The sequence below is a fragment of the Actinomyces sp. ZJ308 genome (assembly GCF_011752065.1).
In the GTDB taxonomy this organism is placed as follows: Bacteria; Actinomycetota; Actinomycetes; order Actinomycetales; family Actinomycetaceae; genus Actinomyces.
The window spans coordinates 1-55,803 of record NZ_JAAIJY010000017.1 but is presented as its reverse complement, the minus strand read 5'-3'; the positions used below and the strand labels follow the sequence as shown (position 1 = coordinate 55,803).

Here is a 55,803-nt window from a genome sequence, read left to right as displayed (position 1 = left end):
TGCGGGCGTAATGAATGGCGTCGCAATGCAGTAACGGACGATTTCAGATCAATTACCGCGCCTGTTTTTCTTCGGTGCGTCGGCTAGTTTATCGGCTGTCCCCAGGTGTATGGACGTAGGCGCATGTCAGCGCGCGATACCAGTGCCGTTCCGTTCTCGCCATCACTGCCGGACTCCTCAGGAGGCGCCGTCGCCGCAACCTCGACTGATCCGCCCGCCGACTCTCGCAAGGAGCGTCGGAGGTGCCGGTGACGCTGTCGGACGAGACGGAACCGTCCACCGGAGAACACACTCCCTATCCGCATTTCTGACACGCGTTCGCATCTCCCCGCGGCGCACAGTGAGAGGAAATCCCGACCCATGAAGCACAACGCCAGCACACTGGGGCGTCGGGCTGCCGCCGCAGCCGGTGTCCTCACCCTGGCCCTCCTCGGCCTGGCCCCCACGGCCCATGCCGAGGACCCGAACTACGGCAACATCAAGGAGGACGCGATTGGCTCCTTGACGATCCACAAGCACCTCAACGGTGATGGTCGACCGATCGGTCGCGCTGACGGTACGAGCAGCGACGAGGCCCCGATCCCTGCGCCGAACCCTCTGACGAGGCCGCAGCGGGCCGAGGGAATCATCGAGTCCGAGCCTTTCCAAGTGACGCCCGTCCTGCAGACAGCCAAGGGCGCCCCCGTCTCCGGCGTGCAGTTCACCGCCTACCCGATCGCCGGGATCAACCTCAAGGAGTCCACCGACTGGGACAAGGTGAGCGCTCTGTCCGCCCCCGATGCCATCCCGGACGCCGCCTGCGCCGATCCTGCCAAGCCCGTGCTGGACGGCTACACCTTCGAGGCGGGAATGACTTCCCCTGACACCAACGGCGATGGCGTGGCCACCATCTCCAACATGCCGGTCAAGGCCTACCTGGTCTGCGAGACCAAGACCCCCGGAGACATCGTTCAGAAGGCCAAGCCCTTCGTTGTGACCATCCCTCACCCCAACGCTCAGGGAGGGAGCTACTGGCTCTACGACGTCCACGTCTACCCCAAGAATGAGAAGATCGAGGTCTCCAAGAGCATCCAGGACCAGAGTGTCAACGGCTACGGCCTTGGCTCCAAGGTCCGCTTCCCGGTCACCTCGACCCTGCCGAAGCTGGATGACACCTCCTACTACAAGTACTTCCAGCTCAAGGACGTCCTGGACACGCGCCTCACCGGCGCAACCGCCACGGACATCACACTTGACGGGGCGACCCTCGACGCCGCTGACTACAAGGTGGCCACCGACGGTCAGACCGTGACGGTGACCTTCACCAAGGAGGGACTGGCCAAGCTCAAGGCGGCCCCGGGCAAGAAGGTCCAGGCTATCTTCGAGGGTACCGTTGCTTCGATCGGTAACGGCGCGATCACCAACACCGCCCAGCTCATCTCCGACACCACCTACGCTGCCACGCCTCCGGAGCCGAGTGACCCCCCGGCCAACCCCAACAACCCGCCGACGACCGACGAGGTGACCTCCAACTGGGGCGACCTCATGGTTCGCAAGGTGGACGGCGACCTCAGTGCGGCCGGTATCGGCCTCAAGGGGGCTGAGTTCCAGATCTTCAAGGCCAAGGACGCCTACGCCGGAACCTGCTCCAAGGAGAAGGAGGGCGACGCGATCGCCGTTGGTGGTAAGACCACCTTCACCACCGACACCGACGGATCCTTCACAATCACAGGCCTCTTCGTCTCCGACTCCGTCGACGGGGCGGAACGCGACAACAAGGTCGGTGCCACGGAGCGCTGCTACGTCCTGGTCGAGACCAAGGCACCGGCTGGCTTCGTCCTGCCTTCGGGTGAGGACGCTATGACCGCCGTCAAGATCCAGGCCGGTTCCGTTCTGTCGGACAACGTCACCATCGACAACTTCAAGCAGAGGGTTCCCGGTCTGCCCCTGACCGGTGCCAACGGCATGCTCATCCTGACCGCCTCCGGTGCGGCCCTGCTGATGATCGCCGTCGGCTCCGTGCTCGTGGCCCGTTACCGCGAGCGCAAGCGGACCGCGGAGCTCGCCGTCTGATGACGACCGCCGTCGGCCGGGGCTCGTGGACCCCGGCCGACGGACACCGCCGAGAAGGCCTGTCCTCACGAACGTCCTCATCAGGCTGTGACCGTGACTGCGACCATGAGGCCATGAGCTGAACGGCAGCGCTGCGGGCGCCCGACCAACCGCGGTTCGTCGGGCGCCCGCGCCATCAGTGCGATCTCGCACCATTTGATCCCGGACAACGACCCTGGAAGCGCACGAGGCCCCATGATCTCCCGCACCGCACGCAAGCCCCGCACCGCCCGGCCCCCGCGCTCGCGCGCCTCGAGCGTCCAGAAGCACCGTCGCCCCCGCGCCTGGCGCCTGTCGGTCTCAGCCCTCATCACCTCGATCATGGCGGTCATCGGCATGGGGCTCCTGACCTACCCGACGGCGGCCTCCTGGATCTCCCAGTACAACCAGTCGAAGGTGACTGCCGACTACGCCGCCCAGGTCGACGACGCCCGACCCGACGCCAGGACCCAGATCGCCCAGGCGCACGCCTACAACGAGGCGCTCTCCGCCGGCGCGGTCCTGGAGGCCAACAACCATGTTCCCACCGGCGCCGGTTCCAGCTCCGACACCTCACTGAGCTACGCCTCCATCCTCAAGGCCAATGATGAGGGGCTCATGGCGCGCCTCAAGATCCCCTCCATCTCCCTGGACCTGCCCGTCTACCACGGCACCGCCGACGACACCCTGCTCAAGGGACTCGGCCACCTGGAGGGCACCTCGCTGCCGGTCGGGGGAGAGGGCACGCGCTCGGTCATCACCGGGCACCGCGGCCTGGCCGAGGCCACCATGTTCACCCACCTGGACAGGGTGAAGAACGGTGACAGCCTCATCATCGAGGTCTTCGGCGAGGTCCTCACCTACCGGGTCACCAGCACCAAGGTCGTCGAGCCCGAGGAGACCGAGGCCCTGCGCGTCGAGGCCGGCAAGGACCTGCTCACCCTGGTGACCTGCACGCCGCTGGGCATCAACACCCACCGCATCCTGCTGACCGGCGAGCGCATCTACCCCACCCCGGCCGCCGACGTCGCCGCAGCCGGCAAACGGCCCGAGGTTCCCACCTTCCCCTGGTGGATCGTCGCGCTGGTGGGCGGCCTCGTCGTCGTCGGCCTCTACCTGTGGCGCTCGGGCTACGCGGCCGCTCGGACCAAGGAGCGCGCCCTGGCCCTCAAGCGCGGTGAGGAGCAGGAGCCGCGGCCCCAGACCTGGGAGGAGCAGATGCGCAACTGGATGGACGACGACGCCGGCGTCGAGCCCCGGCGCTGGTTCACCGACCTGCCGGTCCCACCACAGGTCTCCGAGGCGGAGAATCTGAGGCTTCTGGAGGAGATCGCATCCCTGTCGGAGCCTCCAGGCAGATCAGATGATCAGGAGCTCATCGACACCACCGAGATCCCGGCACTGACCGCGACACGCCCGAGCGCGGGTGCCAGTGGGCGGACTCACAGCCTCTAGGCGCCATCTCGGGTTCCGCTGCCCGTGCGGGCCCTGATAGCGTAATCCGGCCGGCCAAGGCATGCGTTCGCATGCTCCTGGCTGTGCCGCCCCGGGGTCACCCGGGATCCATTCTGACGGACCCGTTCCTCCTGAACGGGTTTCCGTGTGTCCAGACCGGTTCGCCGCCCTCCTCCCGGGGAGCAGCGTGTGTCGCCCAGCGACACGCCCGAGCGCGTGGACCGGCCAGAAGCAAGTACAAGAGAGGTTAGGCGCCATGGCGGGACAGAAGATCCGCATCCGGCTCAAGTCCTACGACCACGAGGTCATCGACTCCTCGGCGCGCAAGATCGTCGACGTCGTGACCCGCGCTGGTGCGACGGTCGTGGGCCCGGTGCCGCTGCCGACCGAGAAGAACGTGTTCTGCGTGATCCGGTCGCCGCACAAGTACAAGGACAGCCGCGAGCACTTCGAGATGCGCACGCACAAGCGGCTGATCGACATCGTCGACCCGACGCCCAAGGCCGTCGACTCGCTCATGCGTCTCGACCTGCCCGCTGACGTCAACATCGAGATCAAGCTCTGAGGACTGCCATGACAACGCTTAACACGCCGGCTGCCGCCGCGCCTGCCAAGGCGCTGCTCGGCACCAAGCTCGGCATGACGCAGATCTGGGACGAGAACGGGGTCCTGCGCCCCGTGACCGTCGTCCGGGTCGACACCAACGTCGTGACCCAGGTCCGCACCATCGAGACCGATGGCTACGAGGCCGTTCAGCTCGCCTTCGGCGACATCGACGCCAAGAAGGTCACCAAGCCGCTCGCCGGTCACTTCGCCAAGGTCGGGGTCGAGCCCCGCCGCCACGTGGCCGAGGTGCGCACCTCCCTGGCATCGGAGTTCACCCCCGGCCAGGAGCTGGCCGCCGACACCTTCGAGGTCGGCCAGCTGGTCGACGTCACCGGGACCTCCAAGGGCAAGGGGTTCGCCGGTGTCATGAAGCGCCACGGCTTCGCCGGTGTGGGCGCCTCCCACGGTGCTCACCGCAACCACCGCAAGCCCGGCTCCATCGGTGCCTGCGCCACCCCCGGCCGCATCTTCAAGGGCCTGCGCATGGCCGGCCGCATGGGCCACGCGCGCCGCACCGTCCAGAACCTCAAGATCCGCGGCGTCGACGTTGACAAGGGCGTTCTGCTCGTCAACGGCGCGATCCCCGGCCCCAAGGGCTCGGTCGTCGTCGTCCGCACCGCCGTGAAGGGAGCCTGAGACCATGACTGAGGCACTCACCGTCGACGTCGTCGACTCCGCGGGCAAGAAGACCGGCAGCGTCGAGCTGCCCGCCGAGGTCTTCGACGCCCCCCTCAACATCCCGCTCATGCACCAGGTGGTCGTCGGCCAGCTGGCCGCGGCCCGTCAGGGTACCCACGCCACCAAGACCCGCGGCGACGTCCGCGGCGGTGGCCGCAAGCCCTACCGCCAGAAGGGCACTGGCCGCGCCCGCCAGGGCTCGACCCGCGCTCCGCAGTTCGTCGGCGGCGGTACCGTCCACGGTCCCCAGCCGCGCGACTACAGCCAGCGGACCCCCAAGAAGATGAAGGCCGCCGCCCTGCGCAGCGCCCTGTCCGACCGCGCCCGCAACGGCCGCGTCCACGTCATCACCGAGTTCGTCACCACCACGGTGCCCTCCACCAAGAACGCCCTGGTCGCGCTGCGCAACCTCACCGACCGCAAGGCCCTGGTGATCGTGGACCGTCAGGACGACCTGTCCAGGCTCAGCCTGCGCAACGCCCCCGAGGCGCACGTCCTGTGGGCCGACCAGCTCAACACCTACGACGTCCTCAAGTCCGACGACGTCGTCTTCACGGCCTCTGGCCTGGATGCGTTCCTGGGCAAGGGTGAGGAGGAGTCCAAGTGAGCCTCGAGAAGTCCAAGAACCCCCGCGACGTCATCATCGCGCCGGTGGTCTCCGAGAAGTCCTACGCCTGCATGGACCGTGGCCAGTACACGTTCATCGTGGCGCCAGGATCCAACAAGACCGAGATCAAGCAGGCCGTCGAGGCCATCTTCAACGTCAGGGTCTCCTCGGTGAACACCATCAACCGCAAGGGCAAGACGCACCGCACCCGCACCGGGATCGGCAAGTCCAAGGACACCCGCCGTGCGATCGTCACCCTGCGCGAGGGGACCATCGACATCTTCGGTGATGTGGCCTAGTGCGCCACGGAAGGTAAAGGACCGATATGGGAATCCGTAAGTACAAGCCCACGACCCCGGGTCGTCGCGGCGCCTCCGTGGCCGACTTCGTGGAGATCACGCGCAGCACGCCCGAGAAGTCGCTGGTGCGCCCGCTGAGCAAGTCCGGTGGACGCAACTCCTCCGGCCGCATCACCACCCGCCACAAGGGCGGTGGCCACAAGCGCGCCTACCGTCTCATCGACTTCCGTCGCCACGACAAGGACGGCGTGCCCGCCAAGGTCGCTCACATCGAGTACGACCCCAACCGCACCGCGCGCATCGCCCTGCTGCACTACGTGGACGGCGAGAAGCGCTACATCATCGCCCCGAACAAGCTCCGTCAGGGCGACGTCGTCGAGGCCGGCCCCAACGCCGACATCAAGCCCGGCAACAACCTCCAGCTGCGTCACATCCCCACCGGTACGGTCGTCCACGCGGTCGAGCTGCGTCCCGGTGGCGGAGCCAAGATCGCCCGCAGCGCCGGCACCTCCGTCCAGCTGGTCGCCAAGGAGGGCAAGTACGCGCAGCTGCGCATGCCCTCCGGGGAGATCCGCAACGTGGAGGCCGCCTGCCGCGCCACCATCGGCGAGGTCGGCAACGCCGAGCAGTCCAACATCAACTGGGGCAAGGCCGGCCGCATGCGCTGGAAGGGCGTGCGCCCGACCGTCCGCGGTGTCGTCATGAACCCGGTGGACCACCCGCACGGTGGTGGTGAGGGCAAGACCTCCGGTGGTCGTCACCCCGTCTCGCCGTGGGGCAAGCCCGAGGGCCGCACCCGTCGTCCCAACAAGTCCAGCGACCGCCTCATCGTGCGTCGTCGTCGGACCGGCAAGAAGCGCTGATAGGAGCCTGAATCATGCCGCGTAGTCTGAAGAAGGGTCCCTTCGTCGACGACCACCTCATCAAGAAGGTGGACGCTCAGAACGAGAAGGGCACCAAGAACGTCATTAAGACCTGGTCCCGCCGTTCGGTCATCACGCCGGACTTCCTGGGGCACACCTTCGCCGTCCACGACGGTCGCAAGCACGTGCCGGTCTTCGTTACCGAGTCCATGGTGGGCCACAAGCTCGGTGAGTTCGCTCCGACCCGCACCTTCCGCGGGCACGTCAAGGACGACCGCAAGTCGCGTCGCTGACGGACGTCGGAAAGTTTGAGAGGCAGAGAACATGGAAGCCAAGGCGCAGGCCAAGTACGTGCGCTGCACGCCGATGAAGGCGCGTCGGGTCGTGGACGTCGTCCGCGGCAAGCGCGCCGTCGAGGCCGTCAACGTGCTCCGATTCGCCCCGCAGGCCGCTGCGGTGCCGGTGCGCAAGGTCCTCGAGTCCGCAATCGCCAACGCCCGGTTCAAGGCTGAGCGTGACGGTGAGCGTTTCGACGAGAACGACCTGTTCATCATCGAGGCGTTCGCCGACGAGGGTCCCACCCTGAAGCGGTTCCGTCCCCGGGCACAGGGCCGGGCCAGCAGGATCCTCAAGCGCACCAGCCACATCACCGTCATCGTCGGGGACAAGTCCGACGCCGCAACGAAGGAAGGAGCCCGGTAATGGGGCAGAAGGTCAACCCGACCGGGTTCCGCCTGGGCATCACCACGGACCACCGCTCGCGCTGGTTCGCCGACTCCACCAAGCCCGGTCAGCGCTACCGCGACTTCGTGGAGGAGGATGTCAAGATCCGCCGCCTCATGGAGGACGGCATGGAGCGGGCCGGTATCTCCAAGGTCGACATCGAGCGCACCCGTGACCGCGTGCGCGTCGACCTGCACACCGCCCGTCCCGGCATCGTCATCGGTCGGCGCGGGGCCGAGGCCGAGCGCCTGCGCGGTCAGCTCGAGAAGCTGACCGGCAAGCAGGTCCAGCTCAACATCCTCGAGGTCAAGAGCCCCGACCTGGACGCCCAGCTGGTCGCCCAGGGCATCGCCGAGCAGCTCGCCTCCCGCGTGTCCTTCCGTCGCGCGATGCGCAAGGGCATGCAGTCCGCGATGCGCGCCGGTGCCAAGGGCATCCGGGTGCAGTGCTCCGGCCGCCTGGGCGGCGCCGAGATGAGCCGCAGCGAGTTCTACCGCGAGGGGCGCGTGCCGCTGCACACCCTGCGCGCGAACATCGACTACGGCTTCTACGAGGCCAAGACCACCTTCGGCCGCCTCGGCGTCAAGGTGTGGATCTACAAGGGCGACATCACCGAGCGTGAGTTCGCCCGCCAGCAGGCCGAGTCCGGCTCCCGTGGCCGGGGCCGGGGCGAGCGCCGCGGCGGCCGTCGTGGCGACCGCGGTGAGCGCGGTTCGCGTCAGAACACCGAGCAGCAGCAGGCCGCCGAGCAGACGCCGGCCGCCGAGACCGCTGCCGCAGACCAGGGAACGGAGGCCTGAGCCGTGCTCATTCCCCGCCGGACCAAGTTCCGCAAGCAGCACCGCCCGCACCGCACGGGCCTTTCCAAGGGCGGCAACCAGATCGCCTTCGGTGAGTACGGCATCCAGGCTCTCGAGCCCGCCTACATCACCAACCGCCAGATCGAGGCGGCCCGTATCGCCATGACCCGCCACATCAAGCGTGGCGGCAAGGTGTGGATCAACATCTTCCCGGACCGCCCCCTGACCAAGAAGCCCGCCGAGACCCGTATGGGTTCCGGTAAGGGTGCACCCGAGTGGTGGATCGCCAACGTCAAGCCCGGACGCATCCTGTTCGAGCTCGGCGGTGTCGACGAGGCCCTCGCCCGCGAGGCCATGCGCCGCGCACAGCACAAGCTTCCGATGAAGACCCGTTTCGTGACTCGTGAGGGTGGTGACGTCTGATGGCAATCGGTTCCAAGGGCCTGACCCCCGCCGACCTCGACGGCATGGACAACGAGCGCCTCGCCGAGGAGCTCTCCAAGGCCAAGGCCGAGCTGTTCAACCTCCGGTTCGCCTCGGCGACCGGCCAGCTCGAGGACCACGGACGTCTCAAGGCTGTGCGTCGCGACATCGCCCGTATCTACACGATCGTGCGCGAGCGTGAGCTCGGTATTCGCACCGCCCCGAGCACGGAGGAGTCCAAGTGAGCGAGCAGACCAGCACTGAGAACGTCGAGCAGGCCACCGAGCGCCCCCAGCGCAAGGTGCGTCGCGGCTACGTCGTCTCCGACAAGATGGACAAGACGGTGGTCGTCCTCGTCGAGGAGCGCTACAAGCACTCCCTGTACGGCAAGGTTCTCCGTCGCTCCAAGAAGGTCAAGGTCCACGACGAGAACAACGAGGCCGGCGTCGGCGATCTCGTCTCCATCATGGAGACCCGCCCGCTGAGCGCCACCAAGCACTTCCGCCTCCTGGAGATCCTCGAGCGCGCCAAGTGACCCTCGGCTGAACGCCGGCTCGACGACGTCGAAACGGCCCCCGACGCCGCAGCATCCCACCCGGGAGGCTGCGGCGTCGTCGTGCTCCCGGGGCTCGATGAATGAGCCGGGAGACCGGGAAAAGCCGGTGAGCAAAGGCACAGGGCGGGGTGGTGGTCTCAGGTACCGCTTGATGCGGCGGCTGGACTAGGCTAATGGAGTTGCGCGCGCCCTCGGTGCGCCCGGCAGAGACCTCGTGCATTCTGCGCCTGTGTCTGCCGGGAGAGCGTACCGCGGACATCCCCCATCCCTGGGTCGGCCTCGTGCGGCCTGCGGCCGGGGGAGACGTGCGCAAGACCAGAAGAACGTTCGGCCAGGCTCGGGAGCTTCCTGAGAACCGGCTCGACGACAGGAGAACACTCAATGATCCAGCAGGAGTCGCGACTGAAGGTCGCCGACAACACCGGTGCCAAGGAGATCCTTTGCATCCGTGTTCTCGGTGGATCGGGTCGGCGCTATGCGGGTATCGGCGACACGATCGTCGCCACCGTCAAGGACGCCATTCCCGGCGGCAACGTGAAGAAGGGCGAGGTCGTCAAGGCCGTCGTCGTGCGTGCCCGCAAGGAGCGTCGTCGTCCCGACGGCTCATACATCCGCTTCGACGAGAACGCCGCCGTCATCCTCAAGAACGACGGAGAGCCGCGCGGTACGCGCATCTTCGGCCCCGTCGGCCGTGAGCTTCGCGAGAAGAAGTTCATGCGCATCGTCTCGCTCGCCCCGGAGGTGATCTGAACATGGCACGCATCAAGAAGGGCGACCAGGTCATCGTCATCGCCGGTAAGGACAAGGGCAAGACCGGCCGCGTCCTGGAGGTCCTCAAGGGCACTGACCGTGTCATCGTCGAGGGCGTCCAGCGCGTTACCAAGCACACCAAGGTGGGGCAGTCCCAGCAGGGCGCCCGCACCGGCGGCATCGAGACCGTTGAGGCGCCCATCCACGCCTCCAACGTCATGCTCGTCGACCCCAAGACCAAGAAGCGCACCCGCGTGGGCTTCCGCGTCGAGGAGGGCGTGCGTCCCAACGGCCGCAAGCGCACCGTCCGCGTGCGCTACGCCAAGAAGAGCGGGGAGGACCTGTGACCATGGCTGACAAGACCACCCCCCGTCTCAAGACGAAGTACACCGAGGAGGTGCGCCCCGCCCTGCTCAAGGAGTTCCACCACGACAACGTGATGGAGGTCGGGCGCGTCGTCAAGGTCGTCGTCAACATGGGTGTGGGCGAGGCCGCCCACGACTCCAAGATGATCGAGGGCGCCGTGCGCGACCTCGCCGCCATCACGGGTCAGAAGCCCCAGGTCACCCGGGCCCGCAAGTCCATCGCGCAGTTCAAGCTGCGTGAGGGCATGCCGATCGGCGCGCACTCCACGCTGCGCGGTGACCGCATGTGGGAGTTCCTGGACCGCCTGGTGTCGATCTCCCTGCCCCGCATCCGCGACTTCCGCGGGCTCAGCCCCAAGCAGTTCGACGGGAACGGCAACTACACCTTCGGTCTGACCGAGCAGGCCGTCTTCCACGAGATCGACCAGGACCAGATCGACCGCGTCCGCGGCATGGACATCACCGTGGTGACCACGGCCAAGACCGACGAGGAGGCCCGCTCGCTGCTCAAGCAGCTCGGCTTCCCCTTCAAGGAGAAGTGACATGGCGAAGACCGCTCTGATTGAGAAGGCGAACCGCAAGCCCAAGTTCGGTGTCCGTGCCTACACGCGCTGCCAGCGCTGCGGCCGCCCGCACTCGGTGTACCGCAAGTTCGGCCTGTGCCGTATCTGCCTGCGTGAGATGGCCCTTCGCGGCGAGCTCCCGGGCGTGAGCAAGTCCAGCTGGTAAGAACTTACGTCGCAGGTCCGGTAAGGAAACCACGACGAGGAAGGGCCAAGGCCCACTCATGACAATGACAGACCCCATCGCAGACATGCTGACCCGTCTGCGCAACGCAAACAGCGCCTACCACGACACCGTGTCGATGCCGTCGAGCAAGCTCAAGGTGAACATCGCTGAGATGCTCAAGTCCGAGGGCTACATCGCCGGCTACGAGGTCACGGACGCGGAGGTCGGCAAGACGCTCACGCTGAGCCTCAAGTACGGAGCCAACCGCCAGCGGGCCATCCAGGGCCTGCGCCGGATCTCCAAGCCCGGCCTGCGCGTCTACGCCAAGTCCACCAACCTGCCCAAGGTCCTCGGCGGCCTGGGAGTGGCGATCCTGTCCACCTCCTCCGGCCTCCTGACCGACAGGCAGGCCGAGTCGCGAGGCGTGGGCGGCGAAGTCCTCGCCTACGTCTGGTAAGAGAAGGAACGGAGGAAAACCATGTCTCGTATCGGACGGCTCCCCGTTCCGGTTCCCGCCGGAGTGGACGTCACCATCGAAGGCCAGGACGTGACGGTCAAGGGCCCCAAGGGCACCCTGTCCCGCACGATCAGCGAGCCCCTGAGCGTCACTCGCCAGGAGGACGGCTCCATCCTGGTCACGAGTCCCGACGACGAGCGCCGCTCGCGCTCGCTGCACGGACTGTCGCGCACCCTTATCAACAACATGGTGGTCGGCGTCACCGAGGGCTACTCCAAGCAGCTCGAGATCGTCGGCACCGGTTACCGCGTTGCGGCCAAGGGCCAGGGCATCGAGCTCTCCCTCGGCTTCTCCCACACCGTGACCGTCGAGCCCCCCGAGGGCATCACCTTCACGGTCGACGGCAACCTGAAGATCACCGTCTCCGGTATCTCCAAGGAGCAGGTCGGCGAGGTCGCGGCGAACATTCGCAAGATCCGCCCGCCGGAGCCCTACAAGGGCAAGGGCGTGCGCTACGCCGGCGAGAACGTGCGCCGCAAGGTCGGAAAGGCTGGTAAGTGACCATGGCTTACTCGATCAAGAGGGGCAAGGGCAACCCCCGCGCCATCGCCCGCAAGATCCGCCACCAGCGCGTGCGCAAGCACATCTCCGGCACCCCCGAGCGTCCCCGCCTGGTGGTCACCCGGTCCAACCGCCACATGGTGGCCCAGGTCGTCGACGACACCATCGGCCACACCCTGTGCGCCGCCTCCACCCTGGAGGAGGCCGCCAAGGGCGTCGAGGGCCACAAGGTGGGCGCCGCCCACAAGGTCGGCGAGCTCATCGCCGAGCGTGCCAAGGCGCTGGGCATTGAGGCAGTCGTGTTCGACCGCGGCGGCAACAAGTACCACGGCCGTGTCGCGGCCGTCGCCGAGGGCGCCCGCGAGGGCGGCCTGAAGCTGTGAGCACTAAGACGACGAGAAAGCAGAGGAACATCTGATGGCTGCACCGCAGCGAGACAGGTCCGCGTCGTCCGACGGCTCGGCCCAGCGCGAGAACGACGAGCGCCGGGGCGAGGGCCGCGGCCGCCGCGACCGCAACAACGACCGCCGCGACCGTGGTCGCGGCAACGACGACAAGTACATCGAGCGCGTCGTCGCCATTAACCGCGTGTCCAAGGTCGTCAAGGGCGGCCGCCGCTTCACCTTCACGGCCCTCGTGGTCGTCGGTGACGGTGAGGGCACCGTCGGCGTGGGCTACGGCAAGGCGAAGGAAGTTCCCGCCGCCATCGCCAAGGCCGTCGAGATCGCGAAGAAGAACTTCTTCCACGTCCCGATGATCCGCCGCACCATCCCGCACCTGGTCCAGGGCGAGGACTCCGCCGGAGTCGTCCTCCTGCGCCCGGCCTCCCCCGGTACCGGTGTTATCGCCGGTGGTCCGGTGCGCGCCGTGCTGGACTGCGCCGGTGTCCACGACATCCTGTCCAAGTCGCTGGGCTCCTCCAACGCGATCAACATCGTGCACGCCACGGTGGACGCCCTCAAGCAGCTTGAGCAGCCCGAGGTCGTCGCGGCCCGCCGAGGCCTGCCCCTGGAGGACGTCGCCCCGCAGTCCATGCTGCGGGCCCGTGCCGAGGGCGAGGCCGACAAGCGCGCCCAGGCCGAGAAGCAGGAGGCCGAGAAGGCCGCTGAAGGAGTGGGTGCGTGATGGCTGAGTCCGCATCGAAGCAGATGACCAAGCAGCTCAAGGTCACTCAGATTCGCTCTGGCATCGGGGGCACCCACCGCCAGCGCGAGTCCCTCAAGACCCTGGGCCTGCGCAAGATCCGCCAGTCCGTCGTGCGCGAGGACACCCCCAGCGTGCGCGGCCTGATTGCCACGGTGCACCACCTGGTCACCGTTGAGGAGGTCTGAGATGGCTGACACCGAGAACACGCAGGAGGAGAAGGTGCGCGTCGTCAAGCTGCACCACCTGCGTCCCGCCCCCGGCGCCAAGAAGGCCAAGACCCGCGTGGGTCGTGGTGAGGCGTCCAAGGGCAAGACCGCCGGTCGCGGTACCAAGGGCACCAAGGCGCGTTACCAGGTCCGTCCTGGTTTCGAGGGTGGCCAGATGCCGCTGCACATGCGGCTCCCCAAGCTGCGCGGCTTCCGCAACCCCAACCGTGTCGAGTACCAGCCCGTGAACGTCGGCCGCATCGCCGAGCTGTTCCCCGAGGGCGGCACGGTGACCGTGGAGGACCTCGTCGCCAAGGGCGCGGTTCGCAAGAACCAGCTCGTCAAGGTTCTCGGCGGCGGCGACGTCACCGTGGCCCTGACGCTCACGGCCGACGCCTGGTCCGGCTCCGCCAAGGAGAAGATCGAGGCCGCCGGCGGCACCATCGCCGCACGCTGAACGCCCGGTCTCTCGGCGGGGGAGTGAGCTCCGCAAAGAAACCGCGCTGATGAGCAGCCACGGACCCCGGCTGTCCAGGGAGACCTGGGCCGCCGGGGTCCGTCGTGCTCCGACGTCGAGCATCCCGGCCCGCCGACCGGTGGACAGTGACCGGTGGCACCGGCTGACGGCGAGGTGCGCTGGATCACCCGACGACGCATAGCCGGGACGAGACGTGACAAAACCCGCACCTCATCGGCGTTGCAAGGCCGTCTCAGCGCCCAGGTCGAGACCTCGGCGGGGTAGTCTGGACCGGGCGCAGCTCCCCTGCGCTCCGCCTTGCTGCGTGCAAGACCGAACCCAACCCCGAGTCCACAGGAGATCGAGTGCTCAGCGCGTTCACCCAGGCGTTCAGAACGCCAGACCTCAGGGCGAAGCTGCTCTTTACCCTCGGCATCATGGCCCTGTTCCGGCTCGGGTCGATCCTGCCGGCCCCAGGCGTCAATCTGGCCAACGTCAAGACCTGTATCGGTCAGACCCAGGACCAGGGCCTGCTCAGCCTCGTCAACGTCTTCTCCGGTGGTGCGCTGCTGCAGCTGAGCGTCTTCGCTCTGGGCATCATGCCCTACATCACCGCCTCCATCATCATCCAGCTCCTGCGGGTGGTCATCCCCCGTTTCGAGGAGCTCCACAAGGAGGGGCAGGCGGGTACCGCCAAGCTCACCGAGTACACCCGATACCTCACCATCGGACTGGGGCTGCTCCAGTCCAGCACCATCGTGGCCACCGCCAACAGCGGGCGTCTCTTCCCCGGCTGCACCGCCGAGATCATCCCCGGTGGCTCGGTCATCACCATGCTGCTCATGATCATCACCATGACCGCCGGCACCGGCCTCATCATGTGGCTGGGCGAGCTCATCACCGAGCGCGGCATCGGCAACGGCATGTCGCTGCTGATCTTCACCTCCATCGTGGCCCAGTTCCCCTCCAACATGTTCTCCATCGCCGGCGGCAACAACGGTGCGGCCAAGTTCCTCATCGTCGTGGGCGTCGTCCTGGTGGCCACCCTCGCCGTCGTCTACATCGAGCAGGCCCAGCGGCGCATCCCCGTGCAGTACGCCAAGCGGATGATCGGGCGCCGTCAGTACGGCGGCTCGACCACCTACATCCCGGTCAAGATCAACACCGCCGGCGTCATCCCCGTCATCTTCGCCTCCTCGATCCTGGCCATGCCCCAGCTCATCGCCGGCTTCGGCACCCCCACGAGCAAGTGGGTGCAGTGGATCATGACCCACCTGCAGCAGACCCACCCGATCTACCTGACCGCCTACGGCATCCTCATCCTGTTCTTCGCCTTCTTCTACACGGCCATCACCTTCGACGCCGAGGAGATCGCGGACAACATGAAGCGCTACGGCGGATTCATACCGGGCATCCGCGCCGGTGAGCCCACCGTGCGCTACCTGTCCTACGTCATCAACCGCATCACGGCGGCGGGCTCCATCTACCTGGTGGTCCTCGCCCTCATCCCGACGCTTGCCGTGATCTGGCTGGACCTGTCCCAGCACCTGCCCTTCGGCGGAACCACCATCCTCATCATGGTGGGCGTGGGTCTCCAGACGGTCAAGGAAGTCAACTCCCAGCTGCAGCAGCGCCACTACGAAGGGTTCCTGTCATGAGCGCACGCATGGTTCTTCTCGGTCCCCCCGGAGCGGGCAAGGGCACCCAGGCCGCTCGGATCGCCGAGCGCCTCGGCATCCCGGCCATCTCCACCGGAGACATCTTCCGCGCCAACGTCGCCGGCGCCACCGAGCTCGGCACCCGGGCCAAGGCCTACATGGACAAGGGCGAGTACGTGCCCGACTCCATCACCAACGCCATGGTCGCCGACCGCATCGCCCAGGCCGACTGCAGGGCCGGCTTCCTCCTGGACGGCTACCCGCGCACCACCGCGCAGGTCGGCGAGCTCGACTCCATGCTGAAGGACTCGGACCTGGCCCTTGACGTCGTCGTCGAGATCACCGCCGACGCCGAGGCCGTCATCGCCCGCCTGCTCAAGCGGGCCGGCGAGCAGGGGCGCGCCGACGACACCGAGCCCGTCATCCGCCGTCGCCTCGAGGTCTACGCCGAGTCCACCGCGCCACTGGCCGGCATCTACGCCGAGCGCGGCCTGCTCGTCCAGGTCGACGGCATGGGCGAGATCGACGCCGTCACCGGCCGCATCATGGAGGCCCTCGCCGCCCGCGGCATCACCGGCTCCTGAGACCCGGCCCCACCGGCGGGTCGTCTGCTCACGCGGACGGCCCGCCTCCGTGTGCTCCGGCCCGTCCCGGCGCCCCTCGGAACGCTCCTGACAGACTCCCACCGCCCACGCGACCACAGGAGGCAGCGTGCTCTCACGCGAGCAGATCCAGATCAAGACCCCCCAGCAGGTCCGCCTCATGCGCAGGGCCGGGCTCGTCGTCGCCGACATCCACGCCGCCCTGCGCGAGGCGGTGCGCGCCGGGATCACCACCGCCGAGCTCGACGCCGTCTCGGCCGGCGTCATCGAGGCCACCGGCGCGCACTCGAACTTCCTGGGCTACTACGACTACCCGGCCACCGTGTGCATCTCCGTCAACGACGAGGTGGTCCACGGCATCCCCGGTGAGAGGGTCCTCGCCGACGGCGACCTCGTCACCTTCGACTGCGGCGCCTACATCCTCGACGACGACGGCACCCAGTGGCACGGCGACGCCGCCTTCACCACCGTCGTCGGCGGTACCTACCGCAGCCAGACCGACCGGCTCGTGGACACCACCACCCGCGAGGCCCTGTGGGCGGCCATCGCCGCCGTCGCCCGCGCAGCCGCGGGGGAGGGGAGCGGGCGCGAGCTGCGCCTCAACGCCGTCGGCGACGCCGTCGAGGCCGTGGTGGCAGCGGCCGCCGAGCGCGAGGGCCACGAGCTGGGGATCCTCCAGGAGTACGTCGGCCATGGCATCGGCACGAGCATGCACATGCCCCCCGACGTCCTCAACTACTCGATCAAGCGGCGCGGACCGCGCCTGCGCCCCGGCATGGTGCTGGCCATCGAGCCCATGCTCACCGCCGGCAGCCCGGCCACTCGTGAGCTCGATGACGGCTGGACCGTCGTCACCCAGGACGGCTCCCACGCCGCCCAGTGGGAGCACACCGTGGCCGTCGTCCCCGGTGGCGTGTGGGTCCTCACCGCGCCCGACGGCGGCGCCGAGGGCCTGGCCCCCTACGGCATCGAGCCCAAGCCGCTGAGCTGACCGGCGGCCAAGCGCCGGTGTGTCAGGAAACACCGCGCGATCAGGCCGCCTGGCATGGTGGAGCCCGGGCCGCCTGCCGTAAAGTTATCCGCTGGACGCGCGTCCGTCGATGACGCATGCCCTCATCCCGCAAGCGAGGCCCTGGTCATAGGGGCTCACCTGTGGTAGGGCCTGCAACGGCGACCGCGACTGCCCGGCGACGTCGTCGTCGGGGTGAACTCGAGCGAGAAAGCACCGATGGAGGAACATGGCTAAGAAGGACGGAGTCATCGAGGTCGAGGGATCGGTCGTCGAGGCCCTTCCGAACGCGATGTTCCGGGTGGAGCTGAGCAACGGGCACGTCGTGCTCGCGCACATCTCCGGAAAGATGCGGCAGCACTACATCCGCATCCTCCCCGAGGACCGGGTGGTCGTGGAGCTGAGCCCCTACGACCTGTCCCGCGGCCGAATCGTCTACCGGTACAAGTGACATGTCGGCTCCCGCAGCCGGCGGAGGAACATCATGAAGGTCAAGCCGAGCGTCAAGAAGATCTGTGACAGCTGCAAGGTGATTCGTCGCCACGGCCGCGTCATGGTCATCTGCGAGAACCCGCGGCACAAGCAGCGTCAGGGCTGAGACCCGGGCGCCGGGCCGCCCGCAGATCTGGACGGCCCTTTCCAGCACCCATCCCAGCGCACCCGCACCGCGGGTCCGCAACCCCCGGTTCTCGGAGGCCGGGGCCACCCAGCGAGGTGGAGGAGATGGGTGACGACCTCCGGGAGCACACAGGAGAACCACACCGTGGCACGCATTTCCGGTGTCGACCTGCCTCGCGAGAAGCGAGTCGAGATCGCACTCACCTACATCTTCGGGATCGGACGCACCCGCGCGGACGAGACCCTGAAGGCGACGGGCGTCAACCCCGACACCCGCGTCAAGGACCTCACCGAGGAGGAGCTGGTCAAGCTCCGCACCCACATCGACGGCAGCTACCAGGTTGAGGGTGACCTGCGTCGTGAGGTCCAGGCGGACATCCGCCGCAAGATCGAGATCGGCTGCTACCAGGGCCTGCGCCACCGCCGTCACCTGCCGGTGCACGGTCAGCGCACCAAGACCAACGCGCGCACCCGCAAGGGCCCCAAGCGCACCGTGGCCGGTAAGAAGAAGGCCAAGTAAGCAGCAGCTCGCGCCCCGCCCAGCGGAGAGCGCAGTGACGACCTCATCACGAAGAAGGAAGAATGCCTCCCAAGACCCGCGCCGCCGCGCGCAAGACGCGCCGCAAGGACCGCAAGAACGTTACCCACGGTCACGCCTACATCAAGTCCACCTTCAACAACACCATCGTCTCGCTGACGGACCCGCAGGGCGCCGTCATCGCCTGGTGCTCCTCCGGCCAGGTCGGCTTCAAGGGCTCGCGCAAGTCGACGCCCTACGCCGCCCAGCTCGCCGCCGAGGCCGCCGCCCGGCGCGCCCAGGAGCACGGCATGAAGAAGGTTGACGTCTTCGTCAAGGGTCCCGGCTCCGGCCGCGAGACCGCGATCCGCTCCCTCCAGGCCGCCGGCCTCGAGGTCGGCTCGATCACCGACGTCACCCCCCAGGCCTTCAACGGCTGCCGCCCGCCCAAGCGCCGCCGCGTCTGAGGCTTCACGGGACGACGGCGCAGCCGGTGCTGCGTCGTCGTCTCACCACGTCCCGCCCAACCGGCGGGGCTCGGAGCAGGACCGGCCCGGGCGGGTCGGCGGCTCCACCCATGAGGAACGGCGTCATATAGCGGGCGCCGCGACGAAAGGAAACCACGTGCTCATTGCACAGCGACCCACGCTCACCGAGGAGGTCGTGGTCGAGGACCGCCGCTCGCGCTTCGTGCTCGAGCCCCTCGAGCCCGGCTTCGGCTACACGCTCGGCAACTCCCTGCGCCGCACACTGCTGTCCTCCATCCCGGGGGCGGCCGTGACCAGCGTCCGCATCGACGGGGTGCCCCACGAGTTCCGCACGATCCCCGGGGTCAAGGAGGATGTCGCCCAGATCATCCTCAACATCAAGGAGATCGTCCTGTCCTCGGAGAACGACGAGCCGGTCGTCATGTACCTGCGCAAGTCCGGCCCGAGCGAGGTCACCGCCGGTGACATCACCCCGCCGGCCGGCGTCGAGATCCACAACCCCGAGCTGGTCATCGCCACCCTCAACGAGAAGGGCAAGCTGGAGATCGAGCTGACGGTCGAGCGCGGCCGCGGCTACGTCTCGGCCAACCAGAACAAGGACCCCAACGCGGAGATCTCCCGCATCCCGGTGGACTCGATCTACTCGCCGGTCAAGAAGGTCTCCTACTCCGTCGAGGCCACCCGTGTGGAGCAGCGCACCGACTTCGACCGTCTCATCGTCGACGTCGAGACCAAGGCCTCCATCACCCCGCGCGATGCCCTGGCCTCCGCCGGCAAGACGCTCGTGGAGCTCTTCGGCCTGGCCCGTGAGCTCAACGTCGAGGCCGAGGGCATCGAGGTCGGCCCCTCGCCGATCGACGAGGCCTTCCAGCAGGACCTCGCCCTCATGATCGACGAGCTCGACCTGCAGGCCCGTTCCTCCAACGCCCTCAAGCGCGAGGGCATCCACACCGTCGGTGAGCTCGTCTCGCGCAGCGAGGCCGACCTGCTCGACATCCGTAACTTCGGTGCCAAGTCCATCTCCGAGATCAAGGACAAGCTGGCCGAGCTGGGGCTCTCCCTCAAGGGCTCCCCGGTCGACTACGTCTCGGACGACGACTACGCCAACCCCACCTTCAGCGACGAGACCCAGGCCTGAGCCAGCTCGTTATTCACCTAGGAGACAACCATGCCTCGCCCCACTAAGGGTCCCCGCCTGGGCGGCAGCGCCCAGCACGAGCGCCACCTGCTCGCCAACCTGGCCACGCAGCTCATCGTCCACGAGTCGATCAAGACCACGGAGGCTCGCGCCCGCCGCCTGCGTCCCTACGTCGAGAAGCTCATCACCAAGGGCAAGCGCGGCGACCTGCACGCCCGCCGTACCGTGCTGAAGAAGGTGACGGACAAGTACGCCGTCTACCGCCTCTTCGAGGAGCTCGCCCCCCAGTTCGAGGGCCGCGAGGGCGGTTACACCCGCATCATCAAGACGACCCCCCGCAAGGGCGACAACGCCCCCATGGCCTTCATCTCCCTGGTGCTGGAGCCGGTGGCCCGCAAGGAGATCGTGGACGACGCGATCACCACCGCCAAGAAGGCTGCCGAGAAGGCCGTCGCCGCCGAGGACAAGGCTCCCAAGGCCGACGCCGACAAGGCTGAGGAGCAGGCTGAGAAGGCCGAGTACGCCGGCGCGGTTCGCCTCGAGGAGGGCGCCACGGACGCCCCCGACGACGACCACCTGGTCAAGGGCAACGAGGACTCCATGAAGTACCACGTCCCCGGCTCGCGCTGGTACGACGCCACGGTTGCCGAGGTCTGGTTCGCCAGCGCCGAGGACGCCGAGGCCGCGGGCTTCGCCCCCGCCGGCGGCGCCGCCGCCCAGAAGGTCGAGAAGTGAGCCCAGCCCACGGGCTGACGCGTTGAGCTGAAACGCTCAGCAGACTCCGGGGAGGGCCGGTCACCACGAGGTGGCCGGCCCTCCCCGTGTTTGTGAACAGACAGAGGCCGACGACGATAGAGGGCTAGGTTTCTACAGAATCCTCACCGCTGATACTGCGGAAAGCCTATGGTCCACTACAAGCAGCAGCGTTGCGGGCCACCTGAGCCGGTCGGCCCTGATCGGGGACGTACTTTACCCACGAGAACTGCGTTGTCCCGCAGACGACTGAGGTCTGCCCCCAGTCGTCTGCGGGAGAAGTACGTTCTGGACGGAGAACGCAGTTCCCGATCCGTTGGCTGGCCGCCCCACGCCGGCACGGCGGCACGTCCGGGCTGGCCAGGCCGGTGCGCTCCGGGTTGGCGTTCGCAGATGATGACTGCTGATGGCGTTGTCACCGACCGGGTCTCGTATCAGGGGAGTGTCCGCTAAGGGCCCGCTCCACTACTGCATGAGGTTGGGGTTCTACTGGCCAGGGGTTGTGACTACTGCACGAGCCCCCGCACCTCGTGGAGTACACCCGTTTCCCGGCCAGTGGCACCCGACCCTCGTGCAGTACCAGCGGCTGCCACATCAACGCCGCCGTCCCGCCATTCGTATCCGCATTACCGCCCGACACGACCTCTGAGAGGCCTCAGACGGAGCTCTTCCGTGCCATCTGCTCCGTCATGACCTCGAGCTCCCGGCGGACGCGGGCGGCGTCGGACTCCTGGCCGCTCCACTGGAGGACCGAGGCATAGGTGCCCAGGGTGTCGGCCAGGCCCTGGCTGAAGGTCTGCGGCTGTCTGCGGGTCAGGCTCCGGTAGAGGTCCGCGGCCTCCCGCGCAGTCTCCAGAGCCTCACCCCGGTGGCCGGCCTCGGCCAGGCGCTTGGCGAGCCGGTGCAGGCACGGGGCCAGCGCCGGGGCGTGCGTCGCAGGATCCCGCTCGGCCAGCTCCCGGCGGATCACCGCCGTCTCCCGGATCGCGGCCAGGGCAGCGGATCGGTGCCCGGTGTCGCCCAGGCACGTCGCGACGTTGTGCAGGCAGGCCGCCAGGTCCGGCTTGTAGGCGGCCGGGTCGATCTGCACCAGGCTGCGGTAGATGGTGACCGCCTCCTGGACGGCGGCCAGGGCCTCGTTCATGCGCCCGGCCCGGTTGAGGTTCAAGGTGAGGATGTTGAGAGCCCGGGCGAGGTCAGCGGTGTGGGATGCCGGATTGGCCCGCACCAGGCGTCGATAGATGTCGATGGACTCCCGAGCGGTCGTCAAGGACTCGTGCAGCTGGCTAGCCGTGTACAGGCCGACGGCGAGCGTGTACAGGGACTCGGCAAGCGCTGGGGTGTAGGTGGTGGGACTGCTCCTCACCTGGGTGCGCCGGATACTCACCACCTCGCGGGAGGCGGCCAGCGCACCGTCGAGACGGTCTGCGTCGCGTAGGCAGGCGGCGTGCGCCTTGAGAGCGTCGGCCAGATCGGGCAGGTGGGTGTCGGGGGCGCTGTGGGCCAGGGCCCTGCTGATGCTGACCGCCTCCTGAGTCGCGGCAAGCGCCTCATGATGCCGCCCCACGTCGCTCAGCCGCCGGGCCAGGGTCCCCAGGCAGCGGACGACCTCGGGGGTGTGGAGGGCGGGTGTGCGCCGAGCCAGTCCCCGGTAGAGCGCAGCGGCCTCCTCGGCCGCCTCCAGAGCCTCCTCATGGCATCCGACGGCGGCACCGCAGGCGGCCAGGACCTTCAGGGCCTCGGCGAGCTCACCGGTGCAGGAGCCCGGCTCGTCCTCATCGAGACGGCGGTAGAGGTCGACGGCCTCCCGGGCCTGATCGAGGGCCTCGTCGACGTAACCGACCGTTCGCAGGCGCGGAGCCAGGCTGCTCAGGGCCGCCGCCAGCCCGAGGACCTGACTGTCCGGATCGGTCTGGGCCAGACGTCGTCGGACGCTGACGGCCTGCTGGGCGATGACGAAGGCGTCGCTCGGCCGTCCGGACTCGCTCAGACGGCAGGCGAGCGTGGTCAGAGCCTGAGCCAGACCGGTGTCGTAGGTGGAGGGTGTGCCCCGGCTCAGGCTCCGGAAGAGGTCGACGGACTCCTGCGCGGTGGACAGGGCGTCGCGCAGCTCGCCGGCCGCGCTCAGGTCGACGGCGAGCCGGCGCAGCGACTCGGCCAGGCCGGGAGCGTGCGCGTCGTAGTCCTGCTGGGTCAGGCGCCGTCGGATCCGGGCCGTCTCGCGTGAGACACCCACCCCCTCGCGGATCCGGCGGGCCTGGCTCAGGCGCAGGGCCAGAACCGTCAGGCCCTCGGCGAGGTCGGCCAGGTAGCGCTCCGGGTCGACCCGGGCCAGGCCCCGGAGGATCTGGCCGGCCTCTCGTGCGGCATCCAGGGCCTCTCCCCGACGTCCCGAGCCGGCCAGGCGCTCACTGAGCTCCAGCAGCCGGGCGGCATGAGCGGCACCCTCGGGGCCGACATGGGGGGAGAGGGACACGTCTGAAAGCCTCGGGATCGGGAAAACAGTGGTGACTGCACGGTAGCTGGCGCCGGTCAGCACCGCGATGGGGAGAGGTCACCGCGGACGCGCCCCGGCAGCCGCTCCTTGAGAACTCCTTTAGAATCGGCGAAGGGCCGGTATCGGGACCACGAGGAAGGGAGCCGGTGTGGGCGCGCTGTTCAGCCTGGACCACGTGGGGGCGCAGGTCGTCGCGATGACGGCCACCTTCCTCCTGTGCCTGACACTGGGCGCCGAACGTCACCTGCGCCACAAGGACGCCGGGGTCAAGACGCACGTCCTGGTGGGGCTGGGCTCGTGCCTGTTCACCCTCGTGTCCGCCTACGGCTTCGCCCCGATCACCGGATCCGACGTCTCCGTGGACCCCAGCCGTGTGGCCGCGCAGATCGTCTCCGGTATCGGCTTCCTGGGCGCCGGGGTCATCTTCGTCAACAACGACACCGTCCGCGGCCTGACCACCGCCGCCACCGTCTGGCTCAGTGCCGCTATCGGCATGGCCTGCGGGGCGGGCATGATCCCCCTGGCGGCCACTGCCGTCGCGCTCGACTACGTCGTCGTCCTCCTGCTGGGTCCCCTCACCTCACGGCTGCAGCGGCGCCACGGTGAGGTGACCGTACGGATCGACTACGAGGTCGGCCGCGCCATCATGCCCGAGATCCTCCAGGCCGCCACGGCCTCCGGTTTCACCGCCACCCTGGAGGAGACCGAGATGATTCGTGGCGAGCACGGGCGCACCATGAACGCCGTCATGCGCTTCCACGGGCAACGGCCCGCCGCCCACCTCATCGAGGCCCTCTCCGGGCTCGACGGCGTCGACGGCGTCGAGCGTCTTGAGGGCGGCCGGCTCGACTGAGCCCGACAGCGGGCCCCTCCAACTCCAGTCCTACTCCAGGGCCCGGATGATGGCCTCGACCGTGTCCTTGGCGTCGCCGAAGAGCATCGAGGTGTTCTCCCGGAAGAAGAGCGGGTTGTCCACCCCGGCGTAGCCGGTGGCCATGGACCGCTTGAAGACGATGACCCGCCCGGCCTCCCACACGTGCAGCACCGGCATGCCCGCGATCGGCGAGCCCGGCTCCTGGGCGGCGGGGTTCACGGTGTCGTTGGCCCCGATAATGAGGACGACGTCGACGTCGTCGAAGGAGTCATTGACCTCGTCCATCTCCAGGACGATGTCGTAGGGGACCTTCGCCTCGGCCAGCAGCACGTTCATGTGCCCGGGCAGGCGGCCCGCCACCGGGTGGATGCCGAAGGTGACCTCCACGCCCTCCGAGCGCAGCATCTCGGTGAGGGTGGCCACCGGGTACTGGGCCTGGGCGACGGCCATCCCGTAGCCGGGGGTGATGACCACACGGCGGGAGGACTGCAGCAGGTGGGCCACCTGGGCGGCGTCGGTCTCATCCACTGTTCCCTCGTGCCGGGCCCCGCTCGTGGCCGCGGAGGTCGAGTCGGTGCCGTAGCCGCCCAGCAGCACCGAGAGGAAGGAGCGGTTCATGGCCTGGCACATGAGGTAGGACAGGTACGCCCCCGAGGAGCCCACCAGGGCGCCGGTGATGATGAGCAGGTCGTTGTCCACCATGAAGCCGGTGAAGGCCGAGGCCCACCCCGAGTAGGAGTTCATGATCGAGACGACCACCGGCATGTCCCCGCCGCCGATCGCCAGGACCAGGTGGGCGCCCAGAACCAGGGAGATGACGATCATCGCCGCGAGGAAGGCCAAGCCCGCGACGGAGCCGGCCGGCACGCTCATGAAGCCCACCATGAGGAGCAGAGACACGATGAGCGCCCCCAGGTTCAGCAGGTTGCGGCCCGGCAGCGTCAGCGGACGCCCCGGCACCCGGCCGGAGAGCTTGAGGGCCGCCAGGACCGAGCCGGTGAAGGTCACCCCTCCGACGAATACGCCCAGGAAGACCTCGCCCAGGTGGAAGGCCCCCAGCGAGGCGGACAGCGCGTCGGGGGAGACGTAGGAGTTGTAGCCCACCAGGACGGCCGCCAGCCCCACGAGCCCGTTGAGCACGGCGATGAGCTGGGGCATCCCGGTCATGGCCACGCGCCTGGCCACCACCAGTCCGATGACCGAGCCCAGGGCCAGCCCCATGGCGATGAGCAGCAGGGTCGGCAGCACGCCCCGTGCCGGGCGACTGCTCAGGGCCAGGCCGATCGCGGCGAGCACCGCCACCCCCATGCCGACGGCGCCCGCCACGTTGCCGGCCACCGCCGTCTCATGGCGGGACAGGCCGGCGGCGGCCAGGATGAATAGGATCGCGGCGGCGATATAGGCCAGGACCACCGGTGAGGGCAGCGACGGCACGGCGGCCGTCAGCAGCTCCGACGACGATACCGGGGCCAGGGTCACCATCTGAGTCATCATCTCCTCCTCACCTCAGTCCTTCGTGAACATGGCGAGCATGCGGTGAGTGACCGCGAACCCGCCGACGATGTTGATCGTGGCCAGGACCACCGCGATCAGGCTGATGGCGCTGATGAACGGGTGGGGGTTGCCGACCTGCGAGATCGCCCCGACCAGGATGATCCCCGAGATCGCGTTGGTCACCGACATCAGCGGCGTGTGCAGGGCGGGAGTCACGTTGGAGATCACGTGGAAGCCCAGAATCACCGAGAGCATGAGCACGATGTAGTGGCTCGTGGCCGCCGGCGGCGTCACCAGGACCAGGGCGGCGGCCACCAGGCACGCCGCGGCCAGTCCCAGCCACTGCCGGGAGCGCGAGCGCGCCTGCGCGGCCCGGGCGGCCTCGCGGGCCGCCTCCTGGGAGGCAGCGTCGTCGGCCGCCTCCGTTGGGCGCCCCGGCCCCTGGGCGGCCGAGACCTGGATCGGGGGCGGGGGCCACATCAGCTCGCCGTCGTGGGTCACCGTGATGGCCCGGACCACCTCGTCATCCAGGTCCAGAGCGAGGGCCCCGTCCTTGGCGGGGGTGAGCAGGCCCAGCAGGTTGACGATGTTGCGCCCGTAGAGCTGGGAGGCCTGCGCGGGCAGCATCCCGGCCAGGTCCGTGTGCCCGACGATGGTCACGCCGCCCGCGGTGGTGACCACCTCACCGGGCACCGTCAGCTCGGTGTTGCCGCCGGTGGCCGCCGCCATGTCGATGATGACCGATCCCGGGCGCATGGCCTCGATCGCGGCGCGGTCCAGGAGCACCGGCGCGCGGCGGCCCGGGATCGCGGCGGTCGTGATGACGACGTCGGACTCGGCGGCCTGGCGGGCGTAGAGCGCGTTGGCCGCAGCCGCCTGATCGGCGTCCATCTCCTTGGCGTAGCCGTCGGAGGAGACCTCCTGAGCGCTGGGCAGCGGCACGAACTGCGCCCCCATGGAGCGCACCTGGTCGGCGACCTCGGGGCGCACGTCGGAGCCGCGCACCTGCGCGCCCAGGGAGCAGGCGGTCCCGATCGCCGACAGCCCCGCGACGCCCGCACCGATGACGTAGACGGATGCCGGCGGGAACTTCCCCGCAGCGGTCACCTGCCCGCTGAACAGCCGGCCCAGGTGCGAGGCCGCCTCGATGACGGCCCGGTATCCGGCAAGATTCGCCTGCGAGGAGAGCACGTCCAGGGACTGCGCCCGAGACACCCTCGGGACCACGTCCAGGGCCAGGCAGGTGATGCCCCGCTCCCGCAGCGCCTCAAGGAGCTCGGGCCGGCGCGCCGGGTCCAGGCGGCAGATGAGGACCGCGCCCCGGTTCATGAGGGCCAGGTGCTCCTCGGCCGGGGCCGAGGCACTCACCACGACCTCGCAGCCCCAGACCCGGGCGCCACCGGCGAGCTCGGCCCCGGCGGCGGCGTAGGCGTCGTCGGGGAACTGCGCCCCCTCACCGGCGCCGCGCTCGACCAGGACCTCGTAGCCCAGGCGGATCATCCGCTCCACCGTCTGCGGGGTCGCGGCCGCGCGTGGCTGATCCGCCGGTTCGCGGGGAACTCCGATACGCATAGTGCCTCCTTGCACGATACGGATGCCGTCGTCGGCACCTCACAAGAAACTATCGGCAAGATAGAAGGTCATGCGGGCTCGGGCAAGGGACTGTTGGTGCCTCGTCGGCAGGAGAGCCGGTGCGATGAGCGCCGAAGGACGGTCGAGGGACGGGTGAGGCGCCGCGCTCGACCAGTACCGGAGCAGTGTCGGTTCAGGGCCGGTTCAGGGCCGGCCTCAGGGGCGGGCCATGTCCCAGCAGCGGGCGCCGCCGGTCATACCGGCCTCGTTGGGGACCACGACGACGTCGTCGCCGATCTTGCCCAGCTGGGCCGCCGTGATCCGGCGCGAGTTGCCGCCGCCCAGGTAGAGGCGGTCCCACAGGTACATGGGGCGCAGGGCGTCGACGACGCGGCGCACCCGGCGCGACCAGTGGGCGTCGCCCAGGCGCAGGCGCTCGTGCTCGCCGATGTAGTCGTCATAGGTCAGGCCCCAGCGCACCGGCCCCTGGGAGACCTCCACGTGCGGGGCCAGGACGCCGTTGTCGAAGACGGCGTTGCCCAGGCCCGTCCCCAGGGTCACGATCATCTCCAGGCCGTGGCCCGTGACGACCCCGGCCCCGGCGACCTCGGCGTCGTTGAGGACCAGGGAGGGGATGCCCAGCGCCCGGGAGATCCCGGCGCCCATGTCGAAGCGCGCCCAGGCCTCCACCAGCTCGGGCAGCACCTTGGAGCGCGGACCGTCCTTGGTGATGTAGTGCGGCGTGGCGATAACGACCCCGTGACGGAGCATGCCCGGCATCCCCACCGTCACCCGGTCCGCGCCCGGCAGCTGGGAGGCCAGGGAGGTAATGGTCTCCACCAGCTTCGTCGGCGGCAGGGGGTAGGGGGTCGGGGTGCGCACGGCGCGGGAGATGATGTTGCCCTCGGCGTCAAGCACCGAGGCCTTGATACCGCCGCCGCCGCAGTCCACGGACAGAGTCGTTGTGCTCACGGCTGCGAGCCTAGTGGAAGCACTGGGCTGTTGGGGTGACGAGCTGAGAGCTGGGCGGCATGGATGCTCGAAGGCGTGGCGGGGCTGGCGGGAGCGCCGCGAGGAACGAGCGGCGCGGATGGTAGCCGAGAGCGTCTATGCCGCCCAGGTCGTCACTGCCTGCCACGTCATACGCAACCAGTGCGGTTCAATGGGGCCATGCCACGCATTCGCCTCGACCTGGCCTACGACGGCACCTTCTTCTCCGGGTGGGCCGCCCAGCCCGGGCTGCGCACCGTCGAGGGGGTGCTGACCGACGCCCTGGCCACCGTCCTGCGAGAGCCCGTCCGCCTCACGGTGGCCGGCCGCACCGACGCCGGCGTCCACGCCGCCGCCCAGGTGGTCCACGTCGATGCGAGCCCCGAGGCCTGGGCCGCGCTGCCCGGGCGCTCCGGGCGCAGCCCCGAGGCGTCCCTGCTCACCCGGCTCGCCGGCGTCCTGGCACGTGAGGCCCAGGAGAGCCTCCCGCGCACCCCGCGCGGGGCCGGTGACGTCGTCGTCACCGGAGCACGCATCGTGCCGGAGGCCTTTGACGCCCGCTTCGGTGCGCTCAGCCGCCGCTACGCCTACCGGATCGCCGACGCCGCCTCCCCGCGCGATCCCGCCCGGCGCGCCACCGTCCTGTGGCTGGTGGACCGGCTCGACGTCGAGGCGATGGCCGCCTCGGCCGCGCCCCTGCTGGGCGAGCACGACTTCCTGTCCTACTGCAAGCCGCGCGAGGGCGCCACGACCATCCGCACCCTGCGCGCCCTCGACTGGCGACGAGCCACCACGGGACCGGATGCCGGGCTCGTCGTCCTGTCCGTCGTCGCCGACGCCTTCTGCCACTCCATGGTCCGCTCCCTGGTGGGGGCCGGGCTCGCCGTCGGACAGGGGCGCAAGCCCGTCATCTGGCCCGGCGAGCTCCTGGCGGCCCGTACTCGCGACGGCGCCGCCCCCGTCGCCCCGCCGCACGGTCTGACCCTGGAGGAGGTCACCTATCCCAACGATGACGAGCTCGCCGCCCAGGTCGAGCGCGCCCGCGCCACCCGCCGTCTGACCTGCTGACCGGGCTCCGCCGATGCCCCGCCGAGGCGCGTGGTGCGATTCACGGAACTGCGAAGGCGCACCTTTTGACCCTCCCGCAGGGCGCCCGGTACTGTTGGCAATCGTCGTGCAGCACGCGTGTGCGTGTCCGCGGTGCCGTCCCACTCGCCCCGGATCGCCTGTGCTCCGACCACTCACCTGACCATGGTGGTCTCGCCGAACCGCGAATGCTTCACCGCGCTTCGGCGTGCCCACTCGCCAAGAGAAACGAAGGCAACGCCCGTGCGCACGTATACACCGAAGCCCGGCGACGTCGAGAAGAACTGGTACGTCATTGACGCCACCGACGTCGTCCTGGGTCGACTCGCGGCCCAGGCCGCCACCCTGCTCCGTGGGAAGCACAAGCCCCAGTTCGCGCCCAACGAGGACTGCGGCGACTACGTCGTCATCATCAACGCCGACAAGGTGGCCCTCACCAACGGCAAGGCCGACAGGAAGTTCGCCTACCGCCACTCCGGCCACCCGGGCGGCCTGACCGCCGTCTCCTACCGCGAGCTGCTGGCCACCCGCCCCGAGCGCGCCGTCGAGAAGGCCATCAAGGGCATGGTTCCTCACACCAAGCTCGGTCGCGCTCAGCTCAAGAAGCTCAAGGTCTACGCAGGTGCCGAGCACCCGCACGCCTCCCAGAACCCGAAGCCGTTCGAGATCACCCAGGTCGCCCAGTAAGCGCTCCAGCGCTCGGCACCCCGCGACAAGCAAAGGACACATCGTGGCTGAGACCACTGTCGACATCGACGCGCTGGACGAGGAGAACGCCCCCTCCAGCTACACCACCGAGACCGAGGAGTCCGCTCCGGGTCGCGGCCAGTCCATCACCGCCCCCGGCTCCGGCCTGGGCCGCCGCAAGGAGGCCGTCGCCCGCGTGCGCCTCGTGCCCGGCACCGGCCAGTGGACGCTCAACGGCCGCTCCCTGGAGGACTACTTCCCCAACAAGCTGCACCAGCAGCTCGTGCGCGCCCCCTTCACCGTCCTGGACCTCGAGGGCCGCTTCGACGTCGTCGCCCGTATCAACGGCGGTGGCGTCTCCGGTCAGGCCGGCGCCCTGCGCCTGGGCATCGCCCGCGCCCTCAACGAGATCGACCGCGAGGCCAACCGCGCCACCCTCAAGAAGGCCGGTTTCCTCACCCGCGACTCGCGCATCGTGGAGCGCAAGAAGGCCGGTCTGCACAAGGCCCGCCGTGCCCCCCAGTACTCCAAGCGCTGATCCGGCACGGTACCGGCCCCTCCGGCCGGAACCGCTCGACCGTTCACCTACGACGGCGGCCGTCCCCTCACCGGGGCGGCCGCCGTCGCCATCCGTCAGGGGTGGCCGTGATCGGTTCCGACGTCGCCGTACCGGCCGGTCTCCGCCACCGGTGGTTGAGATTGCAGGAGAGAGCCGTGCCCAAGGGGCTCCGGAGGACATCAGACCTTGCTCGTGCTCCGGCCGTCATGCCCCCACACCGGGCGGCCCGTGGCAGGATGGTGCTGTTTCGTCACCCCTCAGGAGGATTTCCATGGCTCGTCTCTTCGGAACCGACGGCGTACGCGGCCTGGCCAACGACCTGCTCACGCCCACCCTGGCCGTACAGCTCGGTGAGGCCGCGGCCCGTGTCCTGACCAAGGACACCCCCGCCACCCGGCGCTCGCGCAGCGTCCGCCCCCGCGCCATCGTGGGGCGTGACACCCGCGCCTCCGGAGAGTTCCTCGACCACGCCATCAGCGCGGGCCTGGCCTCCTCCGGAGTCGACGTCACCCGCGTGGGCGTCCTGCCCACCCCGGCGATCGCCCACCTGACGGCCACGCAGGACATCGAGCTGGGCGTCATGATCTCCGCCTCCCACAACCCCTTCCCCGACAACGGCATCAAGTTCATCGCCCGCGGCGGCTACAAGCTCGCCGACGCCGTCGAGGACGAGATCGAGGCCCTCCTGGGCAAGGTCAACGGCCGGCCCACCGGCTCCGACGTCGGACGCGTCATCAAGGGCGAGACCGTCGCCGACCAGAACTACATCAACCACCTCGTCGACTCCGCCGCCACCGACCTGTCCGGGCTGCGCATCGTCGTCGACGCCTCCAACGGCGCCGCCTCCGTCGTCGGCCCCGCCGCGCTGCGCGCCTCAGGCGCCGAGGTCATCGTCATCAACGCCTCCCCGGACGGCCTCAACATCAACGACAACTGCGGCTCCACCCACCCCGAGCAGCTGCAGAACTACGTCAAGGCCGTCGGCGCGGACATGGGCGTGGCCTACGACGGCGACGCCGACCGCTGCCTGGCCGTGGACGCCGACGGACAGCTCGTCGACGGCGACCAGATCATGGGGATGCTCGCCATCGGCATGAAGGCCGACGGCACCCTCGGCTCCGACACGCTCGTCGTCACCGTCATGAGCAACCTCGGCCTCATCCTGGCGATGCGCGAGCACGGCATCCGCACCGTCCAGACCGGCGTGGGCGACCGCTACGTGCTCGAGCGCATGCTCCAGGGCGGCTACACCCTGGGCGGCGAGCAGTCCGGCCACGTCATCGACACCCTCCACGCCACCACTGGTGACGGCGTGCTCACCTCGCTGCGCGTGGCCGCGCGCGTCAAGCGCAGCGGCAAGACCCTGGCCGAGCTCGCCAGCGTCGTCACCCGCCTGCCCCAGACGCTCATCAACGTCAAGAACGTCGACAAGGCGGCCGCCAGCACCAACCAGTCCGTGCAGGACGCGGTGGCCTCCGCGGAGAAGGAGCTGGGTGAGACCGGACGCGTCCTACTGCGGCCCTCGGGCACCGAGCCGCTCGTGCGCGTCATGGTCGAGGCCTCCACCCAGGAGGAGGCCGACCGCGTGGCCCGCTCCCTGGCCGACACCGTCAAGAGCAACCTCAGTCTGTGAGCTGAGGACGGACCCCTCTCCGGAGCCGGCTGCGGACACAGCCACCAGCCAGGTGGCGAGTTCTGCAGCCGGCCCTCGATCGTCGAGGCCATCGGCCCGGCCGCGATGGGGGAGGATGGCCCCGTGACGGCCTCCCACCTCTTGTCTCTCCTGACGGATCCGCCGACCTGGCGCGGCAGGGCCCTGAGCGGGCGGACCCTCGACCTGCTCGCCGTCCTTGCTGGCGGCCAGGACTCCCGGATGAGCGACGGCGCCCTCATCGGGGCCCTGTGGCCCGATGACGCCCCCGCCCGGCCCCTGCGGGCCCTGCACGTCGTCGTCTCCCGGGCGCGGACGGCGGTGGGGGAGGGCGTCGTCGAGCGCACCGGCGACGGGTACCGGCTGGCGCTGCCCATGGCGCAGGTCGACGCCCTCGACCTGGCCGATCGGGCGCACCGGGCCCGCACCTGCGCCACCGAGGGCCAGTGGGACCAGGTCCTGGATCTCACCGGCGCCCTGCCCCGGGTGCCCGCTCCCGATGAGGCCGACGTCGCCGGATCAGAAGCATCCCCCGTCACCGTCCTGCGGGCGCGCGCCGTCACCCAGGCCGAAGCGGCCGAACATGACCGGGCCCTGGCCCTGGAGTCCACCGGCGAGCACGAGCGGGCCGCGGACCTGCTACGCGAGGCCGCCCGGCGCGACCCCGGCGACGAGGCCGTCCTGGCCGCCCTCATGCGTGCCGAGTCCTGGGCGCGCTCGCCCGCCGCCGCCCTGGAGATCTACGAGGAGCACCGCCGCCGCCTGCGCGAGCAGGGAGCCGTGCCCGGTCCGGCCATGCGTGCCGCCCACGAGGCCGTCCTGGCCGCAGAGAGCCCCGTGCGCCGCGGCCTGGAGCCCGCGCCCGAGCACTTCCTGGGGCGTGAGGCGGATGTGACCGGCGTCCTCAAGGCCCTGAGCGCCCACCGGCTGGTGACGCTCACCGGGTCGGGAGGAGTCGGCAAGACCACCCTGGCCCAGGTGGTCGCGGCCCGCAGCCGCCGCCCCGCCGTCTACGTCGCCCACCTGGCCGAGGTCGCACCCGGCGCCGATCTGACCAGGGTCCTGCTCGACGCCGTCGGGAACCCTCCGGCGGCCGATGGCGACCCGCGCAGCTCCCTGGCCGCCGCCCTCGCCCTACCCGGAACCGTCCTTGTCCTGGACAACTGCGAGCACCTGGCCGACGAGGTCGCCGACCTCGTCGGACCACTGCTGGCCGCCTGCCCCGACCTGCGGGTCCTGGCCACCTCGCGCCGTCCCCTCGAGCTGGGGGCGGAGCATGTCCACCGCCTCGCACCGCTGGATACGGCCTCGGCGGCCGAGCTCTTCCGCGCCCGCGCCCTGGCGGCCCGTCCCGAGCAGGTCATCGACGACGAGGACCTGGACGACCTTCTCGGCCGGCTCGACGGCATCCCCCTGGCCATCGAGCTGGCCGCCGCGCGCACCCGCAGCCTGTCAGCGCGTCAGATCGCCGAGCGGCTTCCCGACCGGCCCGAGCTGCTCACCGGGGCTCGGGACGCCCCCGCCCGTCAACGCACCCTGAGAGCGGTCATCGAGTGGTCCTGGAACCTTCTCGATAGCGCAGAGCGCCGGGCCATGGCACATCTGGCGCTGCTCGCCGACGGCTTCACCCTTGCCGCCGCGGAGGCGCTCATCGGCGCTGACGGCGCCGATGCTCTTGACGCCCTGGTCGCCCACTCCCTGCTCGCGGTGCGCGACCGCGGTCTGCCCCGCTTCCACATGCTCGTCACCGTCCGAGACTTCGCCCTGGAGCAGCTGTCCGTCTCCGGGGACGAGACGACGGCCAGGAGGGCCTTGCACGAATGGGTGGTCGACCTGTGCTCCCAGATCCGCTTCCCCATCGACGCCGGCGACTTCGGCGCTGCCGACCACCCTCAGGCCCACTGGCACGATCGTGTCTTCCAGCAGGTCACCGACAACGAGGCGGTCATCGTCCAGGAGCTCGACCGGCTCCTGGCGCAGGCCGACGTCAAGGAACCGGACCGTCTGCCCGGCGAGCTGCGCGACGCGATCTGCCTCATCGGCGCCGCACTCATGCGGCTGTGGAGCGTCACCTGGAGCTACGAGCGCATCGCGGACTACGGCTCGCGCCTCATCCGACCCGCCGCCCAGCCGGCCCTGGACCCGCGTGGCAACGAGGCGGGGCTCGCCGTCCTGGCCCTGTGCGTCACCCTGTTCGGGCTCCTGAGCCACATGCCCACACAGGTCCGCTCCCTGCTGTCGGCCTCCTTCGACGGCGAGGGGCCCCTCAGCCGGGTGCGGCGCTTCCTGCGCGCCGGAGACGAGCAGTGGCCAGAGCTGGCCCGCGACGCCGACCCCTGGGTCGCCTGGGCCGCGACCCGCTGCCTGGCGGCCCAGCAGGAGGACGACGGTGACCCCGGCGCCTCCCTGGAGACCATCGAGACCCTTCTGGACCGGCTGCACGGCAACGACCTGGCCGGTATCCACCTGCTCGAGCTGCACCTCCACCGCCTGCAGGTACTCATGTCCCTGGGACGCTACGGCCAGGTCGTCGAGGCGTGCACGTGCGCCCAGGTGCTCCTGGAGAGGATCCTGCCGAGCTGGAGCGGGTTCTTCCGCACCACCCTGCGGCTGGAGGCCGCCTACTGCGCGGTCTGCCTCGATCCCAGGCCGCAGACGGCGGACAGGCTGCTGGAGAGCCTGGATCCCGTCGACCTGCCGGGAACCATGCGCTTCATCGCCCGTTCCGTGCGCGGAGAGCTGGAGCTCACCCGCGGGCGCGTGCGCACCGCCGCCCTCACCCAGCGCATGAGCCTGCGCTACGCCGGGCACTGGCGCTCCATCCTGGGGGCCGGGTCGCAGTGGGAGCTCTACATCCTGAGCATGTGCCTGATCACCGACATCGAGCTCAGCCCCGACGACGCCGTCGAGCTCGACGCCGGGGCCATCCGCGCCCGGGCGGTTCGGCTGCTGCGCGACATCCTGTCCGACCCCGCCCCACGCCAGCGCGACATCCCCACCGTCATGGCCTTCGCCGCGGCCGTCGGCCTGTCAGCCGCAGCCGCCGCGCCGGCGGGCTCCCCGCAGCGGGCCGCAGGAGCCGAGCTGGTCGCCACGGCACTGGCCGTGGGCACCAACCAGACCTGCCGCCTGCTCTCCCACGACTACCTGCGCACCCGCACCGAGCGGCTCGACGCCCGGGCGCTGGCCGAGGCCGAGGACCGGATACGGCCCCTGGACCGCGGTCGGCTGGTCGCGCACGCGGCCGGCCTCGCCCGCCGTATGGCGAGCGAGACCGGCTGGAGCCGCTGACCGTTCGGCCGCCGTGGCGGGCAACCGAACGTCGCACTCAGGCGTTTCGCCGCTGGTAGCGGACAATCGTCAGCGGGGCCATGACCGCCAGCACCAGCAGCGAGCCGAGGATGGCCGTGCGCACGTCCCCGGACGATCCCGCCGTCCCGTCCAGCAGGTAGCGGCAGCCGTCGACGATGTGCGAGACCGGGTTGTGACGCGCGAAGGCCTTGAGCCAGCCCGGCAGCGTCGCGGTGGGCACCATGGCGTTGGACAGGAAGGTCAGCGGGAACAGGACGATGACCGTGAAGGAGGTGACCGCCTGGGCCGAGGAGAAGACCGTCCCCAGGAACAGGAAGGTCCAGGCGATCGCCCAGGCGCAGCCCGCCGCCAGGGCGATGGCGCCGAGTGTCCCTGACCAGCCGTTCTCAGGCCGGTAGCCCAGGACGTAGCCGGTCAGCACCGTCAGCGACGTGCAGATGAGATAACGCAGCACATCGGAGACCATCGGCCCCAGGACCGGTGCGATCCGGGACATCGGCATGGTGCGGAAGCGGTCGAAGACTCCCTTGTCCATGTCCTCGCGCAGGTCCACGCCCACGCTCTGGCTCGTGGTCAGGGCGTTGATGATGATGAGACCCGGAACGATCGTGGGCAGGTAGGCCTTGACGTCCCCGGCGATCGCACCGCCGAAGAGCTCGCCGAACATGACGGTGAACATGACCGGCTGGATGAGGATGTCGTAGAACTCGCCAGGGTTGCGCACCATGGCGATGAGGGAGCGCCAGGCCATGGCGAGCGTGTCCGGGACCAGTCGCGCCTCACTGAATCGAGAGCCCTTGGAGGACAGGGCGGAGGACGGGGCGGATCCGTTCGGCAGGGCGGTTGCGGTTGCTGCGGGGGAGGTCATGACTGCTCCTCGACGTCGTCGGGACGGATGGTTGCGGGGGAGGAGGCCGACGGCTCGGCGGAGGGAATGGGCGGGGCGTCGGTCTCCTGCCTGGGGTGGCCGGTCAGGGCCATGAAGACCGAGTCCATGCTGGGGCGGTCCACCGAGACGGTCCTGGGGGACAGTCCGGCGTCGCGCAGGGCCACGAGCACCTCGGTGGCCACAGACGCCTCGGTCAGCGGCGTCTGCAGACGCGCGCCCTGGATACCCCGGTCGGTCACCGCCGGGGCGTGACCGGTGACCCGCTCGATGACCTCGGCGGTGGCCGCCTGGTCCTCGGGTACGGACGGGGTCAGGATGAGCGAGCTGCTGCCCACCCGGTCCTTGAGCTCATCGGGCGTGCCCTCGGCGATGAGCCGCCCGGCGTCGATGATGCCGACCCGGTGGGCCAGGCGGTCGGCCTCCTCCAGGTACTGGGTGGTCAGCAGGATCGTGGAGCCGCCCTTCACCAGGGAGCGGATGACGTCCCACATCTGCTCACGCGTGCGCGGGTCCAATCCGGTGGTGGGCTCGTCCAGGAAGACGAGCGGGGGCTGGGCGATGAGGGAGACGGCCAGGTCCAGTCGACGCCGCATCCCACCGGAGTAGCTGTTCACCCGCTTACCGCCCGCCTCGGTCAGGCTGAAGGCGGCCAGCAGCTCGTCGGCCCGCTCACGCGCCCGCCGTCGGCCAAGGCCCAGCAGGCGCCCGAAGAGCCGCAGGTTCTCCACCCCGGTGAGCATCTCGTCGACGCTGGCGTACTGGCCCGTCACCCCGATGAGGCTGCGCACGGCGTGGCGCTCGCGGACGACGTCGCGGCCCAGGACCATCGCCCGGCCGCGGGTGGGCGCCAGCAGGGTGGTGATCATGCGCAGCGCCGTGGACTTGCCGGCGCCGTTGGGGCCGAGCAGGCCGTAGACGATGCCGGCGGGAATCTCCAGATTCAGGGAATCGACGGCGGTGAAGGAGCCGAAGTCGCGCGTCAGTCCGTCGGTCCTGATGGCCGGGGGCTCGTTGGGTGAGGGCGATTCGGTCGCTGTTGGTGTGGTCATGCCGCCAAGGCTGGATCTGCACGGTTTCAGCACGGCTTCACCGAGATGGAGCCGAGTTTCACGCCGTCTCGTCCGACGACGGCGTCGAGCCGAACGGCAGAAGCTACGATCCTCATGAATCACTCCAGAGCACCCCCAGGAGTCCCGATGAGATCGTTCTCGTTGCGAGCGTGGTCATGATGGCCGCCCTTCTCCATGACAAGGTTTACGGCTACGGGGCTCGTTCGTGTCGTCTTGGCGGGTATTGGAGAAACGCCGTCGATAACCACTGGCGCCCTTATCTGACCAGGGAGATGAGCGAGCTGCGGGCGTGTGGCATCGGTGAAGACGAGTGGCAGATGCTCCTGGCCGAGGTCCACCAGCTACTCCAGGATGCAGAGGCTGGTCGTCTCAACTTCGACACCACCTACACCAAGGGCGTCGTCTGCAAGGCTCGAAGTGCGCATGACGTGCTCGAGGCCCGCCTGGAGCTGACCGTCGACCTCGACGGAGAGCGACGTTACATGCGCCTGTACTTCAGTGAGCCGGACGACGAGGACCGCCTGCTGCTCTCGCTCAGCTTCCGCCACAAGCGAGGCGGAATGATCGGACTGGAGGAGCAGGACGGGCACATCGCTGAGGCGCAGGAGCGTTTCGAGTCCTGGTCGCGGTCGCGGCGGATGAGGTGATGTGAGATGTGACGAAGCGCCCTTCACATGCCTGAACCAGAGGCTAATATGTCGTCACCGATATATCCCACGAGGTGGTGAGAACACATGGACATCTACGAGCTTCTTGGTGAGGATCCGGATGCCCCTGGTTACAGGCATGCACGCAGCCTGGTCTCTGCCGATCGCGCGTTGATCCGTGACCTCGTTGCCGTGCGCGAGCGCAGCGGTATGACTCAGGCTGACGTTGCTCACGCCATGGGTACCAGCCAGGCCTCCGTCTCCCGGTTCGAGTCGGGTCACGCAGACGCCCACCTGTCCACGGTACGGCGTTACGCCAAGGCCGTGGGAGCAGTCATCCGCCATGAGGTGGTTCCTGTCGACGGACATGAAGTTCGTCTTGCCACCCGCAACGCCGGCATGTCCGACTACAGGTGGAACTCGTCCTCGACGGAGGCGGCACGACGAGTGTCCACGGGCAAGCTGGTGGGAGCATGACGGCCAGGTCGAACCCTGACGAGGTGAAAGATCAGAGTCTCCCACTACGATCGACCACCGTCCTCCAGCTCCAGACCGTCCGTGTCATCTGTCAGCCGCAGGACATGGAGGAGGACTTCGTTCAGTGGCGAATCAGCCCGGTTGAAGTACAGATGGCGCCGGAGGAGACCGCTCCGATCCACGCCCTCGTCGGTGACCTCGCCGTCGGCGCCGGCGAGTGGTTCGTCGGCGCTACCGCCAGCATCGTGTTCGCTGCTTCCGATGACGAAGCGGATGAGACCGCGATGCGAGAAGAGCTCAGTGCTGTCGCGCAGCAATACGGCCCCTGGGCCGCACGCCTCTTGTGGGATCATGTCTCGGCCGCTGCGCGCACAGCAGCGGCACTTTGTCATGGGAGCGTGGGGCGCATCGATATCCCCGGGGACATGCCGGATATCACTTATCCGTCTCCCGCTGGGCAGACCGGTCGTACCACGAACGATGAGTAGTGATGTGATGAGTGGGTGATCGCGCCAGGCGGTCGATCCTATCCGGCGAGGCACCCGTTTCGGGCGACGGTCTTTCAAGGCCTGGCGATGTCGGCAGTGCCGGAGCCACGGCGGGCGGCCTTGCCACGAACCGCCTCGTAGCTCTCGTAAAAGACGGGGGCGGGAATCCCTCCACCCCTGCCCTGCTCGTAGACAGTTCCGCAGACGAACAGCAGGTCGTCGGTGTTGCCGTGCAGCGTCATGATCCTGCGGGTGAGGAGATTCCTGGCGAACATGCGTCTCATGAGGGGTGCGGAAACGGCCGTCGGCAGCCTGTATGCCAGCAGCTCGCCGCGGTAACGGCTCAGATCGACGCCGCGCGACGCCACGATCCTGGACGTCTCTCGAATCGCCCTGACCGCTCGGGCGAGCATCCTGGTTGAACCCATGAGCTGTTCGGCCGAGCGCGTCGTGTCCTCGATATCGCCGTACATTCCCGCCACGGCGCCGACACCGGCATTGATCGCCATGTGCAACCAGATCCACTCGAGCATGTCGTAGGGGCGCTCCAGGCTGATGCCGCAGGAGGCGAACAACGCCTCCACCCGCTCATAACCGGGGAAGCGGGCCCTGTCGCGCCGCTCCAGCATGACGTGGTCGAAGACGCAGCAGTCGAGCCGGTTGCCCGTGATGCTCCCGCCCGCCACCGGGTACCCCCCGCCCGCCACCGGGTACCCCAGGATGACGTCGCGGCCGGCCAGTAGACCGTCGAGCTCCTCACGCTCTCCCCAGAAACCGCAGAACAGCAGAACGGGCCCCTCGATACCGCCCGCATCGAGGTCGGCCATCACCTCGGCGATCCTGCCCTGCGGCACTGAGACCACGATGAGGTCGTAACGGCTGCGTGCACGGTGGTGAACATGGTGGTGAACGCTGTAGCGGTCGTGGGACAACGAGCCCTTCGTATCGGTCCTGCCATCGAGGATCTCCACCTCGAGCGAGCTGATCCCGGACCTCGCGCTGCTGCTGCGAACCAGGTGCTCGACCCGGTGGCCGGCCTTCTGGAAGAGGTAGCCGTAGGTCGCTCCGATCACCCCCAGGCCGACGACGAGAATGCTCATAGAAGCCTTGGTGCTTGCCTGTGCTGTCATGGCCGCCAGCCTGCGGCCCTCCGGTTTCAGGCCGCCTTCGTACCGGCTTCAGGATCGGGCTGTTCGGGCCTGCGCAAGTCCCGCTCAGGCCTGTTCAGGACTTGCGCAGCAGGACCCGGCTCATGCGGTGCTCGGAGTCCTTGGTCAGGACCAGGGTGGCCCGGCCGCGGGTGGGGGCGATGTTCTCGCGCAGGTTGACCAGGTTGACGCTCTCCCAGATCTCGCCCGCCCCGGCCAGGGCGACGTCGTCGGGGATCTCGGCGAAGCGCCGGAAGTAGGATCCCGGCTGGGTGAAGGCCGTGTGCTTGAGGGTGAGGAAGCGGTCCAGGTACCAGCGGCGGATGTCGGCGGGGTCGGCGTCGACGTAGATCGAGAAGTCGATGAAGTCACTGACCGCCAGGGCCGAGGCTCCCGGCCGCGTTCCCCGCGGCGCGGGCTGGAGGACGTTGAGCCCCTCCAGGACGAGGATGTCGGGGCGCTCCACCGTCACGTGCCGGCCCGGGACGATGTCGTAGACCGTGTGGGAGTAGACGGGGGCCTGAACCCGCGCACTGCCGGACTTCACGGCCGCGACGAACTCCAGCAGCGCGCGGCGGTCGTAGGACTCGGGGAAGCCCTTGCGGGCCATGAGCCCGCGCTCCTCGAGGACCCGGTTGGGCAGGAGGAAGCCGTCGGTGGTCACCAGATCCACGCGGGGTGTGTCCGGAAAGCGGGAGAGCAGGTGGGCGATGAGACGCGCCGTCGTCGACTTGCCGACGGCGACCGATCCGGCCACCGCGACGACGAAGGGCGTGGACGGCTCGTCCACGCCCAGGAAGGCGCCGGTGCGGTGCGCGCGCTCACGCGAGGTGGCGATGTAGTCCTCCAGCAGCGCGGTCAGGGGACGGTAGACGGCGTCCACCTCGGCCAGGTCGATGGGGTCGCCCAGGCCCCGCAGCTTCTCGACGTCGGCCTGGGTCAGCGGCAGCGGTGCCGATGAGGCCAGCGCGGACCACTGGTCGCGGTCCAGCTGGATATAGGGCGAGGCGCCCGGGATGCCCAGGTCACTCGGGTCGCTCAGCTCGGAGGTCACCGACACAGTGTCGCAAAAAGAGGCGCTCGACGGACAATCCCGGCGGATCGAAGAGGACTCATTGGGATCTCATCGGGATCGCGTCGGGATCGCGTTGGGATCGCGTCGGGATCTCGGCGGGATATCCACTCGGATATCAACCGGGAGCTCGGGAAGGGACTCCAACAAGAGCGTCTGGGGCGTGCGGCGGCCCCTTCGGGATCACGCCGGCGTCACACCGAGATCACACCGACGTGGCCCTGCGCTCGTTGTCAACGTCGCGTCAGCATGATTCGATCGGAGCATGTGTGGAATTGTTGGGCACGTCGGCCCTCTGACTGATACTGGTTCCTCTCGTTCCCTTACTGTTCTGATGGACGGCCTGGGCCGTCTGGAGTACCGCGGCTACGACTCCGCCGGCGTCGCCCTGGTGGGCCCCTCCGGCCTGGACGTCGTCAAGGAGGCGGGCAAGCTCTCCGGCCTGCGCGCGCTCCTGGAGGCCACCCCACCGGCCCCCGCCACCGCCGGCATCGGCCACACCCGCTGGGCCACGCACGGCGGCCCGACGACGGTCAACGCCCACCCCCACCGCGCCGGTCACCTCGCCGTGGTCCACAACGGCATCATCGAGAACTTCCGCCCGCTGCGCGAGGAGGTCGAGGCCGCCGGCCGCGAGCTCCTCTCCGACACCGACACCGAGGTCGTCGCCCACATCCTGGACATCGACTTCACCGCCCGCCTGCGCCAGGATCCGGCCGCCGCCTCCGACCCGGACCGGGTCGCCGACCTCCTGGTCGCCTCGATGCAGGCCGTCACCGCGCGCCTCGAGGGCGCCTTCGCGCTGCTGGCCGTCACGGACCTGGCCCCCGCCGCCATCGTCGCCGCCCGCCGCTCCAGCCCCCTGGTCATCGGCCTGGGCGACGGCGAGAACTTCCTGGGCAGCGACGTGGCCGCCTTCGTCGCCTTCACCAAGAGGGCCGCCGAGGTCGACGACGACCAGGTCCTCCTCCTGACCGCCGACGCCGTGCGCGTCTGGGACAAGGACGGCAACGACGTCGAGCCCAAGACCTGGGAGGTCTCCTGGGACGCCTCGGCCGCCGTCAAGGGCGGCTATGACACCTTCATGGACAAGGAGATCCACGAGCAGCCCACCGCCGTGGCCGACACCCTGCGCGGCCGCGTCGACGAGCGCGGCGAGCTCCAGCTCGACGAGATGCGCATCGACCCCGCCGTCCTGCGCAGCGTCGACAAGATCATCGTCATCGCCTGCGGCACCGCCGCCTACGCCGGGCACGTCGCCAAGTACGCCATCGAGCACTGGTGCCGCATCCCCGTCGAGGTCGAGCTCGCCCACGAGTTCCGCTACCGCGACCCCGTCGTCAGCGAGAAGACCCTGACCGTCGCCATCTCCCAGTCCGGGGAGACCATGGACACCATCCAGGCCGTGCGCCACGCCCGCGAGCAGGGCAGCAAGGTCCTGGCCATCGTCAACACCTACGGCTCGACCATCGCCCGTGAGGCCGACGCCGTCCTTTACACCCACGCCGGCCCCGAGGTCGCGGTGGCCTCCACCAAGGCCTTCCTCGCCCAGATCACCGCCTGCTACCTGCTGGGCCTCTACCTGGCCCAGCTGCGCGGCAACAAGTGGCCCGACGAGGTCGCCGACTACCTGGACAACCTCGCCGCCATGCCGGACCGGATCCAGCACGTGCTGGACAGTCAGGAGGCCGGGGTGCGCGACCTGGGCGCCGAGCTGGCGGACAAGTCCTCCTTCCTGTTCCTGGGGCGCCACGTCGGCTTCCCCGTGGCGCTGGAGGGCGCTCTCAAGCTCAAGGAGCTCGCCTACGTCCACGCCGAGGGCTTCGCCGCCGGCGAGCTCAAGCATGGCCCGATCGCGCTCATCGAGGAGGGCCTGCCGGTCTTCGTCATCGTGCCCACCCCGCGCCGTCCCGTCCTGCACGACAAGGTCATCTCCAACATCCAGGAGATCCGGGCTCGCGGCGCGCGCACCATCGTCATCGCCGAGGAGGGCGACGCCGACGTCGAGCCCTTCGCCGACCACATCATCCGAGTGCCCGCCACCCCCACGATCCTGTGGCCGCTGCTGACCGTGGTGCCGCTGCAGGTCTTCGCCGCCGCTCTGGCCGGGGCCAAGGGCCTGGACATCGACCAGCCGCGCAACCTGGCCAAGTCCGTCACCGTCGAGTAGGACCGACGCCGACGCATCGACTCGGCCCTCAACGGCGCCGGGCCCCGCACGTGCGGGGCCCGGCGCCTACTGGGCTGGGTCACTGCGCTGGGCTACTGGGCCGGGCGCAGGGACCTGACCTGCGGTTTCGTGCGCGCCTCGGAGCGTTGGGAGGACAGGGCCAGGTCGTCGTCGTTGTCCACGTGATCGGCCTGGGCGACGACGAAGGCCTGCGCCATGCCGCCGTCGTGGGCCAGTGAGAGGTGCCAGTGGCCGATACCCGCCTGGCGCGCGGCCATCGCGGCCGCCCCGGTCAGGCGCAGGCGCGGCGGGGTACCGGGTGTCGAGGTCACCTCGATGTCCCTGTAGGCCCACCCCTCGGGAGCGTCCAGCCCGAGCTCGGCGTAGGCCGACCCCAGCGCCTTGAGAACCGCCTCCTTGGCCGCCAGGCGCGCCCCCAGGGAGGCGGCCCGCTTCTGGCAGGCGGCCAGCTCGACGGGGGTGAAGAGGCGCTCGCGCAGGCCGGGTACCCGGTCCATGTAGCCTTCGAGGCGGGTGACGTCGACCAGGTCAGTCCCTACTGCGCGGATCACCTGGCCATTGTGCCGGGTGGGCCGGGGCGGTGAGGGCTGAACGCGCCGCCCTCTTCTGGAATGGACAACCTCCTGGGTCCGCAGGGAGACGGCGAGCCTTCCAAATGTCTCACACTATGAAACTCTTGGTCTCAGAACCTTGCTGGAGGGGCGAGGAATCATGAGCGGAGGACAATGGGACAGGTGAGTGACCTCAACGACTTCACGCGTTCCGACGACGTCACCGACCCCACCGCCTGCGCCTGGCCCGCCCAGGAGGTCGCGGCGGCGGAATCCCCCGTGACCGCGGGCACCGACCGCTACATGAGAGCCGCCGCCCACGCAGTGGCCCGGGCGGCACTGCGCGAGCTGCGCCAGGGCCCCGTCGTTCCCGGGGCCGTGACGGCCCCCGCCCGGCCGGCCGTGGCCCCGTTCTCCTCGGCGAGCCCCGCGGGGCCGGTGGCAACACCCAGCTCGCCGGTCTCCCCGGCGGCGCCGACCGGGGCGTCGGCCGACGGGGGAGGGGCGTACGTGAGCCCGGGATGGATCGCGGGGTCGCCGGTGCTTCTCCTGGTCGGTGGCGGGCACAACGGCGCCGACACCCTCCTGGCCGGAGGCCTGCTGTCGCACAACGGCTGCGCGGTCAGCGCCGTTCTCGCCACCGAGCACCCTCACCCCGTCGCCCTCGAGGAGGCCCGCAGCCACGGCGTCACCGTCTACGGCGCCGGCTACCGCAGTGAGGATGGAACCGATCAGGACAACGCCGAGGCCATCGCCGCCGTCGAGGCCTTCCTCGCCCGGGGTGGACTCGTCCTCGACGGACTCACCGGCATCGGCGCCAGCGGACCACTGCGACCCGACGCCGCCGCCCTCATCGCCCCGCTCGTCGCCGCCGGAGAGCCGGGGCGGCGTCCGCTGCGCGTCATCGCCGTCGACCTGCCCAGCGGGACCGGCGTCGACGACGGCACGGTCGACGGGCCGGTCCTCGCCGCTGACCGCACCGTGACCTTCACCTGCCTCAAGGGGTGCCTGTGCCTGCCCCCGGCCCGGCACCTGTGCGGTGTCGTCGAGGTCGTCCCCCTCGGTCTGCCGGCGCCCTCGAGCCGGCCCATCGCCCGCCGTCCCGTCGACGGCGGCCTGGGCGACTACCTGGCGCGAGCCGTTCCCGAGCCCGGCGCCGACGACCACAAGTACACCCGCGGCGTCGTGGGCCTGTGGGCCGGCAGCGAGTCCTACCCCGGCGCGGCCGTCCTGGCCGCCAGCGGCGCGGTGCGCGCCGGTGCCGGCATGGTGCGCCTGGCCGCACCCAGACGCGTGGAGGACCTCGTCCTGGCGGCCCGTCCCGAGGTCGTCCCCACCGCCGGACGCAGCCAGGCGCTCGTCCTGGGGCCGGGCGTCGACCCCGCCGACACCGCCAGGGCCGGTGAGCTGCGAGACGTCCTGCGCCCCACCCTGGTCGTCGCCCGCGGCCTTGAGGGTCAGGGCGCCGACGGCGAGGGAACCGATGAGGGGGCAGCCGAGCCCGATGGAGGCACGGCTCCGACCGAGCCGTCCGTCGTCGTCGATGCCGGAGCGCTGAGCATCCTGGCCGACCTCCTCGCCGAGGACCTGGGCTGCACGCCGCTCCACGTCCTGACCCCGCACGCCGGAGAGGCCGCCGCCCTTCTGACGGCGCTGACGGGTACGGAGGCGCAGGCCGGGACGAGCCGGCAGTGGAACCGGGAGCGCGTCGAGGCCCGCCCGGCCCATGCCGCCCGCGAGCTCTCCCGACTCAGCGGTGCCACCGTCGTGCTCAAGGGCGCGACAACGCTCATCGCCGCCCCCGACCGCCCCCTGATCAGCGTGGACTGTGGACCCGGATGGATGGCGACCGCGGGAAGCGGTGACGTGCTCGCCGGGGTGCTGGGCGCCGTTCTGGCCGGAACGGCCGTCCGCTGGGAGCGGGCGAAGGCAGACGCCGTCTCAGGCGCGGGCGCAGTGACGACGGCGAGAACCGACGTCGCGTTGGATCCCCTCCTCGACGCTCTGCTCGACTCGGTGGCCGCCGGGGTCAGGCTGCACGCGTTCGCGGGCGCCTACGCCGCCGCGATCCCACAGGGCGCCGGGGGCGTCGGTGCCGGCGGGCACCCGATCGCCGCCCTCGACATCGCCGCGGCCCTCGGTCCGGCCCGCCTCGAGCTCAACTGGCTTCAGGCAGTGCCGCACCACTGAGACGTGTCAGCCGATCGGCGTCAACCGGATGCTTCGGATGAGCGAGTGCGCGAGGAAACAGGCTCGCCACCGGTCTCCCAGTGCGACAATCGCGCCGTGACCACCTCCGCGGACTCAGCAGCAACGACCCCGTCCACCGCTCCGGAAGCCGCAGCCGCCCGGCCTCCGCTGCCCGGGGCGGCCACCTCCTGCGCCGTCATCGACCTGGAGGCCATCGCCCACAACGGCCGCCGCCTGGCCCAGATCGCCGGCGTGCCGTGGATGGCCGTGGTCAAGGCCGACGCCTATGGTCACGGCCTGGGGCCGGTCGCCCTGACGGCCCTGTCTGCGGGGGCCTCCTGGTTGGGGGTGGCACAGCTCGCCGAGGCCCTGACCCTGCGCTCCGTCCTGGATGAGGCCGGCGTGGCCCGTCCGGCGGGGGAGCCCTCCGGCCGGGCGCCCCGGGTCCTGACCTGGCTCCTGCCCGTCATGGATCCCTCCCGGGCGGGCGCCGAGGACTCGCCCCTGCGCGCCGCGCTGGCGGCCGACCTGGACCTGTCGGTCTCCACCCTGTCCCAGCTCGAGGCCCTGGAGGCCGCGGCCCGGTTACAGGGGGTGACGGCGCGCCTCCACCTCAAGGTCGACACCGGCATGTCGCGCGGCGGCGCCATGGACGAGGACCTGCCCGCCCTGGCCGCGGCGCTGAGGCGGGCCGTGGACGAGGGCACGGTCGACGTCGTCGGTCTGTGGTCCCACCTGTCCCGCGCCGACGAGCCCACCAGCGGTTCCACCGAGGAGCACCTGACGCGATACCGCCAGGCCGAGAGAGTCGTGCAGGAGGCGGGTCTGCGTCCATCCATCCGTCACCTGGCCGCCACCGGAGGGCTCCTGTGGTACCCGCAGGCCCGCATGGACCTGGTTCGGGCGGGGATCGGCCTGTACGGACTGAGCCCGGACCCGGCCGTGGCCACCAGTGCCGAGCTCGGCCTGCGGCCGGCCATGCGTCTGGAGTCCGCCCTGGTCCAGGTCAAGCGCATCGACGCCGGACGGGCCGTCTCCTACGGGGGCACCTGGAGCGCCCCCACCGACCGCTGGGTGGGGCTCGTCCCCCTGGGCTACTCCGACGGCGTTCCGCGCGCCGCCAGCTCGACCGGCCCCGTGGGAGTCGGCGGCGTCATGACCACCATCGTGGGCCGAGTGTGCATGGACCAGGTGGTCATCGACCTCGGCCCGGCCCGAGACGGGGCCGGTGCACCCCTGCCGGCGCCGGCCCGGGTCGGGGACACCGTCGTGCTCTGGGGTGCCCCGGACGCCGCGGGACGCGAGGCCGTCCCCACGGCGGACGAGTGGGCACAGGCCTGCGGCACCATCAACTACGAGATCGTGACCCGGCTCGGAACCCGGATCCCGCGCCGCTACGTCGGGGCCGGGGCCGGCGGCGACTACGCTCGACCCTAGAGAACAGCAGACGTCGGATGTCGGAAGCCCGGTACGCCGGTGTCCACCGACTCCGGTTGTCGGCTCCGTGCACTGATGAGGAGGACACATGAGCGGTGCGCCGCACACACCTGAGGCCGTGCCCGAGATCACCGTCGCCACCGGCGACGCCGATGAGACCCGGGGCCTCGGCGCGCGCCTGGCGCACCTGCTGCGCGCCGGCGACCTCGTCATGCTCTCCGGCGGGCTGGGGGCCGGCAAGACCACCCTGGCCCAGGGCATCGGTGCCGCTCTAGGGGTGCGCGGCCGCGTCTCCTCTCCCACCTTCATCATCGCCCGCGTCCATCCCTCACTGTCCGACGGTCCCGACCTCATCCACGTCGACGCCTACCGGATCACCTCCCTGGAGGAGATCGACGCCCTCGACCTGGACTCCTCCCTGGACCGCTCGGTCACCCTGGTCGAGTGGGGCGAGGAGAAGGTGGAGGCCCTGAGCCCCGACCGCCTGGAGATCCAGGTGCTTCGACCTCACGGCGCCGTGCGTGCCGGTGCCCCGCGGCTCGACGACGTCCGGGCCGACTCCCAGCGGTCCGCCGGCTCGGCGACGGAGGGTCCCGTCGTGGACCTGGGAGAGGTCGACGACGGCAACCGGACGATCACCGTGCGCGCCCTCGGTCCGCGATGGGCCGACGTTGACCTGGGACCACTGGGCACTGGCGCCTCCCACCGGCAGTCTGGAGCACCGCTGTGAAGCCTCCCTCTCCCGTCGCACCCGTGAGCGATGCCATCCCCATCCGCCCCGTCGGGCACCACGGGCGCCTGCGAAACCTGGCCCGCCTCGCCGTCGCAGTCCTCCTCCTGACCGCCACCGCCCTTCTGCCTGCCGGGACGGTACGAGCCGCCACCGACCCGCCGTCGGACTCCACGGGCGACTCCGCCGCCTCCGCCGCCCCGGACGGTGGTGACGGCCCGGCCGCCTCCGAGCCGACGCCCGCCACCGACCCGACTTCCCAGACGGCGGATACCTCGGCCGATACGGAATCACGCAGTACCGCCAAGGCTCTTATGGAGCGAGACTGCGTGGCCCAGGTGCGCCAGAGCACCGGTGAGCAGGGCGAGGTCACGGTGGGGGACCTCAGAAGCGTCTACACCTGGGCGCCCGGCTTCCTCGACGGCTCCCAGCCGTCCGCACAGCCCGTCGACACCGGCGACTGGGTCGCGACCGCCACCGCAGCCGGCAAGCCCATCGGCCTTCTCGAGGTGGTCACGGAGAAAGGACGCACCACCTGCACACCCGTGTTCGACGACGACCTGGCCACCGACGTCGACCAGATGGGCGAGGCCCACCTCATCCACGACCGCAACGCCAACGCCTGGTACTCGCTCAGCGGCACCACGGTGACGGCGCTGGGGGAGGCCGCCACCCGGCGCCTGGCCGGCCCCATCGAGCTCAGCGACTACGGAGAGATCCTGCGCGAGCGCGCCGGTTCCAAGCCCAAGACCTCCGCGGCTCAGAACGAGGCGCGCTCCACCACGGGAGGCTGGGCGATCTGGGGGCCGGTTCTGGCGGTCGTCGTCGTCGGGATCGTCACGGTCATCATCACGGTTCGACACGAGCGCAAGGTGACCGCGCCGCTGCGCCAGGCCCGCAACCGCGCCGACATGGCTGAGCGCGCCGACCGGCTCAGCCGCGACGAGTCCGATACCGAGGGCGTCGCGGTCCGCCGGGGCATCCCCCGCGCGGCCATCGACCTGTCCCTCCTCGGAGACGGGGCCGAGGGCGACACCGGCACGACTGGCGGCGAGACCCTGGGGGACACGATCCCCGAGAGCCGCGCCAACTCCTCTCGGGACCCGAGGGCATAGGCTGGGCCGGTGCGTATCCTCTCGATCGACTCCTCCCTGGGGACACAGCTGGCGGTCGTTGACATCGATGAGGCGGCCGAGGACGCCTCGACCGCCGAGACCTCTCAGACCGCCGGCCGGCTCGGCGCGGGCGCGCCGCGGGTGCTCAGCCAGGCCGAACAGGCCGACACCCGGCGCCACGCCGAGTCCCTGGGGCAGATGCTCTCCGAGGCCCTGTCCGCTCCCGACGTCGCCGAACGCCCGCTGGACGCCGTCGTGGCCGCCACCGGCCCGGCCCCCTTCACCGGGCTGCGTGCCGGGCTCGTGACGGCCCGGGTCGTGGGGCGCACCCGCGGCATCCCCGTCCACGGAGTCTCCAGCCTCGACGCCGTGGCCCGTCGCGCCCTCGACGAGCTGGGTGCTGAGGGCGAGGCCGATCCCGTCGTCCTGGTCGCCACCGACGCTCGCAGGCGGGAGGTCTACGCGGCGCTCTTCCGTGCCAACGGCCCCGACGACGTCACTCGCCTGACCGAGATTGACGTCTGCCCCCCGGCCCAGGTAGCCGGGCGGCTCGACGAGGTCGGAGTCGTCGACGCCGTAGCCGGCTCCGGCGCGGCCCTGTACCCCGAGCTGGCCGAGCTGGCCTCCTCGCGCGAGGTGCTCGCCCCGGTCTCCGGTGACGCCCTGACCCAGGTGCGCGTCGCCCTGGCCCGGCTGGGTCGCGGTGAGGAGCTGGGGACGCAGCCGCTCTACCTGCGTCACGCCGACGTGCAGATGCCCGCCGCACGCAAGCGCGTGCGCTGAGCCCCGGCCCCGAGTGACTCAGGTGTCCGAGGTGCCGGGAGCGGAGTGGGCGCTCAGACTGCGGGAGATGACCGAGGCGGACCTGGAGGGGATCGCCCGGCTCGAGGGCGAGCTGTTCGGTGCCGAGGCCTGGAGCCGGGATCTGCTGGCCGCCGAGCTGGAGGCCACCCGGGGGGCCCTGGCCGACCGCCGCTACGTCGTCGTCGAGTCTGATGCTGAGCCTGATGTCGAGCCGGATGGTGCCGGCGAGGAGCACGGTGCGGGTCATGCCGACAGTCCTGCGGGGCTCCGGCCCCGGGCGGACACCGGGGCGACGAGACCGCGGCTCCTGGGCTATGCCGGTCTCTACCACGCCGGCGGCCTGAGCAGCGCCGACCTGCTGACCATCGTCACCGTCCCGGACGCACGCGGGCGGGGCCTGGCCTCGCGCATGCTGGCCGAGCTCGTGGATACCGCCCGGAAGGCGGGCTGCCCCGACGTCCTGCTGGAGGTGCGCCAGTCCAACGAGACCGCCCAGGGGCTCTACGCCAGGCACGGGTTCGTCCCCATCGGCAGGCGTCGCCGCTACTACCAGGCGCCGCCCGAGGACGCCGTGGTCATGCGACTGACGCTGCGTCCGCGCCTGGGCCCCGTCGGAACAGCCGAGGCCGGTGAGCCGGGCTCAGGCTGAGCCGTGCGAGCGGTCCGCCCCGACCGACGAGCGCACCGCACCCGACCAGAAGGATTGCGCCGGGGTTGAAGAAGCAGATAGGCACGGCATTTGCCGGCAATAAATACGGTCTCTCGTCGGTGAGACCCCGAGTGTCTGAGGTCTCACAGATTTGCCTGACACCCCCATGACGAAAAGGCGGCCGCAGACGGGGCCGTCAGCAAATTCCGCAGCGTTGAATCCAGCGTTGAGGCCTTCCGAAATCCCCGTGATTCTGCGGATTGTCGGCGTATCTGCGCTGGTGGCGGCACAGATGGTGCCAAGGGGGCTTCAAGCCCGGCTAGCCTTTTGCCGTGGCCAAAACATCTGCTCCTTCCCTGAAGAGGCGGACCGCCTTCTCCACGACCGTCTTCATGAAGCGCATGATGGCGATCTCGGGGCTGGTGTTCCTGTTCTTCGTCCTCTTCCACGCCTACGGCAACCTTCACTACTTCGAGGGTGAGGTCGCCTACGATCACTACGCCGTGTTCCTGCGGGCACTGCTGGTGCCGATCATGCCTTACGGCGGTGTCCTGTGGATCCTCCGCCTGGCGCTCATGGCCTGCCTCCTGGCTCACGCCGGCAGCGCCTTCCACCTGTGGGTGCGCAACAAGCGGGCCCGCGGCAACGACAAGTACGCCGTCAAGAAGCCCGGCGCCGAGTACTTCGCCTCCCGCTACGCCATGCGCACCATGCGCTGGGGCGGCGTCATCCTCCTGCTGTTCATCATCTGGCACATCCTGCAGTTCACCACCCTGTCACTGACGCCGGGGGGACAGTACGTGCACGGACGCGCCTACCTCAACATGTACTACGGCTTCCAGCTGTGGTGGGTGTGGCTCATCTACGCGATCGCGTTGGTGTCCCTGTGCCTGCACGTGTGGCACGGCGTGTGGTCCGCCCTGCAGACGTTGGGTGCGGTGCGAGGAAGCACCATCCCCTTCATCCGGCTGATCGCCTTCGTGGTGGCCTTCGCGCTGTTCGCCGGCTTCATGATCGTTCCGACGGCGATCCTCTTCGGCTACGTCGACGCCCCCATGTCCGCTGCCGACTACTACCCGCAGTTCTGTGACGCGATCGGCTCCTCCGCCGAGCACTTCGCCGAGTGTGCTGCGGCGACCCACTGAGAGTGAACGACTATGACTGAACTCATCGACGGCCTGTACTACGAGGGCGAGAAGATCGCCGACACCAAGGCCCCCCACTCCGTCCCGATCGATCGGCGCTGGGAGCAGCGCAAGTTCGAGGCCAAGCTCGTCAACCCCGCCAACCGCCGCAAGCTGGACATCATCGTCGTCGGCTCCGGCCTGGCCGGCGGCGCCGCTGCCGCCTCCCTGGGCGAGCAGGGCTACAACGTCAAGGTCTTCTTCTACCAGGACTCCGCCCGCCGGGCGCACTCCATCGCCGCCCAGGGCGGTATCAACGCCGCGAAGAACTACCGCAACGACGGTGACTCCACCTACCGGCTCTTCTACGACACGGTCAAGGGCGGCGACTACCGCGCCCGCGAGGACAATGTCTACCGCCTGGCCGAGGTCAGCGCCAACATCATCGACCAGTGCGTGGCCCAGGGCGTTCCCTTCGCCCGCGAGTACGGCGGCCTGCTGGACAACCGCTCCTTCGGTGGTGTCCAGGTCTCCCGCACCTTCTACGCGCGCGGTCAGACCGGCCAGCAGCTCCTCATCGGCGCCTACCAGGCCCTCGAGCGCCAGGTCCACGCCGGGACGGTCAAGGAGTTCCGCCGCCACGAGATGGTCGAGCTCATCCTCGTCGACGGACGCGCCCGCGGCATCGTCACCCGGGACATGGTCTCCGGCGAGATCGAGACCCACCTGGCCGACGCCGTCGTCCTGGCCAGCGGCGGGTACGGCAACGTGTTCTTCCTGTCCACCAACGCGATGGGCTGCAACGCCACCGCCATCTGGCGCGCGCACCGCAAGGGCGCCTACTTCGCCAACCCCTGCTACACGCAGATCCACCCCACCTGCATCCCGCAGTCCGGAGACTTCCAGTCCAAGCTCACCCTCATGAGTGAGTCGCTGCGCAATGACGGACGCATCTGGGTGCCCAAGAAGGCCGAGGACTGCGACAAGGACCCGCGCGACATCCCCGAGGAGGCGCGAGACTACTACCTCGAGCGCATCTATCCCGCCTTCGGAAACCTCGTGCCGCGTGACATCGCCTCGCGTCAGGCCAAGAACATGTGCGACGAGGGCCGCGGCGTGGGCCCGGCCATCAAGGAGCGCGACGCCAACGGCAACGAGCGGATGATGCGTCGCGGCGTCTACCTGGACTTCTCCGAGGCCATCGGCCGCCTGGGCAAGGACGCCGTCTCGGCCCGCTACGGCAACCTGTTCGAGATGTACCAGCGCATCACCGGGGACGACCCCTACGAGGTCCCCATGCGCATCTACCCGGCCGTGCACTACACGATGGGCGGCCTGTGGGTGGACTACGACCTGGAGTCCAACGTCCCCGGTCTCTACATCGCCGGTGAGGCGAACTTCTCCGACCACGGTGCCAACCGCCTGGGCGCCTCGGCCCTCATGCAGGGCCTGGCCGACGGCTACTTCGTCCTGCCAGACACCATGAACGACTACCTGGCGGACATGCTGCGCCTGGGCAAGGTCGACCCGAACGCCCCGGAGATCGTCGAGGCCAAGCGCTCCGTCGAGGAGCGCGTCGCCCGCCTCATGGCCCTGCGGGGAACCCGCAGCGTGGACGACTTCCACATGGCCCTGGGTCGTATCATGTGGGAGTACTGCGGCATGGAGCGGCGCGACGCCGGTCTACGTGACGCCATCAAGCAGATCCGGGCCCTCAAGGAGGAGTTCTGGCGCGACGCCCGTATCACGGGCCAGGCCGACGAGCTCAACCAGGCCCTGGAGAAGGCCGGCCGGCTGCTGGACTTCTTCGAGCTGGCCGAGCTCATGTGCATCGACGCCCTGCACCGGCGTGAGTCCTGCGGTGGTCACTTCCGGGCGGAGTCCCAGACGCCCGAGGGTGAGGCCATGCGGCATGACGACGAGTTCCTCTACGTCGCCGCCTGGGAGTGGGGCGGGGAGAACCGTCCGCCGATCCTCCACAAGGAGGACCTCGTCTACAAGGACATCGAGCTCAAGCAGCGGAGTTACAAGTGAACATCAAGCTCAAGATCTGGCGCCAGAAGAACAAGGACTCGAAGGGCCACTTCGAGGAGTACGCCATGAGCGGGATCGAGGAGCACATGAGCTTCCTCGAGGTCCTCGACCTGCTCAACGAGCAGCTCTTCGCCGAGGGCAAGGAGCCGGTGGCCTTCGACTCCGACTGCCGCGAGGGCATCTGCGGCCAGTGCGGTGTGGTCATCAACGGGCAGGCCCACGGGCCGATCCGCTCGACCACCTGCCAGCTGCACATGCGTCACCTGGCGGAGGACCCCTCCTTCAAGGACGGATCCACCATCACGATCGAGCCGTGGCGCTCCACCGGCTTCCCGGTGCTGCGCGACCTCATCGTGGACCGCTCCGCCCTGGACCGCATCGTCCAGGCCGGTGGTTACATCTCGGTCAACACCGGTGGCGCCCCCGAGGCCCACTCGGTGCCCGTGCAGAAGGAGAAGGCCGACGCCGCCTTCGAGGCCGCCGCCTGCATCGGCTGCGGCGCCTGCGTGGCCGCCTGCCCCAACGCCTCGGCGATGCTGTTCACGGGCGCGAAGATCTCGCACCTGGGCCTGCTGCCGCAGGGTCAGCCTGAGCGCCTCGCCCGCGTGGTGAGCATGCTCAACCAGCACGACGCCGAGGGCTTCGGCGGCTGCACGAACATCGGTGAGTGCGCGGCCGTATGCCCCAAGCTGGTGCCCCTCGAGGTCATCTCGCGTCTCAACCGCGACCTGGGCCACGCCCTGTGGAAGGGTCAGCACGCCCACTGACCTCCTCGCCTCCCTCATCCACCGAGCCGGGCACTTTTCGCTAACCCCTACAGAAATTCTGTTGGGCCACGCGAGAAAAGCCCGGCTCGGTGGCGTCCTCACCATCGTGTGCCGGTGGGGTGGATGTTGTGGCGGGCGAGCTCGTGGTGCATGGCGGTGGCGTCGTGGGGCCAGGCGTCCTTCCAGAGCCAGCGGGCGACGTCGTAGCCGGCGCGGATGAGGGCGAGCTCGCGCTGTCGCTCCTCCCAGACGGTGCGTTCGGCGTCCTTGCCGAAGCTGTTCCTCGTGTACTTGACGTGGCCGTCGAACTCTCCGTCGAGCATGGCCTGGGGCCAGAAGAAGTCGAGGCGGTAGAGCTCGCCGTCGATCCAGACCTCGTGCTGGAGGTCGGGACGCGGCAGGGTGGCCTGCCACATGCGGACGCGGGAGACGGACTCGCCGGGGGACTCGGCGCGCTCGTCGGCCAGGTGGGCGGCGGTGCGGGCGCTGCGGATGCCGCGGGCGCCGGCCGGGAGGCGGTCGACGGCGTCGGCCAGCTCGGCGTGGGTGCACAGGCGCCTGCCCAGGGCGGCGTCCATGGCGCACACGCCCTGGGTGAGCCCACCCCACCGGGCCACATCCACAACCGTGTCAGATGCGTTGGATACCGGGACCCCTCTGACCGCTTCCACCGGTCCGAGCCCGTTCCTCTCCCGCCGCTGCAGAAATGCGGTGCTTGACCGATCCGTGTGACGACCCAGGCACTGAACGCGCCTGGGAATGCGGCCCACCAGCGGGAGCCCGAGCCACACCGCCGCCGAGGGGCCCAGCAGGACGACGTCCCCGCGGGTCTTGGCCAGTACCGCCCGGATGAGGGTCAGGTGCCTCAGCTCGGGCCTGGCCGCCTTCCACTCCTGCTCCGGTGCATAGACCCCGGGACCGATACGGGCCAGCCCCGGAGCAGTGCACAAGCGGGAAGCTCCCGCTGCGACGGCGTCGGAGGAAAGAAGGAACGACGGGGCTCGGTTTGACGGACTATTGGGAGCAACGCTGGTGGCCATACCTACTAGTGTCGCGTGTCGTTAGTTTGTTTTTGGTTGGCATTTGGTGAGGATCTCGTCGGGGGTCTTGGTCCAGGCCAATGGGTGGCAGCGTTGGTTCCAGCCGTTGATGAAGGCGCGGATC

The 55,803-nt window shown here is 69.6% G+C and carries 62 protein-coding genes and 1 pseudogene; 51 read left to right on the top strand and 12 right to left on the bottom strand.

Annotation, left to right across the window (positions count from 1 at the left end; genetic code table 11):
- Positions 1-360: 360 nt before the first annotated feature.
- The 30 genes from HCR68_RS08640 to rpsK all read left to right on the top strand — a co-directional run bounded on the left by HCR68_RS08640 (position 361) and on the right by rpsK (position 18,622).
- Positions 361-2,052: a SpaH/EbpB family LPXTG-anchored major pilin gene (locus HCR68_RS08640; protein ID WP_167148602.1), complete on the top strand. Its 1,692-nt coding sequence runs from the start codon at positions 361-363 to the stop codon at positions 2,050-2,052.
- Positions 2,053-2,286: 234 nt separating this feature from the next.
- Positions 2,287-3,525 (top strand): class C sortase, encoded by a 1,239-nt coding sequence (locus HCR68_RS08635; protein WP_167148600.1) that lies wholly within the window; start codon positions 2,287-2,289, stop codon positions 3,523-3,525.
- 256 nt (positions 3,526-3,781) lie between these two features.
- Positions 3,782-4,090, top strand: a complete 309-nt coding sequence (gene rpsJ, locus HCR68_RS08630; RefSeq protein ID WP_003786051.1) for a 30S ribosomal protein S10 — start codon at positions 3,782-3,784, stop codon at positions 4,088-4,090.
- An 8-nt stretch (positions 4,091-4,098) separates the two neighbouring features.
- Positions 4,099-4,767, top strand: a complete 669-nt coding sequence (rplC, locus tag HCR68_RS08625; protein WP_167148598.1) for a 50S ribosomal protein L3 — start codon at positions 4,099-4,101, stop codon at positions 4,765-4,767.
- Between the two features lie 4 nt (positions 4,768-4,771).
- Complete coding sequence (gene rplD / locus HCR68_RS08620) at positions 4,772-5,416, top strand: 50S ribosomal protein L4 (protein ID WP_003789296.1); 645 nt, start codon at positions 4,772-4,774, stop codon at positions 5,414-5,416.
- The gene (rplW, locus tag HCR68_RS08615) at positions 5,413-5,715 is read left to right on the top strand and encodes a 50S ribosomal protein L23 (RefSeq protein WP_167148596.1); all 303 of its coding nucleotides are present in this window, start codon (positions 5,413-5,415) and stop codon (positions 5,713-5,715) included. Before rplD ends, rplW begins: the two co-directional genes overlap by 4 nt.
- 26 nt (positions 5,716-5,741) lie before the next feature.
- Positions 5,742-6,578, top strand: a complete 837-nt coding sequence (rplB, locus tag HCR68_RS08610; protein ID WP_167148594.1) for a 50S ribosomal protein L2 — start codon at positions 5,742-5,744, stop codon at positions 6,576-6,578.
- 14 nt (positions 6,579-6,592) lie between these two features.
- Positions 6,593-6,871, top strand: a complete 279-nt coding sequence (gene rpsS / locus HCR68_RS08605) for a 30S ribosomal protein S19 (RefSeq protein WP_009397490.1) — start codon at positions 6,593-6,595, stop codon at positions 6,869-6,871.
- A 31-nt stretch (positions 6,872-6,902) separates the two neighbouring features.
- A complete protein-coding gene (gene rplV / locus HCR68_RS08600) occupies positions 6,903-7,280 on the top strand; it encodes a 50S ribosomal protein L22 (RefSeq protein WP_003789298.1) in 378 nt (125 codons plus the stop codon).
- On the top strand, positions 7,280-8,101 hold the full coding sequence (gene rpsC / locus HCR68_RS08595) for a 30S ribosomal protein S3 (protein WP_003789299.1): 822 nt from the start codon (positions 7,280-7,282) through the stop codon (positions 8,099-8,101). Before rplV ends, rpsC begins: the two co-directional genes overlap by 1 nt.
- 3 nt (positions 8,102-8,104) lie before the next feature.
- Entirely contained in the window at positions 8,105-8,524 is a 420-nt protein-coding gene (gene rplP / locus HCR68_RS08590) for a 50S ribosomal protein L16 (protein ID WP_003781881.1), read from the top strand.
- Complete coding sequence (gene rpmC / locus HCR68_RS08585) at positions 8,524-8,769, top strand: 50S ribosomal protein L29 (RefSeq protein ID WP_009233261.1); 246 nt, start codon at positions 8,524-8,526, stop codon at positions 8,767-8,769. The genes rplP and rpmC overlap by 1 nt, the downstream gene beginning before the upstream one ends.
- Positions 8,766-9,059, top strand: coding sequence for a 30S ribosomal protein S17 (gene rpsQ / locus HCR68_RS08580; protein WP_101586518.1), 294 nt, complete (start codon positions 8,766-8,768; stop codon positions 9,057-9,059). Before rpmC ends, rpsQ begins: the two co-directional genes overlap by 4 nt.
- A gap of 402 nt (positions 9,060-9,461) precedes the next feature.
- The gene (gene rplN / locus HCR68_RS08575) at positions 9,462-9,830 is read left to right on the top strand and encodes a 50S ribosomal protein L14 (RefSeq protein WP_003781898.1); all 369 of its coding nucleotides are present in this window, start codon (positions 9,462-9,464) and stop codon (positions 9,828-9,830) included.
- A 2-nt stretch (positions 9,831-9,832) separates the two neighbouring features.
- Positions 9,833-10,177 carry a 50S ribosomal protein L24 gene (gene rplX / locus HCR68_RS08570; RefSeq protein WP_167148592.1) on the top strand — a complete coding sequence of 115 codons (345 nt, stop codon included), beginning with the start codon at positions 9,833-9,835 and terminating at the stop codon, positions 10,175-10,177.
- 2 nt (positions 10,178-10,179) lie between these two features.
- Positions 10,180-10,737 (top strand): 50S ribosomal protein L5, encoded by a 558-nt coding sequence (rplE, locus tag HCR68_RS08565; RefSeq protein ID WP_126415192.1) that lies wholly within the window; start codon positions 10,180-10,182, stop codon positions 10,735-10,737.
- Position 10,738: 1 nt separating this feature from the next.
- Entirely contained in the window at positions 10,739-10,924 is a 186-nt protein-coding gene (locus HCR68_RS08560) for a type Z 30S ribosomal protein S14 (RefSeq protein WP_003781856.1), read from the top strand.
- Between the two features lie 58 nt (positions 10,925-10,982).
- Positions 10,983-11,381 carry a 30S ribosomal protein S8 gene (gene rpsH / locus HCR68_RS08555; RefSeq protein ID WP_126415193.1) on the top strand — a complete coding sequence of 133 codons (399 nt, stop codon included), beginning with the start codon at positions 10,983-10,985 and terminating at the stop codon, positions 11,379-11,381.
- A gap of 21 nt (positions 11,382-11,402) precedes the next feature.
- Entirely contained in the window at positions 11,403-11,942 is a 540-nt protein-coding gene (rplF, locus tag HCR68_RS08550; RefSeq protein WP_167148590.1) for a 50S ribosomal protein L6, read from the top strand.
- Between the two features lie 2 nt (positions 11,943-11,944).
- A complete protein-coding gene (gene rplR, locus HCR68_RS08545; RefSeq protein WP_003789309.1) occupies positions 11,945-12,325 on the top strand; it encodes a 50S ribosomal protein L18 in 381 nt (126 codons plus the stop codon).
- Positions 12,326-12,359: 34 nt separating this feature from the next.
- Positions 12,360-13,067 (top strand): 30S ribosomal protein S5, encoded by a 708-nt coding sequence (gene rpsE, locus HCR68_RS08540; RefSeq protein ID WP_167148588.1) that lies wholly within the window; start codon positions 12,360-12,362, stop codon positions 13,065-13,067.
- Entirely contained in the window at positions 13,067-13,273 is a 207-nt protein-coding gene (rpmD, locus tag HCR68_RS08535) for a 50S ribosomal protein L30 (protein ID WP_009403599.1), read from the top strand. Before rpsE ends, rpmD begins: the two co-directional genes overlap by 1 nt.
- A 1-nt stretch (position 13,274) precedes the next feature.
- The gene (gene rplO / locus HCR68_RS08530) at positions 13,275-13,751 is read left to right on the top strand and encodes a 50S ribosomal protein L15 (protein ID WP_167148586.1); all 477 of its coding nucleotides are present in this window, start codon (positions 13,275-13,277) and stop codon (positions 13,749-13,751) included.
- Positions 13,752-14,116: 365 nt separating this feature from the next.
- Positions 14,117-15,409 (top strand): preprotein translocase subunit SecY, encoded by a 1,293-nt coding sequence (gene secY / locus HCR68_RS08525; protein ID WP_167148584.1) that lies wholly within the window; start codon positions 14,117-14,119, stop codon positions 15,407-15,409.
- Positions 15,406-15,993 (top strand): adenylate kinase, encoded by a 588-nt coding sequence (locus tag HCR68_RS08520; RefSeq protein ID WP_208320542.1) that lies wholly within the window; start codon positions 15,406-15,408, stop codon positions 15,991-15,993. Before secY ends, HCR68_RS08520 begins: the two co-directional genes overlap by 4 nt.
- Positions 15,994-16,120: 127 nt before the next feature.
- Complete coding sequence (gene map / locus HCR68_RS08515) at positions 16,121-17,002, top strand: type I methionyl aminopeptidase (RefSeq protein ID WP_167148582.1); 882 nt, start codon at positions 16,121-16,123, stop codon at positions 17,000-17,002.
- Positions 17,003-17,249: 247 nt separating this feature from the next.
- The gene (infA, locus tag HCR68_RS08510) at positions 17,250-17,471 is read left to right on the top strand and encodes a translation initiation factor IF-1 (protein WP_003781847.1); all 222 of its coding nucleotides are present in this window, start codon (positions 17,250-17,252) and stop codon (positions 17,469-17,471) included.
- A 33-nt stretch (positions 17,472-17,504) separates the two neighbouring features.
- The gene (gene rpmJ / locus HCR68_RS08505) at positions 17,505-17,618 is read left to right on the top strand and encodes a 50S ribosomal protein L36 (RefSeq protein ID WP_003781903.1); all 114 of its coding nucleotides are present in this window, start codon (positions 17,505-17,507) and stop codon (positions 17,616-17,618) included.
- Between the two features lie 165 nt (positions 17,619-17,783).
- A complete protein-coding gene (gene rpsM, locus HCR68_RS08500; protein WP_167148580.1) occupies positions 17,784-18,158 on the top strand; it encodes a 30S ribosomal protein S13 in 375 nt (124 codons plus the stop codon).
- 62 nt (positions 18,159-18,220) lie between these two features.
- Positions 18,221-18,622, top strand: a complete 402-nt coding sequence (rpsK, locus tag HCR68_RS08495) for a 30S ribosomal protein S11 (RefSeq protein ID WP_003781888.1) — start codon at positions 18,221-18,223, stop codon at positions 18,620-18,622.
- Positions 18,623-18,626: 4 nt separating this feature from the next.
- Here rpsK and HCR68_RS08490 read toward each other — a convergent pair whose 3' ends face one another.
- Entirely contained in the window at positions 18,627-18,779 is a 153-nt protein-coding gene (locus tag HCR68_RS08490) for a hypothetical protein (RefSeq protein WP_167148578.1), read from the bottom strand.
- Here HCR68_RS08490 and HCR68_RS08485 point away from each other — a divergent pair, their 5' ends adjacent.
- Together HCR68_RS08485 and rplQ are read left to right on the top strand one after the other, a co-directional pair.
- On the top strand, positions 18,780-19,781 hold the full coding sequence (locus tag HCR68_RS08485; protein WP_108832445.1) for a DNA-directed RNA polymerase subunit alpha: 1,002 nt from the start codon (positions 18,780-18,782) through the stop codon (positions 19,779-19,781).
- A 30-nt stretch (positions 19,782-19,811) separates the two neighbouring features.
- Positions 19,812-20,516: a 50S ribosomal protein L17 gene (gene rplQ, locus HCR68_RS08480; RefSeq protein ID WP_167148576.1), complete on the top strand. Its 705-nt coding sequence runs from the start codon at positions 19,812-19,814 to the stop codon at positions 20,514-20,516.
- A 673-nt stretch (positions 20,517-21,189) separates the two neighbouring features.
- On the opposite strand, the gene HCR68_RS08475 is transcribed toward rplQ, so the two are convergent.
- Complete coding sequence (locus HCR68_RS08475) at positions 21,190-23,010, bottom strand: tetratricopeptide repeat protein (protein WP_167148574.1); 1,821 nt, start codon at positions 23,008-23,010, stop codon at positions 21,190-21,192.
- A 169-nt stretch (positions 23,011-23,179) separates the two neighbouring features.
- Between HCR68_RS08475 and HCR68_RS08470 the strand changes: the two genes are divergently transcribed.
- A complete protein-coding gene (locus HCR68_RS08470) occupies positions 23,180-23,884 on the top strand; it encodes an MgtC/SapB family protein (RefSeq protein ID WP_167148572.1) in 705 nt (234 codons plus the stop codon).
- Between the two features lie 30 nt (positions 23,885-23,914).
- Here the strand turns inward: HCR68_RS08470 and HCR68_RS08465 are convergent, their stop codons facing one another.
- From HCR68_RS08465 to HCR68_RS08455, 3 genes are all read right to left on the bottom strand, one after another.
- Positions 23,915-25,399 (bottom strand): NAD(P)(+) transhydrogenase (Re/Si-specific) subunit beta, encoded by a 1,485-nt coding sequence (locus HCR68_RS08465; protein WP_167148570.1) that lies wholly within the window; start codon positions 25,397-25,399, stop codon positions 23,915-23,917.
- A 12-nt stretch (positions 25,400-25,411) separates the two neighbouring features.
- Complete coding sequence (locus HCR68_RS08460; RefSeq protein WP_167148568.1) at positions 25,412-26,971, bottom strand: Re/Si-specific NAD(P)(+) transhydrogenase subunit alpha; 1,560 nt, start codon at positions 26,969-26,971, stop codon at positions 25,412-25,414.
- 216 nt (positions 26,972-27,187) lie between these two features.
- Positions 27,188-27,943 carry an ROK family protein gene (locus HCR68_RS08455; RefSeq protein WP_167148566.1) on the bottom strand — a complete coding sequence of 252 codons (756 nt, stop codon included), beginning with the start codon at positions 27,941-27,943 and terminating at the stop codon, positions 27,188-27,190.
- Between the two features lie 198 nt (positions 27,944-28,141).
- Between HCR68_RS08455 and truA the strand changes: the two genes are divergently transcribed.
- The 5 genes from truA to HCR68_RS08430 all read left to right on the top strand — a co-directional run bounded on the left by truA (position 28,142) and on the right by HCR68_RS08430 (position 35,235).
- Positions 28,142-29,029, top strand: coding sequence for a tRNA pseudouridine(38-40) synthase TruA (gene truA / locus HCR68_RS08450; protein WP_167148564.1), 888 nt, complete (start codon positions 28,142-28,144; stop codon positions 29,027-29,029).
- A 261-nt stretch (positions 29,030-29,290) separates the two neighbouring features.
- Positions 29,291-29,734, top strand: coding sequence for a 50S ribosomal protein L13 (gene rplM, locus HCR68_RS08445; protein ID WP_167148562.1), 444 nt, complete (start codon positions 29,291-29,293; stop codon positions 29,732-29,734).
- 43 nt (positions 29,735-29,777) lie between these two features.
- Complete coding sequence (gene rpsI, locus HCR68_RS08440) at positions 29,778-30,272, top strand: 30S ribosomal protein S9 (RefSeq protein ID WP_003785165.1); 495 nt, start codon at positions 29,778-29,780, stop codon at positions 30,270-30,272.
- Between the two features lie 292 nt (positions 30,273-30,564).
- Entirely contained in the window at positions 30,565-31,926 is a 1,362-nt protein-coding gene (gene glmM / locus HCR68_RS08435) for a phosphoglucosamine mutase (RefSeq protein WP_167148560.1), read from the top strand.
- A 123-nt stretch (positions 31,927-32,049) separates the two neighbouring features.
- Complete coding sequence (locus tag HCR68_RS08430) at positions 32,050-35,235, top strand: BTAD domain-containing putative transcriptional regulator (RefSeq protein ID WP_243859016.1); 3,186 nt, start codon at positions 32,050-32,052, stop codon at positions 35,233-35,235.
- Between the two features lie 37 nt (positions 35,236-35,272).
- Here HCR68_RS08430 and HCR68_RS08425 read toward each other — a convergent pair whose 3' ends face one another.
- Positions 35,273-36,124: an ABC transporter permease gene (locus HCR68_RS08425; protein WP_167148556.1), complete on the bottom strand. Its 852-nt coding sequence runs from the start codon at positions 36,122-36,124 to the stop codon at positions 35,273-35,275.
- Entirely contained in the window at positions 36,121-37,194 is a 1,074-nt protein-coding gene (locus HCR68_RS08420; protein WP_167148554.1) for an ATP-binding cassette domain-containing protein, read from the bottom strand. Before HCR68_RS08420 ends, HCR68_RS08425 begins: the two co-directional genes overlap by 4 nt.
- 293 nt (positions 37,195-37,487) lie before the next feature.
- On the opposite strand from HCR68_RS08420, the gene HCR68_RS08415 reads away from it, so the two are divergent.
- The 3 genes from HCR68_RS08415 (at position 37,488) to HCR68_RS08405 (ending at position 38,827) form a co-directional block, all read left to right on the top strand.
- Positions 37,488-37,862: a hypothetical protein gene (locus HCR68_RS08415; protein WP_243859015.1), complete on the top strand. Its 375-nt coding sequence runs from the start codon at positions 37,488-37,490 to the stop codon at positions 37,860-37,862.
- A gap of 87 nt (positions 37,863-37,949) precedes the next feature.
- A complete protein-coding gene (locus HCR68_RS08410) occupies positions 37,950-38,339 on the top strand; it encodes a helix-turn-helix transcriptional regulator (protein ID WP_167148552.1) in 390 nt (129 codons plus the stop codon).
- 104 nt (positions 38,340-38,443) lie between these two features.
- Entirely contained in the window at positions 38,444-38,827 is a 384-nt protein-coding gene (locus HCR68_RS08405) for a hypothetical protein (RefSeq protein WP_167148550.1), read from the top strand.
- Between the two features lie 74 nt (positions 38,828-38,901).
- Here the strand turns inward: HCR68_RS08405 and HCR68_RS08400 are convergent, their stop codons facing one another.
- On the bottom strand, positions 38,902-39,957 hold the full coding sequence (locus tag HCR68_RS08400; RefSeq protein ID WP_243859013.1) for a 2-dehydropantoate 2-reductase N-terminal domain-containing protein: 1,056 nt from the start codon (positions 39,955-39,957) through the stop codon (positions 38,902-38,904).
- A gap of 94 nt (positions 39,958-40,051) precedes the next feature.
- Positions 40,052-41,035, bottom strand: a complete 984-nt coding sequence (gene coaA / locus HCR68_RS08395) for a type I pantothenate kinase (protein WP_167148548.1) — start codon at positions 41,033-41,035, stop codon at positions 40,052-40,054.
- 277 nt (positions 41,036-41,312) lie between these two features.
- Here coaA and glmS point away from each other — a divergent pair, with 277 nt between their 5' ends.
- Complete coding sequence (gene glmS, locus HCR68_RS08390; RefSeq protein WP_167148546.1) at positions 41,313-43,217, top strand: glutamine--fructose-6-phosphate transaminase (isomerizing); 1,905 nt, start codon at positions 41,313-41,315, stop codon at positions 43,215-43,217.
- A gap of 92 nt (positions 43,218-43,309) precedes the next feature.
- On the opposite strand, the gene HCR68_RS08385 is transcribed toward glmS, so the two are convergent.
- Positions 43,310-43,789: a holo-ACP synthase gene (locus tag HCR68_RS08385; RefSeq protein WP_167148544.1), complete on the bottom strand. Its 480-nt coding sequence runs from the start codon at positions 43,787-43,789 to the stop codon at positions 43,310-43,312.
- A gap of 174 nt (positions 43,790-43,963) precedes the next feature.
- On the opposite strand from HCR68_RS08385, the gene HCR68_RS08380 reads away from it, so the two are divergent.
- The 9 genes from HCR68_RS08380 (at position 43,964) to HCR68_RS08340 (ending at position 54,639) form a co-directional block, all read left to right on the top strand.
- A complete protein-coding gene (locus tag HCR68_RS08380; RefSeq protein ID WP_167148542.1) occupies positions 43,964-45,979 on the top strand; it encodes a bifunctional ADP-dependent NAD(P)H-hydrate dehydratase/NAD(P)H-hydrate epimerase in 2,016 nt (671 codons plus the stop codon).
- 96 nt (positions 45,980-46,075) lie between these two features.
- A complete protein-coding gene (gene alr / locus HCR68_RS08375; protein WP_167148540.1) occupies positions 46,076-47,416 on the top strand; it encodes an alanine racemase in 1,341 nt (446 codons plus the stop codon).
- A gap of 88 nt (positions 47,417-47,504) precedes the next feature.
- Positions 47,505-48,146, top strand: a complete 642-nt coding sequence (gene tsaE / locus HCR68_RS08370; RefSeq protein ID WP_167148538.1) for a tRNA (adenosine(37)-N6)-threonylcarbamoyltransferase complex ATPase subunit type 1 TsaE — start codon at positions 47,505-47,507, stop codon at positions 48,144-48,146.
- On the top strand, positions 48,143-49,261 hold the full coding sequence (locus HCR68_RS08365) for a hypothetical protein (protein WP_167148536.1): 1,119 nt from the start codon (positions 48,143-48,145) through the stop codon (positions 49,259-49,261). Before tsaE ends, HCR68_RS08365 begins: the two co-directional genes overlap by 4 nt.
- A gap of 9 nt (positions 49,262-49,270) precedes the next feature.
- Entirely contained in the window at positions 49,271-50,044 is a 774-nt protein-coding gene (tsaB, locus tag HCR68_RS08360) for a tRNA (adenosine(37)-N6)-threonylcarbamoyltransferase complex dimerization subunit type 1 TsaB (protein WP_167148534.1), read from the top strand.
- 67 nt (positions 50,045-50,111) lie between these two features.
- On the top strand, positions 50,112-50,714 hold the full coding sequence (locus HCR68_RS08355) for a GNAT family N-acetyltransferase (protein WP_167148532.1): 603 nt from the start codon (positions 50,112-50,114) through the stop codon (positions 50,712-50,714).
- A gap of 392 nt (positions 50,715-51,106) precedes the next feature.
- On the top strand, positions 51,107-51,859 hold the full coding sequence (locus HCR68_RS08350) for a succinate dehydrogenase cytochrome b subunit (RefSeq protein WP_208320543.1): 753 nt from the start codon (positions 51,107-51,109) through the stop codon (positions 51,857-51,859).
- A 12-nt stretch (positions 51,860-51,871) separates the two neighbouring features.
- Positions 51,872-53,872 (top strand): fumarate reductase/succinate dehydrogenase flavoprotein subunit, encoded by a 2,001-nt coding sequence (locus HCR68_RS08345; protein ID WP_167148529.1) that lies wholly within the window; start codon positions 51,872-51,874, stop codon positions 53,870-53,872.
- The gene (locus tag HCR68_RS08340; RefSeq protein ID WP_167148527.1) at positions 53,869-54,639 is read left to right on the top strand and encodes a succinate dehydrogenase/fumarate reductase iron-sulfur subunit; all 771 of its coding nucleotides are present in this window, start codon (positions 53,869-53,871) and stop codon (positions 54,637-54,639) included. Before HCR68_RS08345 ends, HCR68_RS08340 begins: the two co-directional genes overlap by 4 nt.
- 98 nt (positions 54,640-54,737) lie before the next feature.
- Here the strand turns inward: HCR68_RS08340 and HCR68_RS08335 are convergent, their stop codons facing one another.
- Positions 54,738-55,589 (bottom strand): hypothetical protein, encoded by an 852-nt coding sequence (locus HCR68_RS08335; protein ID WP_243859011.1) that lies wholly within the window; start codon positions 55,587-55,589, stop codon positions 54,738-54,740.
- A 95-nt stretch (positions 55,590-55,684) separates the two neighbouring features.
- Positions 55,685-55,803 (bottom strand): annotated as a pseudogene (locus HCR68_RS14245) (IS630 family transposase); the annotation flags it as partial.

Bases quoted from the DNA above. Each gene is read 5' to 3' on its own strand.
- HCR68_RS08640 (WP_167148602.1), top strand. From the start codon at position 361: ATGAAGCACAACGCCAGCACACTGGGGCGTCGGGCTGCCGCCGCAGCC.
- HCR68_RS08635 (WP_167148600.1), top strand. From the start codon at position 2,287: ATGATCTCCCGCACCGCACGCAAGCCCCGCACCGCCCGGCCCCCGCGC.
- rpsJ (WP_003786051.1), top strand. From the start codon at position 3,782: ATGGCGGGACAGAAGATCCGCATCCGGCTCAAGTCCTACGACCACGAG.
- rplC (WP_167148598.1), top strand. From the start codon at position 4,099: ATGACAACGCTTAACACGCCGGCTGCCGCCGCGCCTGCCAAGGCGCTG.
- rplD (WP_003789296.1), top strand. From the start codon at position 4,772: ATGACTGAGGCACTCACCGTCGACGTCGTCGACTCCGCGGGCAAGAAG.
- rplB (WP_167148594.1), top strand. From the start codon at position 5,742: ATGGGAATCCGTAAGTACAAGCCCACGACCCCGGGTCGTCGCGGCGCC.
- rpsS (WP_009397490.1), top strand. From the start codon at position 6,593: ATGCCGCGTAGTCTGAAGAAGGGTCCCTTCGTCGACGACCACCTCATC.
- rplV (WP_003789298.1), top strand. From the start codon at position 6,903: ATGGAAGCCAAGGCGCAGGCCAAGTACGTGCGCTGCACGCCGATGAAG.
- rpsC (WP_003789299.1), top strand. From the start codon at position 7,280: ATGGGGCAGAAGGTCAACCCGACCGGGTTCCGCCTGGGCATCACCACG.
- rpmC (WP_009233261.1), top strand. From the start codon at position 8,524: ATGGCAATCGGTTCCAAGGGCCTGACCCCCGCCGACCTCGACGGCATG.
- rplN (WP_003781898.1), top strand. From the start codon at position 9,462: ATGATCCAGCAGGAGTCGCGACTGAAGGTCGCCGACAACACCGGTGCC.
- rplX (WP_167148592.1), top strand. From the start codon at position 9,833: ATGGCACGCATCAAGAAGGGCGACCAGGTCATCGTCATCGCCGGTAAG.
- rplE (WP_126415192.1), top strand. From the start codon at position 10,180: ATGGCTGACAAGACCACCCCCCGTCTCAAGACGAAGTACACCGAGGAG.
- HCR68_RS08560 (WP_003781856.1), top strand. From the start codon at position 10,739: ATGGCGAAGACCGCTCTGATTGAGAAGGCGAACCGCAAGCCCAAGTTC.
- rpsH (WP_126415193.1), top strand. From the start codon at position 10,983: ATGACAATGACAGACCCCATCGCAGACATGCTGACCCGTCTGCGCAAC.
- rplF (WP_167148590.1), top strand. From the start codon at position 11,403: ATGTCTCGTATCGGACGGCTCCCCGTTCCGGTTCCCGCCGGAGTGGAC.
- rplR (WP_003789309.1), top strand. From the start codon at position 11,945: ATGGCTTACTCGATCAAGAGGGGCAAGGGCAACCCCCGCGCCATCGCC.
- rpsE (WP_167148588.1), top strand. From the start codon at position 12,360: ATGGCTGCACCGCAGCGAGACAGGTCCGCGTCGTCCGACGGCTCGGCC.
- rpmD (WP_009403599.1), top strand. From the start codon at position 13,067: ATGGCTGAGTCCGCATCGAAGCAGATGACCAAGCAGCTCAAGGTCACT.
- rplO (WP_167148586.1), top strand. From the start codon at position 13,275: ATGGCTGACACCGAGAACACGCAGGAGGAGAAGGTGCGCGTCGTCAAG.
- HCR68_RS08520 (WP_208320542.1), top strand. From the start codon at position 15,406: ATGAGCGCACGCATGGTTCTTCTCGGTCCCCCCGGAGCGGGCAAGGGC.
- infA (WP_003781847.1), top strand. From the start codon at position 17,250: ATGGCTAAGAAGGACGGAGTCATCGAGGTCGAGGGATCGGTCGTCGAG.
- rpmJ (WP_003781903.1), top strand. From the start codon at position 17,505: ATGAAGGTCAAGCCGAGCGTCAAGAAGATCTGTGACAGCTGCAAGGTG.
- rpsK (WP_003781888.1), top strand. From the start codon at position 18,221: ATGCCTCCCAAGACCCGCGCCGCCGCGCGCAAGACGCGCCGCAAGGAC.
- rplQ (WP_167148576.1), top strand. From the start codon at position 19,812: ATGCCTCGCCCCACTAAGGGTCCCCGCCTGGGCGGCAGCGCCCAGCAC.
- HCR68_RS08465 (WP_167148570.1), bottom strand. From the start codon at position 25,399: ATGATGACTCAGATGGTGACCCTGGCCCCGGTATCGTCGTCGGAGCTG.
- HCR68_RS08460 (WP_167148568.1), bottom strand. From the start codon at position 26,971: ATGCGTATCGGAGTTCCCCGCGAACCGGCGGATCAGCCACGCGCGGCC.
- truA (WP_167148564.1), top strand. From the start codon at position 28,142: ATGCCACGCATTCGCCTCGACCTGGCCTACGACGGCACCTTCTTCTCC.
- glmM (WP_167148560.1), top strand. From the start codon at position 30,565: ATGGCTCGTCTCTTCGGAACCGACGGCGTACGCGGCCTGGCCAACGAC.
- HCR68_RS08425 (WP_167148556.1), bottom strand. From the start codon at position 36,124: ATGACCTCCCCCGCAGCAACCGCAACCGCCCTGCCGAACGGATCCGCC.
- HCR68_RS08420 (WP_167148554.1), bottom strand. From the start codon at position 37,194: ATGACCACACCAACAGCGACCGAATCGCCCTCACCCAACGAGCCCCCG.
- HCR68_RS08415 (WP_243859015.1), top strand. From the start codon at position 37,488: ATGAGCGAGCTGCGGGCGTGTGGCATCGGTGAAGACGAGTGGCAGATG.
- HCR68_RS08410 (WP_167148552.1), top strand. From the start codon at position 37,950: ATGGACATCTACGAGCTTCTTGGTGAGGATCCGGATGCCCCTGGTTAC.
- HCR68_RS08405 (WP_167148550.1), top strand. From the start codon at position 38,444: ATGGAGGAGGACTTCGTTCAGTGGCGAATCAGCCCGGTTGAAGTACAG.
- HCR68_RS08400 (WP_243859013.1), bottom strand. From the start codon at position 39,957: ATGACAGCACAGGCAAGCACCAAGGCTTCTATGAGCATTCTCGTCGTC.
- glmS (WP_167148546.1), top strand. From the start codon at position 41,313: ATGTGTGGAATTGTTGGGCACGTCGGCCCTCTGACTGATACTGGTTCC.
- HCR68_RS08380 (WP_167148542.1), top strand. From the start codon at position 43,964: ATGGGACAGGTGAGTGACCTCAACGACTTCACGCGTTCCGACGACGTC.
- tsaE (WP_167148538.1), top strand. From the start codon at position 47,505: ATGAGCGGTGCGCCGCACACACCTGAGGCCGTGCCCGAGATCACCGTC.
- HCR68_RS08355 (WP_167148532.1), top strand. From the start codon at position 50,112: ATGACCGAGGCGGACCTGGAGGGGATCGCCCGGCTCGAGGGCGAGCTG.
- HCR68_RS08350 (WP_208320543.1), top strand. From the start codon at position 51,107: ATGAAGCGCATGATGGCGATCTCGGGGCTGGTGTTCCTGTTCTTCGTC.
- HCR68_RS08345 (WP_167148529.1), top strand. From the start codon at position 51,872: ATGACTGAACTCATCGACGGCCTGTACTACGAGGGCGAGAAGATCGCC.